The 57,333-nt window shown below is 64.3% G+C and carries 51 protein-coding genes (1 of these 51 only partly in view); 33 read left to right on the top strand and 18 right to left on the bottom strand.

The window, feature by feature from the left end; all coding sequences use genetic code 11:
- The 9 genes from ACKVEX_RS14380 to ACKVEX_RS14340 form a co-directional block, all read left to right on the top strand.
- Positions 1–461, top strand: partial view of a heavy metal translocating P-type ATPase gene (locus tag ACKVEX_RS14380; protein ID WP_473216426.1) — the end only. It extends 2,023 nt beyond the left edge of the window; 461 of the gene's 2,484 nt are visible here — the last part of the coding sequence; its start codon lies off the left edge, out of view; it ends in the stop codon at positions 459–461.
- Positions 458–733 (top strand): cbb3-type cytochrome oxidase assembly protein CcoS, encoded by a 276-nt coding sequence (ccoS, locus tag ACKVEX_RS14375; protein WP_473216425.1) that lies wholly within the window; start codon positions 458–460, stop codon positions 731–733. Before ACKVEX_RS14380 ends, ccoS begins: the two co-directional genes overlap by 4 nt.
- 387 nt (positions 734–1,120) lie before the next feature.
- Positions 1,121–2,554 carry a cytochrome-c oxidase, cbb3-type subunit I gene (gene ccoN, locus ACKVEX_RS14370; RefSeq protein WP_473216424.1) on the top strand — a complete coding sequence of 478 codons (1,434 nt, stop codon included), beginning with the start codon at positions 1,121–1,123 and terminating at the stop codon, positions 2,552–2,554.
- A gap of 14 nt (positions 2,555–2,568) precedes the next feature.
- Positions 2,569–3,210, top strand: coding sequence for a cytochrome-c oxidase, cbb3-type subunit II (gene ccoO, locus ACKVEX_RS14365; RefSeq protein ID WP_473216423.1), 642 nt, complete (start codon positions 2,569–2,571; stop codon positions 3,208–3,210).
- Positions 3,211–3,229: 19 nt separating this feature from the next.
- Positions 3,230–3,409, top strand: coding sequence for a cbb3-type cytochrome oxidase subunit 3 (locus tag ACKVEX_RS14360; protein WP_473216422.1), 180 nt, complete (start codon positions 3,230–3,232; stop codon positions 3,407–3,409).
- 4 nt (positions 3,410–3,413) lie between these two features.
- Positions 3,414–4,316: a cytochrome-c oxidase, cbb3-type subunit III gene (ccoP, locus tag ACKVEX_RS14355; RefSeq protein WP_473216421.1), complete on the top strand. Its 903-nt coding sequence runs from the start codon at positions 3,414–3,416 to the stop codon at positions 4,314–4,316.
- 144 nt (positions 4,317–4,460) lie between these two features.
- Positions 4,461–5,888 carry a cytochrome c oxidase accessory protein CcoG gene (gene ccoG / locus ACKVEX_RS14350; protein ID WP_473216420.1) on the top strand — a complete coding sequence of 476 codons (1,428 nt, stop codon included), beginning with the start codon at positions 4,461–4,463 and terminating at the stop codon, positions 5,886–5,888.
- Positions 5,889–5,920: 32 nt separating this feature from the next.
- Entirely contained in the window at positions 5,921–6,427 is a 507-nt protein-coding gene (locus ACKVEX_RS14345) for a FixH family protein (protein ID WP_473216419.1), read from the top strand.
- Positions 6,428–6,524: 97 nt separating this feature from the next.
- Positions 6,525–6,767, top strand: coding sequence for a hypothetical protein (locus ACKVEX_RS14340; protein WP_473216418.1), 243 nt, complete (start codon positions 6,525–6,527; stop codon positions 6,765–6,767).
- A gap of 149 nt (positions 6,768–6,916) precedes the next feature.
- Here ACKVEX_RS14340 and ACKVEX_RS14335 read toward each other — a convergent pair whose 3' ends face one another.
- A complete protein-coding gene (locus tag ACKVEX_RS14335) occupies positions 6,917–7,360 on the bottom strand; it encodes a universal stress protein (RefSeq protein WP_473216417.1) in 444 nt (147 codons plus the stop codon).
- Positions 7,361–7,505: 145 nt separating this feature from the next.
- Between ACKVEX_RS14335 and ACKVEX_RS14330 the strand changes: the two genes are divergently transcribed.
- Both ACKVEX_RS14330 and ACKVEX_RS14325 read left to right on the top strand, forming a co-directional pair.
- A complete protein-coding gene (locus ACKVEX_RS14330) occupies positions 7,506–8,915 on the top strand; it encodes an MBL fold metallo-hydrolase RNA specificity domain-containing protein (RefSeq protein WP_473216416.1) in 1,410 nt (469 codons plus the stop codon).
- A gap of 151 nt (positions 8,916–9,066) precedes the next feature.
- Positions 9,067–10,752 (top strand): PHA/PHB synthase family protein, encoded by a 1,686-nt coding sequence (locus ACKVEX_RS14325; RefSeq protein ID WP_473216466.1) that lies wholly within the window; start codon positions 9,067–9,069, stop codon positions 10,750–10,752.
- A gap of 119 nt (positions 10,753–10,871) precedes the next feature.
- Here the strand turns inward: ACKVEX_RS14325 and ACKVEX_RS14320 are convergent, their stop codons facing one another.
- Positions 10,872–11,561 (bottom strand): Crp/Fnr family transcriptional regulator, encoded by a 690-nt coding sequence (locus ACKVEX_RS14320; protein WP_473216415.1) that lies wholly within the window; start codon positions 11,559–11,561, stop codon positions 10,872–10,874.
- 200 nt (positions 11,562–11,761) lie between these two features.
- Here ACKVEX_RS14320 and ACKVEX_RS14315 point away from each other — a divergent pair, with 200 nt between their 5' ends.
- Both ACKVEX_RS14315 and ACKVEX_RS14310 read left to right on the top strand, forming a co-directional pair.
- Positions 11,762–12,145, top strand: a complete 384-nt coding sequence (locus ACKVEX_RS14315; protein ID WP_473216465.1) for a SirB2 family protein — start codon at positions 11,762–11,764, stop codon at positions 12,143–12,145.
- Between the two features lie 10 nt (positions 12,146–12,155).
- On the top strand, positions 12,156–12,695 hold the full coding sequence (locus ACKVEX_RS14310; protein WP_473216414.1) for a hemerythrin domain-containing protein: 540 nt from the start codon (positions 12,156–12,158) through the stop codon (positions 12,693–12,695).
- Positions 12,696–12,725: 30 nt separating this feature from the next.
- Here the strand turns inward: ACKVEX_RS14310 and fnr are convergent, their stop codons facing one another.
- The gene (gene fnr, locus ACKVEX_RS14305) at positions 12,726–13,466 is read right to left on the bottom strand and encodes a fumarate/nitrate reduction transcriptional regulator Fnr (RefSeq protein ID WP_473216464.1); all 741 of its coding nucleotides are present in this window, start codon (positions 13,464–13,466) and stop codon (positions 12,726–12,728) included.
- Positions 13,467–13,582: 116 nt separating this feature from the next.
- Between fnr and hemN the strand changes: the two genes are divergently transcribed.
- The 3 genes from hemN (at position 13,583) to ACKVEX_RS14290 (ending at position 16,097) form a co-directional block, all read left to right on the top strand.
- Positions 13,583–14,974 carry an oxygen-independent coproporphyrinogen III oxidase gene (gene hemN, locus ACKVEX_RS14300; protein WP_473216413.1) on the top strand — a complete coding sequence of 464 codons (1,392 nt, stop codon included), beginning with the start codon at positions 13,583–13,585 and terminating at the stop codon, positions 14,972–14,974.
- Positions 14,975–15,118: 144 nt separating this feature from the next.
- On the top strand, positions 15,119–15,838 hold the full coding sequence (locus tag ACKVEX_RS14295; RefSeq protein ID WP_473216412.1) for a sulfite exporter TauE/SafE family protein: 720 nt from the start codon (positions 15,119–15,121) through the stop codon (positions 15,836–15,838).
- A gap of 49 nt (positions 15,839–15,887) precedes the next feature.
- The gene (locus tag ACKVEX_RS14290; RefSeq protein ID WP_473216411.1) at positions 15,888–16,097 is read left to right on the top strand and encodes a heavy-metal-associated domain-containing protein; all 210 of its coding nucleotides are present in this window, start codon (positions 15,888–15,890) and stop codon (positions 16,095–16,097) included.
- Between the two features lie 45 nt (positions 16,098–16,142).
- Here ACKVEX_RS14290 and ACKVEX_RS14285 read toward each other — a convergent pair whose 3' ends face one another.
- Complete coding sequence (locus ACKVEX_RS14285; RefSeq protein ID WP_473216410.1) at positions 16,143–16,943, bottom strand: energy transducer TonB; 801 nt, start codon at positions 16,941–16,943, stop codon at positions 16,143–16,145.
- Positions 16,944–17,145: 202 nt separating this feature from the next.
- On the opposite strand from ACKVEX_RS14285, the gene ppa reads away from it, so the two are divergent.
- Positions 17,146–17,670, top strand: a complete 525-nt coding sequence (ppa, locus tag ACKVEX_RS14280) for an inorganic diphosphatase (protein ID WP_473216409.1) — start codon at positions 17,146–17,148, stop codon at positions 17,668–17,670.
- Between the two features lie 56 nt (positions 17,671–17,726).
- On the opposite strand, the gene ACKVEX_RS14275 is transcribed toward ppa, so the two are convergent.
- Positions 17,727–18,881: a GNAT family N-acetyltransferase gene (locus tag ACKVEX_RS14275; RefSeq protein WP_473216408.1), complete on the bottom strand. Its 1,155-nt coding sequence runs from the start codon at positions 18,879–18,881 to the stop codon at positions 17,727–17,729.
- 228 nt (positions 18,882–19,109) lie between these two features.
- Positions 19,110–19,511: a hypothetical protein gene (locus ACKVEX_RS14270; protein ID WP_473216407.1), complete on the bottom strand. Its 402-nt coding sequence runs from the start codon at positions 19,509–19,511 to the stop codon at positions 19,110–19,112.
- Positions 19,512–19,786: 275 nt separating this feature from the next.
- Between ACKVEX_RS14270 and ACKVEX_RS14265 the strand changes: the two genes are divergently transcribed.
- On the top strand, positions 19,787–21,403 hold the full coding sequence (locus tag ACKVEX_RS14265) for an NAD+ synthase (RefSeq protein ID WP_473216406.1): 1,617 nt from the start codon (positions 19,787–19,789) through the stop codon (positions 21,401–21,403).
- 61 nt (positions 21,404–21,464) lie between these two features.
- Entirely contained in the window at positions 21,465–21,803 is a 339-nt protein-coding gene (locus ACKVEX_RS14260; RefSeq protein ID WP_473216405.1) for a P-II family nitrogen regulator, read from the top strand.
- 96 nt (positions 21,804–21,899) lie between these two features.
- Here ACKVEX_RS14260 and ACKVEX_RS14255 read toward each other — a convergent pair whose 3' ends face one another.
- A complete protein-coding gene (locus ACKVEX_RS14255) occupies positions 21,900–22,937 on the bottom strand; it encodes a Smr/MutS family protein (protein WP_473216404.1) in 1,038 nt (345 codons plus the stop codon).
- Positions 22,934–23,887, bottom strand: a complete 954-nt coding sequence (gene trxB, locus ACKVEX_RS14250; RefSeq protein ID WP_473216403.1) for a thioredoxin-disulfide reductase — start codon at positions 23,885–23,887, stop codon at positions 22,934–22,936. The genes ACKVEX_RS14255 and trxB overlap by 4 nt, the downstream gene beginning before the upstream one ends.
- Positions 23,888–24,130: 243 nt before the next feature.
- On the opposite strand from trxB, the gene ACKVEX_RS14245 reads away from it, so the two are divergent.
- The 4 genes from ACKVEX_RS14245 to ACKVEX_RS14230 all read left to right on the top strand — a co-directional run bounded on the left by ACKVEX_RS14245 (position 24,131) and on the right by ACKVEX_RS14230 (position 29,353).
- Positions 24,131–24,802 (top strand): Crp/Fnr family transcriptional regulator, encoded by a 672-nt coding sequence (locus ACKVEX_RS14245; RefSeq protein WP_473216402.1) that lies wholly within the window; start codon positions 24,131–24,133, stop codon positions 24,800–24,802.
- A 249-nt stretch (positions 24,803–25,051) separates the two neighbouring features.
- Positions 25,052–27,340 carry a DNA translocase FtsK gene (locus ACKVEX_RS14240; RefSeq protein WP_473216401.1) on the top strand — a complete coding sequence of 763 codons (2,289 nt, stop codon included), beginning with the start codon at positions 25,052–25,054 and terminating at the stop codon, positions 27,338–27,340.
- A gap of 5 nt (positions 27,341–27,345) precedes the next feature.
- Positions 27,346–27,984: an outer membrane lipoprotein periplasmic chaperone LolA gene (lolA, locus tag ACKVEX_RS14235; RefSeq protein ID WP_473216463.1), complete on the top strand. Its 639-nt coding sequence runs from the start codon at positions 27,346–27,348 to the stop codon at positions 27,982–27,984.
- A 40-nt stretch (positions 27,985–28,024) separates the two neighbouring features.
- Complete coding sequence (locus ACKVEX_RS14230; protein ID WP_473216400.1) at positions 28,025–29,353, top strand: replication-associated recombination protein A; 1,329 nt, start codon at positions 28,025–28,027, stop codon at positions 29,351–29,353.
- A 130-nt stretch (positions 29,354–29,483) separates the two neighbouring features.
- Here the strand turns inward: ACKVEX_RS14230 and ACKVEX_RS14225 are convergent, their stop codons facing one another.
- Positions 29,484–29,747, bottom strand: a complete 264-nt coding sequence (locus tag ACKVEX_RS14225) for a hypothetical protein (protein WP_473216399.1) — start codon at positions 29,745–29,747, stop codon at positions 29,484–29,486.
- A gap of 262 nt (positions 29,748–30,009) precedes the next feature.
- Here ACKVEX_RS14225 and serS point away from each other — a divergent pair, with 262 nt between their 5' ends.
- Positions 30,010–31,305 carry a serine--tRNA ligase gene (gene serS, locus ACKVEX_RS14220; RefSeq protein ID WP_473216398.1) on the top strand — a complete coding sequence of 432 codons (1,296 nt, stop codon included), beginning with the start codon at positions 30,010–30,012 and terminating at the stop codon, positions 31,303–31,305.
- Positions 31,306–31,384: 79 nt separating this feature from the next.
- Here serS and mltF read toward each other — a convergent pair whose 3' ends face one another.
- A complete protein-coding gene (gene mltF / locus ACKVEX_RS14215) occupies positions 31,385–32,755 on the bottom strand; it encodes a membrane-bound lytic murein transglycosylase MltF (RefSeq protein WP_473216397.1) in 1,371 nt (456 codons plus the stop codon).
- Between the two features lie 391 nt (positions 32,756–33,146).
- Between mltF and ACKVEX_RS14210 the strand changes: the two genes are divergently transcribed.
- The 8 genes from ACKVEX_RS14210 to ACKVEX_RS14175 all read left to right on the top strand — a co-directional run bounded on the left by ACKVEX_RS14210 (position 33,147) and on the right by ACKVEX_RS14175 (position 45,460).
- A complete protein-coding gene (locus ACKVEX_RS14210) occupies positions 33,147–34,145 on the top strand; it encodes an alpha/beta hydrolase (RefSeq protein WP_473216396.1) in 999 nt (332 codons plus the stop codon).
- A gap of 247 nt (positions 34,146–34,392) precedes the next feature.
- Entirely contained in the window at positions 34,393–35,784 is a 1,392-nt protein-coding gene (locus ACKVEX_RS14205) for a TIGR03013 family XrtA/PEP-CTERM system glycosyltransferase (RefSeq protein WP_473216395.1), read from the top strand.
- A gap of 111 nt (positions 35,785–35,895) precedes the next feature.
- A complete protein-coding gene (gene prsK, locus ACKVEX_RS14200; RefSeq protein WP_473216394.1) occupies positions 35,896–37,995 on the top strand; it encodes an XrtA/PEP-CTERM system histidine kinase PrsK in 2,100 nt (699 codons plus the stop codon).
- Positions 37,988–39,346, top strand: a complete 1,359-nt coding sequence (gene prsR, locus ACKVEX_RS14195; protein WP_473216393.1) for a PEP-CTERM-box response regulator transcription factor — start codon at positions 37,988–37,990, stop codon at positions 39,344–39,346. The genes prsK and prsR overlap by 8 nt, the downstream gene beginning before the upstream one ends.
- A 1-nt stretch (position 39,347) precedes the next feature.
- Entirely contained in the window at positions 39,348–42,152 is a 2,805-nt protein-coding gene (gene prsT, locus ACKVEX_RS14190) for an XrtA/PEP-CTERM system TPR-repeat protein PrsT (RefSeq protein WP_473216392.1), read from the top strand.
- Between the two features lie 235 nt (positions 42,153–42,387).
- Positions 42,388–43,668: a nucleotide sugar dehydrogenase gene (locus ACKVEX_RS14185; RefSeq protein WP_473216391.1), complete on the top strand. Its 1,281-nt coding sequence runs from the start codon at positions 42,388–42,390 to the stop codon at positions 43,666–43,668.
- A gap of 71 nt (positions 43,669–43,739) precedes the next feature.
- Entirely contained in the window at positions 43,740–44,660 is a 921-nt protein-coding gene (locus tag ACKVEX_RS14180; RefSeq protein ID WP_473216390.1) for a transglycosylase SLT domain-containing protein, read from the top strand.
- Entirely contained in the window at positions 44,657–45,460 is an 804-nt protein-coding gene (locus ACKVEX_RS14175; protein ID WP_473216389.1) for a S1 family peptidase, read from the top strand. The genes ACKVEX_RS14180 and ACKVEX_RS14175 overlap by 4 nt, the downstream gene beginning before the upstream one ends.
- Positions 45,461–45,668: 208 nt before the next feature.
- Here ACKVEX_RS14175 and ACKVEX_RS14170 read toward each other — a convergent pair whose 3' ends face one another.
- From ACKVEX_RS14170 to ACKVEX_RS14135, 8 genes are all read right to left on the bottom strand, one after another.
- Positions 45,669–45,950, bottom strand: a complete 282-nt coding sequence (locus ACKVEX_RS14170; protein WP_473216388.1) for a hypothetical protein — start codon at positions 45,948–45,950, stop codon at positions 45,669–45,671.
- The gene (locus tag ACKVEX_RS14165; protein WP_473216387.1) at positions 45,947–46,489 is read right to left on the bottom strand and encodes a hypothetical protein; all 543 of its coding nucleotides are present in this window, start codon (positions 46,487–46,489) and stop codon (positions 45,947–45,949) included. The genes ACKVEX_RS14170 and ACKVEX_RS14165 overlap by 4 nt, the downstream gene beginning before the upstream one ends.
- A gap of 3 nt (positions 46,490–46,492) precedes the next feature.
- Entirely contained in the window at positions 46,493–46,867 is a 375-nt protein-coding gene (locus ACKVEX_RS14160; protein ID WP_473216386.1) for a hypothetical protein, read from the bottom strand.
- Entirely contained in the window at positions 46,864–54,318 is a 7,455-nt protein-coding gene (locus tag ACKVEX_RS14155) for an LPD38 domain-containing protein (protein WP_473216385.1), read from the bottom strand. The genes ACKVEX_RS14160 and ACKVEX_RS14155 overlap by 4 nt, the downstream gene beginning before the upstream one ends.
- A gap of 8 nt (positions 54,319–54,326) precedes the next feature.
- Positions 54,327–55,526: a hypothetical protein gene (locus tag ACKVEX_RS14150; RefSeq protein ID WP_473216384.1), complete on the bottom strand. Its 1,200-nt coding sequence runs from the start codon at positions 55,524–55,526 to the stop codon at positions 54,327–54,329.
- 62 nt (positions 55,527–55,588) lie between these two features.
- A complete protein-coding gene (locus ACKVEX_RS14145) occupies positions 55,589–55,972 on the bottom strand; it encodes a hypothetical protein (protein WP_473216383.1) in 384 nt (127 codons plus the stop codon).
- A 368-nt stretch (positions 55,973–56,340) separates the two neighbouring features.
- On the bottom strand, positions 56,341–56,595 hold the full coding sequence (locus ACKVEX_RS14140; protein WP_473216382.1) for a hypothetical protein: 255 nt from the start codon (positions 56,593–56,595) through the stop codon (positions 56,341–56,343).
- Positions 56,596–56,685: 90 nt separating this feature from the next.
- Positions 56,686–56,940: a hypothetical protein gene (locus ACKVEX_RS14135; RefSeq protein ID WP_473216381.1), complete on the bottom strand. Its 255-nt coding sequence runs from the start codon at positions 56,938–56,940 to the stop codon at positions 56,686–56,688.
- An 82-nt stretch (positions 56,941–57,022) separates the two neighbouring features.
- On the opposite strand from ACKVEX_RS14135, the gene ACKVEX_RS14130 reads away from it, so the two are divergent.
- Positions 57,023–57,333 (top strand): hypothetical protein (locus ACKVEX_RS14130; protein ID WP_473216380.1); only part of this gene is annotated, 311 nt, incomplete at its 3' end.

Below are 57,333 nucleotides of genomic sequence, written 5' to 3'. Positions count from 1 at the left end.
CGGCGGTATCCGCGGTCGCTGCACGACTGGGCGTGGACGAAGCGCACGCCGGCATGCTGCCGCAGGACAAGCAGGCCTGGGTCGCCGCGAAGCAGCAGGCGCCCGGCGCGGTGGTCGCGATGGTCGGGGACGGCGTCAATGACGCGCCGGTGCTCGCGCAGGCCCAGGTGTCGGTCGCGATGGGCGGCGGAACCGACCTGGCGCGCAATCAGGCCGACATCGTGCTGCTGTCGGAAAGTCTTGCGGGTCTGTCCCGCGGAATCGGTCTGTGCCGCCGAACACTGGTCATCATTCGCCAGAACCTGTGGTGGTCGTTTGCATACAATTTTACGTCGGTGCCGCTCGCGATGATGGGCCTGATCACGCCGTGGATGGCGGGGGTGGGCATGGCCGGCAGTTCGCTGCTGGTGGTGCTCAATGCGCTGCGTCTGCAGACCAGAACCGGGGGCAACCACCGATGATGGGCCTGTATCTGCTGATTCCGTTGTCCGTCTTGCTGGTGTTCATCATCGGCGTCATCTTCTGGTGGTCGGTCCGGTCCGGTCAGTACGACGACATGGAGGGGCCGGCCTATCGCCTGCTGATGGATGATCGCGACGCGCCGGCGCGCAGTGCCGCCGTGGCGGAGCCTGCGGATGCCGCCGAGTCGTGCGCGAGCGAGGTCGAGGTCGCCAGTGAGGTCGAGGCACAGGATGATCCGCCTCCGGAGCATCACGACGGACTGAAAAAATGAAGCCTGCTCGTTCCCGAATCCGCATCGTTACGGTTTGTTGACCTAGGTCAACACTGGCATGACGGCCGCTCGGCATACTTCGTCCGTCGTTCTGAAAGCTCGCGCGAAACACTTCGCCGCGGCTTCCGGGGCGCGGGATTATTGTCTCTCTGTTGGGGTTGGGGGTGCGTTTTGGACGCACCCTTTTTTTTCGTCCTCGAGCGGATCGATTTTTGTCCGAAATCCGCATCAGTCCTTGGGCTTCGCCCCCTGCTGCAATACAATATTGACCTACGTCAAATTGGGTATTCCTGTAAGGCGTATTCTTCAGGCCGGCGGTCCGTGTCGTGCAGCGGGGACCTTTGAAATTCGGCAAGAAAAAGACTTTCAATCGAAGAGGTGACTCACATGCAATCGCAAGCGACTTACAACTACAAAGTCGTTCGCCAGTTCGCCATCATGACGGTGGTGTGGGGAATCGTGGGCATGCTGGTCGGCGTGATCATCGCCGCTCAACTTGTCTGGCCCGCACTCAATCTGAGCGACATCGGCGAATGGTTCCATTTCGGGAGGTTGCGCCCGCTGCATACCAACGCGGTGATCTTCGCGTTTGGCGGTTGTGCGTTGTTTGCGACATCGTATTTCGTGGTGCAGCGAACCTGTCACACCACGCTGTTCGCGCCGAAACTGGCGGCCTTCACCTTCTGGGGCTGGCAGCTCATCATCGTGCTGGCGGCGATCACGCTGCCGCTCGGCTTCACGTCCGGCAAGGAATATGCCGAACTCGAGTGGCCGATCGACATCCTGATCGCGGTGGTGTGGGTTTCCTATGCGATCGTGTTCTTTGGCACGATCGCCAAGCGCAAGGTCTCGCACATCTATGTCGCGAACTGGTTCTTCGGTGCCTTCATACTGACCGTCGCGCTGCTGCACATCGTCAATAGCGCCGCCGTCCCGGTTTCCGGCTGGAAGGCCTACTCGGCCTATGCCGGCACGCAGGACGCGATGATCCAGTGGTGGTATGGTCACAACGCGGTGGGCTTCTTCCTGACCGCAGGCTTCCTCGGCATCATGTACTACTTCGTGCCGAAGCAGGCCGAGCGTCCGGTGTATTCCTACCGGCTGTCAGTGGTGCACTTCTGGGCGCTGATCTTCACCTACATGTGGGCGGGTCCGCACCACTTGCACTACACCGCGTTGCCGGACTGGACCCAGTCCGTCGGCATGATCTTCTCGCTGATCCTGCTCGCGCCGTCCTGGGGCGGAATGATCAACGGCATCATGACGCTGTCGGGTGCGTGGCACAAACTGCGCACCGACCCGATCCTGAAGTTCCTGATCGTGTCGCTGTCCTTCTACGGCATGTCGACCTTCGAGGGCCCGATGATGTCGATCAAGACGGTCAATGCGCTGTCGCACTACACCGACTGGACCGTGGGTCATGTCCACTCCGGTGCGCTGGGCTGGGTCGCGATGATTTCGATCGGTGCCGTGTATTACCTGCTGCCGCGCATGTACGGCAAGACCGAGATGTACTCGGTGAAGCTGATCACGACCCATTTCTGGATCGCGACCATCGGCATCGTGCTCTACATCGCGTCGATGTGGATCGCGGGGGTCATGCAGGGCCTGATGTGGCGTGCGACCAACCCGGACGGCACGCTGACCTATGCGTTCATCGAGAGCGTCAAGGCGAGCTATCCGTTCTGGACCATCCGACTGGTCGGCGGCATCCTGTTCCTGAGTGGCATGCTCATCATGTTCTACAACATGGTGAAGACGATTGCCGGTGAGAAGGCGTACGAAGCGCCTGTGCTTGCGCCCCAACCCGCGCACGCTTAAGCGGAGAAGATGACATGGCAAAATTGAAACATGACATGATCGAGAAGAGCGTCGGCCTGATGATCGTGCTGACGCTCCTGACGGTGAGTGTCGGGGGTCTGGTCGAGATCGTGCCGCTGTTCTTCCAGAAGTCGACGACGCAGGCGATCGACCGCCAGGGCAATCCGCTGGACATCAAGCCGTACCCGGCGCTGCAACTCACCGGACGCGACATCTATGTGCGCGAAGGCTGCTACAACTGCCATTCGCAGATGATTCGTCCGTTCCGGGCCGAGACCGAACGTTACGGTCATTATTCGGTTGCGGGAGAGTTCATCTACGATCGACCGTTCCAGTGGGGCTCCAAGCGCACCGGTCCGGACCTGCATCGGGTGGGTGGTCGTTACTCGGACGAATGGCATCGGGTGCACCTGATCAATCCGCGTGACCTGGTGCCCGAGTCCAACATGCCTGCCTTCCCGTGGTTGCAGCGTCCGATCCGTTCGATCGACATGGATACGATCGAGACCAAGATGACGCGCCTGCGCATGCTCGGCCACCCGTACAGCGACGAGGAGATCGCCGGAGCACGGGCTGCGCTGGAAGGCAAGACCGAGATCGAGGCGCTGATCGCGTATCTGCAGGGACTCGGCACCGCCCTGTCTAATTTCAAGTAACGCAAAACGGAGTAGCGTCGTGGATGTGAACGACTTCAGGGTATTGACGACGGTTCTGGGGTTCCTGTGCTTCGTGGGGATCTGCATCTGGGCCTACAGCAAACACGCGAAGTCGGGGTTCGACGAGGCGGCGCAACTCCCCTTTACCGACGATGATCTGCCGCCCCGTGGTTCGGGACGGCAATCCAAGGAAGGATAAGAAAATGGCTGACTTCGTTAGCGGCTTCTGGAACGTCTACGTGATGGGCCTGGTGGCCTTGAGCCTGTTGTTCTGTCTGTTCGTGCTGATGTCGAACAACAAGCGGGAGAGCGGGCCGGTCGAACTGCATGGTCACGTGTGGGACGAGAACCTGGCCGAGTACAACAATCCGCTTCCGCGGTGGTGGTTGTACCTGTTCTGGATTACGTTGATTTTCGGTGTGATCTATCTCGCGTTGTATCCCGGGTTCGGTAATATGAAAGGCGTGCTGGGCTGGTCCTCGGTCGGGCAGTACGAAGCCGAGCAGAACGCCGCCAACGAGCGCTATGGTCCGATCTTCGCCAAGTACAGCCAAATGGACGTGCCTGCCGTTGCGGCCGATCCGGAGGCTCGGGACATGGGGCAGCGCCTGTTTCTGACCTACTGCGCCCAGTGCCATGGTTCGGATGCGCGCGGTGCGCGCGGTTTCCCGAATCTGGCCGATCATTCGTGGCAGTGGGGGGGCGAACCGGATGCGATCAAGGCGACCATCACCAACGGCCGCTACGGCGTGATGACGCCATTCGGTTCGGTGCTGGGTCCCGACGGCGTGCGTGACGTCGCGAACTATGTGCGCTCGCTCAATGGTCTCGCCCACGACTCGCTGCGCGCACAACGTGGCGCCGAGGCCTTTGCGACCAATTGCGTCGCGTGCCATGGTGCCGATGCACAGGGCATGACCGCGCTGGGCGCCCCGAACCTGACCGACAACGCCTGGCTGTGGGGCTCCTCCGAGGCTGCGATCATCGAAACGGTCACGCATGGCCGGATGAACCGCATGCCCGGTTTCGGTGAATTTCTGGGCGAAGACAAGGTCCACCTCCTTTCGGCATATGTTTGGGGCCTGACGAATCAGCCCGGGCGCTGAACGGGCAGATCTACAACTTGATACTCAGGTAGCACGCCTGTCCGGCTCGATCCGGACAGGCGCACAATAACAGCTTGCACGGATGCCCCGGGCCGGGCGCCCGGGGTGTTTTTACCCCGAATCTCTTTTGCGGACATCGCCGTCATGGCCGACCCGGCAGCATCGAAAGCCAGCACAGGAAACGACCAACCCTCCGATCAAGGACTCTACGCGGCGCGCAAGAAACTGCATGTGCGCTCGACCAGCGGCTACTTCGCGAACTGGCGCTGGATCATGGTCTGGGTCACCCAACTCATATACTACGGTCTGCCCTGGCTCACCTGGAACGACCGGCAGGCCGTGCTGTTTCACCTGACCGAACGCAAGTTCTATATTTTCGGTTGGGTCTTCTGGCCCCAGGATGTGTTCTATCTCGCCATCCTGCTCATCATCTCCGCCTATGCGCTGTTCTTCTTCACCGCGATCGCAGGTCGCCTGTGGTGTGGCTACGCATGTCCTCAGACGGTCTACACCGAGATCTTCATGTGGATCGAGGAGAAGATCGAGGGTGATCACAACAAGCGTCGGAAACTGAACGACGCGCCGATGGATGCGCGCAAGTTCCGGTTGCGTGCGACCAAGTTCGCAGTCTGGGGTCTGGTCGCGCTATGGACCGGCTTTACCTTCGTCGCCTATTTTTCGCCGCTGGACGAGTTGCTGCAGTCGGCGCGTACGTTGAGTTTCGGTCCCTGGGAAACCTTCTGGATCCTGTTCTACGGGGCCTTCACTTATATGTTCGCGGGCGTCATGCGCGAGCAGGTGTGCCTGTACATGTGTCCTTACGCCCGTTTCCAGGGGGTCATGTTCGATCCCGATACGCTGGTTATCACCTACGACGAGGAGCGGGGTGAGCCGCGCGGCACACGCCGCAAGGGTGTGGACCCCAAGACCGTCGGCAAGGGTGATTGCATCGACTGCGGTATCTGCGTGCAGGTCTGTCCGACCGGAATCGACATCCGCAAGGGGCTTCAGTATGAATGCATCGGCTGCGCGGCATGCATCGATGCCTGTGATCAGGTCATGGACAAGATGGACTATCCGCGCGGACTGATTCGCTATTCGACCGAGAATGCACTGAAGCAGCACTGGAGCAAGCGGGACATCCTGACCCATATCGCGCGCCCGAGGACCTTGGTCTACGGGGGACTGCTCGCGCTGATCTGTCTCGCGACCGTGTTCGGCCTGGCGACGCGCTCCGACCTGCGGGTGGACATCATCCGCGACCGGGCCACGCTGGCGCGCGAGGTCGAGAATGGGCTGATCGAGAACGTCTATCGTCTGCACGTGATCAACATGGTCGAACGAGAGCGGACGGTGCGGATTTCGGTCAGCGGTATGGACGGTGTTCGAATCGACGGTGAAGACACGGTCCGCCTGCCGGCCGCGAACACCGAGTCGGTGACGGTTCAGGTTCGCGTTCCGCCGGAGGCGGGCGTGCCCGGCTCGCACGACATCTTCTTCGAGGTCGAAGTCACCGATGGCGGGGACGCGACTTCGGTGCGCGAACAAACGACATTCATCCTGCCGCGATGACGGCAGATGCAAGAGGCGAGGCAAGCAGGCATATGCGCGACCTTCAAGGCAAACCGCCCCCCTGGTACAAGCAGCGGTGGCCGTGGATCCTGATCTCACTGCCCGCGACCTCGGTGGTGGTCGGAATGGTGTTTCTGTATCTTGCGATCACGACCTGGGATGGACTGGTGGTCGATGACTACTACCGGCAGGGCCGTGCGATAGACCGTACCCTCGCGCGCTCGGTGCATGCTGCCGAGCTCGGTCTGGTCGCCGACCTGAGCATCCGCTCCGAAAACGTGACGGTACGCCTGTCGGCCGAAGATGCGGCGTCCCTGCCCAAGGCGCTGATCGTCACGATCGCGCATCCTACCCGTGGCGGTCAGGATCAGATCCTGCGACTCGACGCGAGTGGCGGTGTTTTCTCGGGGCCGGTCGCTCCGCTGACGACCGGTCGCTGGATCATTCAGCTCGAGGACGAATCGCGCACCTGGCGCTTGAACGGAGCGGTCTACATCCCGACAGAGACCGAAAAGCGCATTCTTCCTTACGAGTCCTGACAGTGCAGGGCCCGCAAAAAACAGTTCGACCCTACCGGCAATGAACGCGGACGGTGGGCGAAGTCGCGATCGGGTTCATGGTTTAGGAGTGCAGGGAATGATGAAATGGATTCAGGTGCTGTGGCCGTCGTTTCTGGTCGCAGGCATTGCGGAGATGCTGTTCTTCACCATCATCAATCCGCGGGAACTCTACCTGTTCGGTGATCCGGTCGAATACTCGCAGATCGCGACCTATTCGATCGGCTTCTTCGGTTTCTGGCTGGTTTGCGCGGCGTCGAGCCTGATGACGATCTGGCTGCAGCGCCAGCCTGACGAAATCAATCGCGAAACGCCGAACTGAAGCCGGCTGCCGATCCAATGCGCAGGCTGCGCGAGGCTCGAAGCCAAGCGCAAGTGCCTCGGTCGCGTGCGGCTGATCGGACAGAGGCGGATGGACGGATCGGTGCAGCCAGACGGACGTCGTAACCCCTTAAGAACGTCTTGTCCGGGTCAACGATAGATCAGCACCGGAATCTTCGAATGGGTCAGCACCTTCTGAGTTTCGCTGCCGAGCAGCAGTCCGGCGATGCCGCGACGACCGTGTGAGGCCATGAAGATCAGGTCGCAACCATGCCGGTCGGCAGCGTCGATGATCGCTTCATAGGGCACCTCATTGACCGCGGTGTCGATGTCGGCGACGACGCCGACATCGTCGGCAGCGGCCTTGGCCTTGTCCAGGATCTTCTTTGCTTCCCGTTCGGCCGATTTAGCGAACTGTTCCGGCGTGGTCGGGTCGATCAGCGCGCCCTCGCCGTAGATCGGCATCGGAAAATCGGGCTGCGCATAAAAGAAGGTCACGCGCGCGCCGGTCTCTTTGGCGAATGTCACCGCGCGACCTACGGCCGCATCCGACAACTGGGATCCATCGGTCGGAACAAGCAGATGTTTGAACATGATGCGTCTCCTTGCACTTTGTCTGACAGGAAGGGGGTGTCGACGTCATGATGCCAGAGTTTGCGCACTGGATGGGTAGGCCCGAGCGGGGTATGCTGGAACGGAGGCGGTCCAGAGCGCGCCTCATTCGACAGGGAGGGCGACGATGCAGATCACGTTTCATGGCGCGGCCGGAGAGGTCACCGGTTCATGCGCAAGGGTGGAGCATGGCGGTCTTGCCTTTCTCGTCGACTGCGGCATGTTCCAGGGTGGCCGCAACGCCGCATTCAAGAACTTCCGGGCGTTCGATTTCGATCTGCGCGCGATCGACTTCGTGTTGCTCACCCATGCGCACCTCGATCATTCCGGCCTGGTTCCGCGGCTGGTTTCACTCGGGTACAAGGGGTCGATTGTTGCGACCAAGGCGACTGTGGATCTGCTTCATGTGATGTTGCTCGATTCGGCCTACATCCAGGAGAAGGAGGCCGAATGGGCCAATCGGCACAGACGGTCGCGCAATACGAGGAGTCTGTCCAACGCCGCACCGCTGTACACGGTGGAGCAGGCGCGCGAAAGCCTGGCGCGTCTTCGCCGGGTGAGTTACGACGAGGACGTCGAAGTGTATTCCGGGGTTCATTGTCGGTTCCGTGACGCTGGGCACATTCTCGGATCCGCCATCATCGAAGTGGACGTGGCCACCGGAGGGCACTCCAGGCGCTTCGTGTTCTCGGGCGACATCGGCCAGAAAATGCGTCCCGTGGTACGTGACCCTGCGCCCATACGTCGTGCGGACTATCTGATCGTCGAGTCCACCTACGGCAATCGCGCGCACCGGCCGATGGCGCAGACCGAGGACGAACTGGTCACCGTGCTGCATGACACGCTGGAACGGCGCCGTGGCAATGTCGTGATACCGGCATTCGCGGTTGGCCGGACCCAGGAGGTCATCTTCGTGCTGGCCAGTCTGGTCCGACAGGGCAGGGTGAAGGGTCTCGAGATCGTCGTCGACTCGCCAATGGCATCGGCCGTGACCGAACTCACGTTGCAGCATGACGACCTGTGGGATGAGGAAACCCGTGAACTGCGTGACTGGGTTCTCGCGCATCCGGAGCAGGTCAAGCTGCGCTTCGTCCAGGACGTGGAGGAGTCGATCGCACTGAACACGCGGCGGTCGGGCCTGGTGATCATTTCGGCCAGCGGCATGTGCGACGCGGGGCGAATCAAGCATCACCTGCTCCACAACCTCGGACGCCCGGAGTGCAGCATCGTCATATGCGGTTTTCAGGCCGGCGGTACGCTCGGCAGGCGTCTGGTCGATGGCGCGCGTACGGTCACGCTGTTCGGTGATCGCGTGCCGGTCAGGGCGGCGATCCATACGATAGGGGGGCTCTCGGCGCATGCGGATCAGCGGGCCTTGCTCGAGTGGCTGGCCCATTTCGAGAAACCGCCTGAACGCACCTTCGTCGTGCATGGCGAACACGAGGCGTCGAGGGTCTTTGCCGAAGCGATCGAGTCCGAGCGGGGTTGGAACGGCGTCGAGCTCGCTGCGCCGGAGCGACTCTACCCGCTGGCGTGAAGGCAGCAGCAGGTGCGGCGGGAGGGCGTCATGAGGCGTTCACGACACCGTGATGGACTTGATTGTGGCACGACAAGGCCTGAACGGCACTCAAGGAAAGGTAATGCAAAACAGAAATTCTCGAAGTCCGCTCGACACGGTCAGTCGTGCGATGCGGCAGATGCATGATTCGGTCGAAGGAACGGTCGATCCGCTCGGCATGACTGCGCCCATCGTTCATGCGCAGCTGGCCTGGATGACCCATCCGCAGGAACTGGGGGAGCGGCTACTGGCGCTTTCGAATGATCTGTGGCGCCTGCAGAGCCATTCGATGTGGCGGATGCTCGGAAAATCGCATCCAGATCCGGTCAGGCCCAATCCGGACGACGTCCGTTTCGCGGATCCGGTGTGGACCGATCTGCCGACCTGGGATCTCGCGAAGGAGTGGTATCTCGCGATCACGCACAATGTGCAGGACATGCTGTACGACACGCCGGGGCTGTCAAGCAAGGAGCGTCGCCGGGCGGCGTTCTGGTGGCGAAAGTGGCTGAACGCGGTGTCTCCGACCAATTTTTTCTGGACCAACCCGATCGCGATCCGCAAGGCGATGGAATCCAACGGCGAATCGGTGCGCCAGGGTTTCAGGAACATGCTCGACGACATGCGCGCGGGTGACGTGCGGATGACCGATCCGGAGGATTTCAAGGTCGGCGAGAACCTGGCGACCACACCTGGTGCGGTGGTGTTTCGCAATGACCTGCTCGAGGTCATCCACTATGCGCCGACCCTACCCAAGGTGCATGCGGAACCTGTGGTGATCGTCACGCCCTGGATCAACAAGTTCTACATCCTGGACCTGACCCCGAAGAAGAGCATGATTCGCTATCTGCTCGACCAGGGGCTGGATGTGTTCATCACCAGTTGGAAGAATCCGGACGAATCCCTGCGCGACGTCGGTTTCGACGATTATCTGATGCGCGGCGTGCACGCGACCGTGGATGTTGCGCGCAATTTCACCGGGGCGGCGCGGGTGCATGCGGTCGGCTACTGCATCGGCGGCACCGCACTGGCCATGTACATGGCCTGGGCCAATCGCGAATTCGACGAGGAACACGTTCCGGTGGCCGACCTCACGCTGCTGACGACGCTGGTCGATTTCCACAAACCGGGGGATATCGAAGTGTTCGTCGATGATGCGAGCATCCGCTTCATCATCGGCAACATGGCGCGCAAGGGTTGCCTCGATGGCAGGGAGATGGCGTGGTCGTTCCGCCTGTTGCGCTCGAACACTCTGATCTGGCACTACGTCGTGCATGGTTGGCTGTATGGAGAATCGCCGCCGCCGTTCGACGTCCTGTTCTGGAACATGGACACCACGCGCATGCCCTACGCGATGCATGCGTGGTATCTGCGCGCACTCTATCTGGAGAACCGACTCATCGAAAAGGATGGGCTGCGCCTGGCCGGACAGCCCCTGGATCTGTCGCGCATCACGCAGCCCGTCTATGCGGTTGCGGCTGAGGACGATCACATCGCGCCGTGGAAGCAGGCCTATCGCATCAATAATCACGCCACCGGACCCAAGCGCTTCGTGCTGTCGAGTTCGGGGCATATCTTCGGCATCGTGAATCCACCGGTCGATCCACCGAAGCGCAAATACTGGGTGGCCGACGCGCACCGCTCCGACCCGGCCGACAGCTGGCGCAGTCAGGCTACGGAGCATGACGGATCATGGTGGGAAGACTGGATGCAATGGCTCAAGCCGCGCTGCGGTGAGTGGGTGGATGCGCGTCCGGTCAGCCGTCGCGGGTTTCCCCGGCTGGCCGATGCGCCGGGGGCTTACGTGCTCGAACGGTGACCCGTTGCGCCCGCACCGAATGCTGCGGATCCCGGCGCCGTGCGCTTGACTGGCGTCAATGACCCGTTCTGGTCGGTTGCGCACAATCGGCTCGGCAAGGAAGGCCGGCGGCCCGGTGGTCAGCCCTGATGTCGAGCGAGTCGATCGGGCGCAAGCAAGGTGATGTCCTTGCCCTGTACCCTGATCAGGCCGGCGTCGGACAGGTCGTGAAAGATCCGGGACAAGGTTTCTGGCGTGAGGTTGAGGCGGGACGCCAGGACCTGCTTGCTGGTGGGCAACTGGATGCGTGGAGTGGCGCTGTGGTCGTTGTCGTCATGTTGTTGCAGCAGGTAACCGATCACTCGCTGGGTGCTCGAGCGCAGCGAGTAGGCTTCGACGTCCTTGACCATGCCGTGCAGACGGACCGCCATGCCGGCCAGCAGCCTGCGGGCGAAGTCGGGGTCCTGATCGATCAGTTCGGACACGACGTTCTGACCGATGTGCAACAGATTGGACGCGACCAGCGCCTCGGCGAACACCGGGTAGGGGCGATTCATCAGCATCACGGCCTCACCGAAAGTCTGCATCGGACCGACGACCTCGACGACCTTCTCGTTGCCCTGGGCGGACGAGACGCCGAGCTTGATCTGGCCGGTCACGACCAGATAGAAGCCGTGGGCCGGGTCGCCGCGTTGGAAAAGGAGTTCACCCTTGTCGAGCTTGCGCTCGCGGGTGAAACGGGCGACGTTGCCGACATCCGCTTCGCTCAGGCCACTGAACAGCGGCACCTGCATTAACAGCGCGGACAGATCCTGGTTTGGACTGGACATTGAGAACCCCCTGCATAGGCCGAGCATTCTAACGCCACTGATCCCGGTCCTGCATGCGGCGGGTGCAACAGACGGAACGCAGGGATGTTTGATAACACGGCCTGAACGATGGAGAATCGCGATCCTGACCGACGGCCGGCGCGTCTCGTATTCGCCGCCCTGGTTTTTTCACGACAGCGACAGCGGATTCGCCGAAGATGATTTACTACACGATCAAGAATCTGCATGTCACTATGGTGGTGCTCAGCGCGATGGGGTTCGCGTTACGCGGCTGGTGGATGTTTTCCGGGTCTCCACTGTTACGTCACCGTGCGACCCGGCTCCTGCCGCATGTCGTCGACAGCATGCTGCTCGGAAGTGCGATCGTGCTGGCCATGATGATTTCGCAGTATCCTTTCGCTGCCAACTGGGTGACGGCCAAGGTGGGGGGGCTGATCGCTTACATCCTGTTGGGAACGATCGCGCTGAAGCGGGGCCGCACGCGTCGGCAGCGTATGCTTGCCTGGTGCGCCGCTGCGTCGGTCTATGCCTGGATCGTGTCGGTCGCGCTGTCCAAGAACGCGACCGGGTTTTTTGCTTTGTGAGGAATGTTTCATGACTGAATCGCTCGTTCCGGTGTCCCCCGGATTCGAGGCGCCGCTCGAGATGCTGGAGACCTGCCATGAGCGTCTGCATGCGCAACTCGGCACGCTGGACCGGCTGGCCAGATGGTTGCCCGAGCATGGTGCCGACCAGCTGGCGCGCAGGGCGGCGGCGGCCATCATCCGCTATTTCGATGTTGCCGCGGTCAACCATCACATGGATGAGGAGCTGGATCTGATTCCTTTGCTGCGACAGCGGGTGGATACCGACAGGCGCTTTCCGCTGGAGTCGCTGATCGAATGGATACTCGAGGATCATCAGCGCATGTTCGCCGCGTGGGATGTGATGCGCGCCAAGCTCGAGCGGGTGTCGAAAGGCGAGGTCGTCGATCTGACGCTCGACGAAGTGCATGCCTTCACCGAACGCTATGCGCTGCACACCGAACGGGAAGAGGGCGAACTGTTTCCCTATGCGCGGGCGCTGCTGACCGCGGAGGATCTTGCGCGTATTGGCCAGTCGATGACCAACCGACGTCGTCAGCCATCTTGCTGACAGCTCGCGGCCCGGGGTGTGGCACGCGCGTCAGCGACCGCCGACCGGGTGCTGGATGAGTTTTCTGAGTTTGTCCTGTGCGACGATGCGGATATGCTTCTGCTGTACCGCAATGATGCCCTCGTCCTGGAAGCGGGAGAAGGCGCGAGACACGGTTTCGAGCTTCAGGCCGAGGTAGGAGCCGATCTCGTCCCGGGTCATGCGCAGATGAAACTCGGCGGCGGAAAAACCGCGTGCGGTGAAGCGCTGTGACAGATTCAGCAGGAAGGCCGCCAGTCGCTCCTCGGCGCGCATCGAACCGAGCAGCATCATCACGCCGTGGTCACGCACGATTTCGCGGCTCATGACCCTGTGGAACTGGTGTTGCAGCCCCTCGATCTCGCGCGACAGTGCCTCGAGCTTGTCGTACGCGATGACACACACTTCACTGTCTTCGAGCGCGACCGCGTTGCACGAGTGTGCCTCGGTGCTGATTCCGTCCAGCCCGAGCATCTCGCCGGTCATCTGGAAGCCGGTGACCTGCTCGCGACCGTCCTCGAGCACTACGTCGGTCTTGAACCAGCCGATACGGATCGCGTAGATTGCCTCGAACGGGTCGCCTGCACGGTACAGGTGTTGCTGGCGCTTGACCTTGCGGCGCGTTCCGACCAGTTCATCCAGCCGGTGGATCTCGTGCTCGGTCATGCCGAAGGGCAGGCACAGTTCGAGCAGGTTGCATTGCGAGCAGGCTGACTTGATGTCGGCGGCTGTAATCGGCACGGTCGCCTTCATTTGCACGATCTGAACACTCCGTTCGTGGACGGGCGATAATGGGGTCCATTGATCCAGGTCAAACCCCTGCCTCCCGATTTTTGCGATCGTTAGCCATTCCTATAAAGGTCAAGTACATGAACACTCAACCCGATCTGGTCTTCGATCAGCAACTCATCCGCCGATTCGACGTCAATGGCCCACGCTACACGTCCTATCCCACAGCGGACCGCTTCGTCGAGGCGTTCGATGCGCGCGCGTTGCAGGACTGGCTGGCCAAAAGAGCGATCGGCGGTACCAGCCGGCCGTTGTCATTATACTTCCACATCCCCTTCTGTAACACGATCTGCTATTACTGCGCCTGCAACAAGATCATCACCAAGGATCATGGCCGTTCGGCGAAGTACCTGAAGTACCTGGACCAGGAGATCGGCATGCAGGCGGAGCACCTCGGCGGAAGCCGGCAGGTGACTCAGCTCCATCTGGGCGGAGGCACGCCCACCTTCCTGTCCCATGACGAAATGCGTCAGTTGATGGATTCGGTCCGGTCACGTTTCCATCTCGTGCCGAACGGGGAGTATTCGATCGAGGTCGATCCGCGCAAGGTCGATTTCGACACGGTCAAGCTGCTCGCCGATCTGGGTTTCAACCGCATGAGTGTCGGCGTACAGGACTTCAATCACGACGTGCAGGTCGCGGTCAATCGCGTGCAGAGCATCGACGAGACGCGTCTGGTGATGGAGTCGGCGCGTGCCACCGGCTTCAAGTCGATCAGCATGGATCTCATCTACGGGCTGCCGAAGCAGAACGTGATCAGCTTCAATCGAACGCTCGAAAGCGTGCTCGAACTGTCGCCCGACCGGATCTCGCTCTACAGCTACGCGCATCTGCCGGGTCTGTTCAAGCCGCAGCGGCGGATCAGCTCGATCGAGTTGCCCACCGGGGACACCAAGCTCCAGATCCTGCAGCTTGCGATTCGCCGTCTGACCGAGGCGGGCTATGTGTATATCGGCATGGATCACTTCGCCAGGCCGGACGACGAACTGACGGTCGCGCAGCGTCAGGGGCGTCTGCATCGCAATTTCCAGGGTTATTCCACGCAGGCCGAATGCGACCTGCTCGCGTTCGGCGTGTCCGCGATCGGCAAGATCGGCCCGGTCTATGCGCAGAACGTTAAGACGTTGGACGAGTACTACGACGCGCTCGATCGCAACGAACTCCCGGTCTTGCGCGGCGTAGAGCTGACCGCCGACGATCTGTTGCGGCGCTCGATCATCCAGGCGCTGATGTGTCAGTTCGAGCTTTCGATCGAATCGATCGAGATCGCCCATCTGATCAAGTTCGACGAGTATTTTGCCGAGGAACTGGGCGATCTGCGGGAAATGCAGAAGGCCGGCCTGGTCGAGGTCGACGATGAATGCATCACGGTGCTGCCGGCCGGACGCCTGCTGGTCCGCGGGATCGCGATGGTGTTCGATCGTTATCTGCGCGTGGATCGGGAGCGTGCGCGCTATTCCAAGGTCATCTGATCGGACGGTGCCGATCGACGCCGTGAATCGATCCGCAAGACCGGCCCATGCTCTGGCTGGCGCGGCGGTGTAAGATCTCGGGTCCGGGACGGTTTCTACGTCCGGCATCGATCAACTCAACACGGCCTGCGCCACCCCGCCCGAATGCCTGAAACCGGCTACATCGCTTTCTTCCTCATCGGACTGCTCGGCGGGACGCACTGTGTCAGCATGTGCGGCGGCATCGTGGGCGCGCTGTCGGTACAGGCACCGGTGCGCATGCCCGGTCAGTCCGCGCCGCAGTGGCCGATCCACCTCGCGTACAACATTGGACGGATCACGACCTACGTGATGATGGGCGCGGTAATGGGCGCGATCGGGACCGCCGGCCTGCTGTTCAACGACGTGCTGCCGGTGCAGATGACGCTCTACGTGCTCGCCAATCTGATGTTGATCGCGCTCGGACTCTACCTCACCGGATTCACGCAGCTTCTGGCGCCGGTCGAACGCGCCGGCCACAATGTATGGCGGCGCATCCAGCCGCTGACCCGCCGTTTCCTGCCGGCACGCCATGTCGGCCAGGCCTTGCCGCTCGGACTGCTGTGGGGGTTTCTGCCCTGCGGGCTGGTCTACAGTGTGCTGACGACCGCATTGCTGACCGGTTCGGCAACACGTGGTGCCGGCATGATGCTCGCCTTCGGGCTCGGCACGCTGCCCAACCTTATGCTGGCAGGACTGCTTTTCAAGCGGTTCAGAGACATCACGCGCAACACGCGGGTGCGTTTCGCTGCAGGGATGCTGGTACTCGGCTTCGGTCTGTTCGGGCTCTATCATGCCCCTACGCTGGGCGGGCTTCTTTGGAGTGGTGTGGTGTGTGAGGTATGATCCCCGCCACGGGGCAATGACCGGTTTCATTCGATTGGAGTGTGCTTCCATGACAGAAGTGACGATCAAGGTTTCGGGCGTGAGCTGTGGTGGCTGTGTCCGCAATGTGACCGGTGTGCTCAAGGCCCTTCCAGGAGTGACCGATGCCGAGGTTTCGCTGGATGACGGCGTGGCGAAGGTTTCCTACGATCCGGGCAGTGTCACCGTGGACGATCTGCGCCAGGCCGTGACCGACGCCGGGTTCGACTCGCAGGAGTGACAGGAGACCCGATCTCGCTCCGCATTGCCCACAGGAGCGAGCCATTCAGCGTTCCAGACGGAACATGATCGGCACCTGCACCCAGCTGTCTGCCGCCTTGCCGCCCTCCCGGGCGGGTTCGAACCGCCATTTTTGAACCGTCTCCCGCGCCGCTCGGTCAAGCCGTTGATGTCCGCTGCTGCGTGCGATCTCGATCGTGGTCGGACGCCCGTCCGACATGACCCGAACGCGCAGCACCACCGTGCCTTCCTCACCCCGCCTGCGTGACACGCCCGGATAGGCGGGTGCCGGGTTGCGCAGATAGGCGGCGTCGAACCGTGCAGACCGTTGATCGACACGTTCCGCATCCGGCAACGCGTTCGGGGACACCATGGCGGGCTGCAGCGCCTCGACAGGCCCGGTCGATTCCGCAAGCCGTTCCTGCGACCTGGCGGCTGGCGGCGTTTCGGCCGGCGAATCGGGCTGCCGAACCGCCGCGGCAGGCGGTGTCGGTGCAGGGCGTTGCGGAGGTTGTGGTAGCGCCTGCGGCTCGGGTTGTGGCTCGGGTTGTGGCTCGGGTTGTGGCTCGGGTTGTGGCTCGGGTTGTGGCTCGGGTTGTGGCTCGGGTTGTGGCGTCATATCCACATCATTGGTATCGGATGGGGTCGCGCCGTCGGGTTCGGTGTGTTCCGTCGGGGCAGGCGCCGGCGCCTGCCTGTCCAGCAGGCTCACCGTGATCGCACCCCCGCCGCCGCGGTCCGACAGGTCCGACAGTCGGTCCAGCCGTGACAGCGCGACCAGGCCAGCCGCATGCGCAGCGATCACGAGCAGCAGCCAGCCCCATTTGACCCGGGCTCGTCCGCGCATGGCCTGGATTTCGGTCTCGGGAGTCGGCGAGGGATGGCTGGCGCGCTGGTCCATGGCCTGGAAGTTTACCCTGTCGTCGGCATCCCGAACCGATGCGTGGGGGCAGGCCGAGCCCGATTCCGAATGAGCGTGCGGCGACAACGCAGCCTGAAGCCCGGGTTTGCCCTTATAATTCGCACCACATTTTGCATGGGAGGGGTGTATGAGTTTCGATCTGGTCAAGGCAGGCAAGGACGTACCGAACGATATCAACGTCATCATCGAGATCCCGGCTCAGGCCGATCCGATCAAGTTCGAGGTCGAGAAGGAAAGCGGCGCCGTGTATGTGGACCGCTTCATGGGCACCTCGATGCGTTATCCGATCAATTACGGCTATGTGCCGCACACGATCGCCGGCGATGGCGACCCGGTCGATGTGCTGGTCGTCACGCCATTTCCGCTGTTGCCGGGCGTGGTGATTCGATGCCGCCCGGTTGGTGTGCTGAAGATGGAGGACGAGTCCGGCATGGACGCCAAGGTCGTCGCAGTGCCGGTGTCCAAGCTCACGCCCTTGTACGACAAGGTTCAGACCATAGACGATCTGCCGGAACTGCTTATGAAGCAGACCGTGCATTTCTTCGAGCACTACAAGGATCTGGAGCCGGGCAAATGGGTCAAGGTCGTTGGCTGGGGGACGGTCGAAGACGCCAAGCAGGAAATCCTGGACGGCATCAAGAACGCCGGCTGAGGGCGGTCGATCCGACCCTGACGAGGTGACCGGGGCCCGCCGCAAGCGGGCCCCATTCATTTCGCTGAGTCGTCTTCCGGCTGCGTCCGACGAAAGGGAGTCCGCTCGGACAGTTCGTCGAGGTAGAAGGCTATCCCTTCGGTTTCCCGCGCCAGAAAGCGATCGACCGCGTCCCGGAAGCGCGGATCGCGAATCCAGTGAGCCGATCGTGTCACGACCGGCTCGAGCCCCCTGGACAGTTTGTGTTCCCCCTGCGCGCCGCCTTCGAAGCGCGACAAGCCCTTAGCGATGCAGTATTCGATGGCCTGGTAATAGCACAGTTCGAAGTGCAGAAAGGGCAGATGTTCGGTCGACCCCCAGTAGCGGCCGTACAGCGTGTTCGCGTCACACAGGTAGAAGGCGGCGGCGATCGGTTGATCACCCCTGCGCGCGATCAGAAGCCGCACCGTCGCGGGCGCCCGGGCAGCGAGCATGCGGAAGAAGTCCGGTGTGAGGTAGGGCGTCGAACGGTGCAGCGCATAGGTGCCCGCGTAGCAGCGATAGAAGAACGCCCAGTCGGACGCACTCGCGCGATGACCCTCCAGCCATTCGCAGCGCAGGCCGTGCGACTGAGCGCGTCTGCGCTCCTGGCGGATTTTCTTGCGCTTGTCGTGATTGAGGCGGCTCAGGAAATCGTCGAAACCGGCGTAGCCGGAGTTGAACCAGTGGAACTGGACCCCGCGGCGGATCGACAGGCCGGCCGTCTCCAGCCAGGCCCGTTCGCCATCTGTCGGAAACAGAAAATGAATCGAGGACACGTCGCTGGCTTCGGTCACGGCCAGCGCGGCCTCCAGCAATGCCCGACGGGACGCGTCGTCACGGCCGATCAGGCGCGCGCCAGGAACCGGCGTGAAAGGAATGGCGCACAGCAGCTTTGGATAATAGGCCAGACCATGACGGGCGTAGGCGTCGGCCCAGGCCCAATCGAACACGTATTCGCCGTAGGAATGGCGTTTCTCGTATAGCGGCATCGCGGCGACCAGCTCATCGCCCAGCCACAGCGTCAGATGATGCGGGATCCAGCCAGTGTCGCCACCGACGCAGCCGGTGTCCTCGAGGGTTGCCAGAAATGCGTGAGAAAGGCAGGCCTGTTCGCCTGCAAGCGCGTTCCAGCTAGCCGCATCGATGTCGGACAGTCGTTCGACGATGCGCAGGCGGTAGGGGGATACCACGTTATGCCGGGCCTCATGATCGGGGTCTCGGCATTGACAGCCGCGTCGGACAATGGTTTTTCGTCTGCCCTAATTCCGGGCGGTGGCAAAAAGGCCTTGCAGATGAAGGCGCTCGATCGGTTTTCAGGCACTTATCCACAAGGTTTTCCGAGTCGCCTGTGAATAACCCTCTCTCGCTGTACCTTGGCAATCGAGTGCGCCTGGATGCGCGCACAGCGGTTCGACCCTTCAGGCAGTCTTGCAGTCGTTCGCGAGGGGCTTGTAGGTCTTGCCGTCGAGCAGCACGCCCTTCCACGGCAGGTCGATCCAGACCAGTCCGTTGGCCCTGTCCTCGAAGCGCGGCAGGCCCGAGAACGATGGGTCGCGCTCGAGCTGATATCGACCGCCGTTCCAGCCGATCTGGATCTGTTTGCCAGCAGTCAGCTCCCGTTCGACCCTCACGCGCAGACCCCATTCGCACACGTAGTCGCCGCTGGTCAGGTCGAAATCGAGCTGACCGTCTGACGACACTCTGATCGACTTTTCGCCATCGGCTTTGACCGAAACGGCATTCGTTCCGGTGGACTGGGCGGTCCCTGCAGTGAGAAGCGCAAGAGCGGCCAGCGTCGCAAGCATTGAAGAGTGTTTCATGGGGGGGACTCCATTGGCGAAGTGCTGCCTGATTTTATGCCTTTTTTGCTTGAAAAAGTAGAGGATTTGCCGTCCGGCGTGTCGCGGTCGCGACTCGCGCAGGTGATTGGTGCCCAAATCTTGAGCAGGCATGTGTCAGGCAGGCCGCGCATGCGATGCAATGCGCTTTCCGGTCCTTATCCACAGGCTTGTCCACCGAGACTGTGCAATGATTGCATCCGAGCGATAGCCCCGACTTCACGCGGGCCGCGTCCCTAACCGGTATAGTTGCGTCCATGAACAGAACGCTTTCCATCGCTGTCGCTCAGCTCAATTTCACGGTGGGGGATCTCGCCGCCAACGCCGACCGTATCATCCGGGCCGTCGTGCAGGCGCGCGAGGCCGGTGCGGACCTGCTGCTCACGCCGGAACTGGCGCTGTCCGGCTACCCGCCCGAGGATCTGCTGCTGCGCCCGGATTTCTATCGGGCCTGCCGACGTGAACTCGATCGCATCGCGTCCGAGGTGCGCGGGGTCGCGCTGGTGATCGGTTACCCGGAGGCGGGCGAGGGCGGCTATTTCAACGCCGCTTCGGTCGTCATCGACGGCGCGGTGGTGGCGACCTATCGGAAACAGCTGTTGCCCAATTACCAGGTCTTCGACGAAGAACGCTATTTCTCGGCGGGGCGCGATGCCTGCGTGTTCGAACTCGGCGGCCTGCGGATCGGATTGGGCATCTGTGAGGACTTGTGGGCGCCAGCGCCGGTCCGGCAAGCACGGGAGGCCGGTGCCGAGTTGCTGCTGGGCCTGAATGCGTCCCCCTTCGACACCGAGAAGCCGCGTCGCAGGCTCGCGGTCGTGCGCGGCCGCGTGGAGGAGAACCGGCTGCCGATCCTTTACTGCAACATGATCGGTGGGCAGGACGAACTGGTGTTCGACGGCGGCTCGTTCGCACTGGACGCCGACGGGAGACTGGCCTACCGGGCGCCGTCCTTCGAGGAGCGACTGGATCTGGTCCGATACCAGGATGGGCGGTGGCGCGACACCGAGGTCGCGCCGGAGCGAAGCGTCGAGGAGGAGGTCTATCTGGCGCTGCAGGCGGGCGTGCGCGATTACCTCGGAAAGAACGGGTTCCCGGGCGCGATCATTGGCTTGTCGGGCGGGATCGACTCGGCGCTGACACTGAGCATCGCGGTGGACGCGCTGGGCGCGGAACGGGTCCGGGCGGTGATGATGCCTTCGCCCTACACAGCGCAGATGAGTCTGGACGATTCGCGGGACATGGTCGCGCGCCTGGGTGTGCGCTACGACGAGATCGCGATCGAGCCGGCCATGCGGACCTTCGCCAGTCTGCTCGAATCGGAGTTCGCGGGATTGCCGCCGGATGCGACCGAGGAGAACCTGCAGAGCCGCATCCGCGGCATGATCCTGATGGCGCTGTCCAACAAGACCGGCGCTATCGTGCTGACCACCGGCAACAAGAGCGAGATGGCCACCGGCTATGCGACGCTCTATGGCGACATGGCCGGCGGGTTCGCGGTGCTCAAGGACCTGTACAAGACCTTCGTGTATCGCCTGTCGGTGTGGCGCAACACCGTAAGCCCGGTCATCCCCGAGAACATCATCACGCGTGCGCCGTCGGCAGAGCTGAAACCGGACCAGACCGATCAGGACTCCCTGCCGCCCTATGATGTGCTGGATGCGATCATCGAGGCCTACATGGAACGGGACGAGTCTCCGCGCGAGATCGTCGCGCGCGGTTATCCGGAAGCCGACGTGAAGCGGACGGTCGGCATGCTCAAGCGCAACGAATACAAGCGGCGCCAGGCGCCGGTCGGCATTCGCGTGACCCGGCGCGGATTCGGCAGGGACTGGCGTTATCCGATAACATCGCGGTATCAGGACGAGTATTGAACCCCCGGAAATACCCGGGGCGTTTCCAGTTCAGCGGTGGTCTTGTATCCAGGAGAAGCGAATGAAGAAGATCGAAGCCGTCATCAAGCCGTTCAAGCTCGACGAGGTACGCGAGGTCCTGTCCGAAGTCGGCATCAACGGGCTGACGGTCACCGAGGTCAAGGGGTTCGGGCGCCAGAAGGGGCATACCGAACTCTATCGGGGGGCGGAGTACGTCGTCGATTTTCTACCCAAGGTCAAGGTCGAGATCGTGCTCGGTGACGACCTGGTGGACCAGGCGGTCGAGGCGATCGTCAAGGCGGCCCGCACCGGCAAGATCGGCGACGGCAAGATCTTCGTGATGCCGGTTGAGCAGGTGGTGCGCATCCGTACCGGTGAGATCAACGAAGACGCGATCTGAGCGCAGGCCGGCTCTTCGCTAGCGCGTGACGCAGCCCATCGCGCCGGCCTGAGATTCGCGCCCGGCGCGCACGATGGGCGGCACTCGGCCGGTTCGTCAGTGGCGGTCGGCGCTTCGTCCGCGCAGCAACACCATCAATGCGCCTGCACCCCCCTGGTTCGGACTGGCCTGGCAGAACGCGAGGATTTCGTCGCGTTGCGCGAGCCAGCCGCGTGCGAGACGCTTCAGGATCGACTCCTTTCCGGGCGAGCCCAGCCCCTTGCCGTGGATGATCCTCACGCACCGGTGTCCGCGCAGCAGGCAGGCTGCCAGAAACTCGGCCAGCGTTTTGCGCGCCTGTTCGCGATTGAGTCCATGCAGATCGAGCTCGGCCTGCCGAACCCAGCGGCCGCGGCGAAGATCGGTCAGAACCCGTCTCGGCAGCCCGGGACGCAGAAAGGCCGCCTCGTCCCCCATCTCGAGTCTGTCCTCCAGACTCAACGGAGCTTGCATCGTTTCACGCAGTGCCGCCTGCTCGTCCTCGTCGCGCTTCAGCGGCACCGGCGCGGGCCCCGGCCGGCTAACTTCCGCACGGTTGCGTATATCGATCGGCTGCGCGCCGCGGATGGCCCACTGAAACAATTCTTCGGCGCTGAGGCTTTCGGACGGCGCCGGCAGCAAGGCGGCGAGGTCGATGTCGGGACGGTCCGGCGCGCCCGGGCGCCGGCGCCCCCGCCCGGCTGCACCATTGCCGGTTTCGGCACGGTCGTCGTGCTTGAGCGGCAACACATCCTGCATGCTGGCCAGAAAGAGCGCCAGTTCGTCTTCGACCGGATCGGCGCGTCCTGGCGCATCAACCCTGGCGTCGACCTCGACAGGCGCGGTCGGGCTGCGCGGCACCGGTGCGGGTCTGGGACGGTCGATCTCGGCACGGGGTTCGCGCCTGAGCGGCTCGACATCGCCGACCGCGGCATGAAACAGCGTGAGTCCGTCGTCCGCGGCCTCTGCCGGGGAGGCGACTGGCCGATCCGGTCCGGCCTTGCGCGGGGTGGATTCCGCGCGGGCCTCGAGCCTGCCGCGCAGTTTGGCGAGTCCGTCCAGTCCGGTCCCGTTTCGACCGGTCCTCGCCGCGGAGCGGACCGGTCGGCGGGTCACGGCTGCAGGGCGTCCAGGTAACGCTCGGCATCGAGCGCCGCCATGCAGCCTGTCCCGGCCGACGTCACCGCCTGGCGGTAGATGTGGTCCTGCACGTCACCGGCGGCGAACACGCCGGGAATGCTGGTCGCCGTCGCATTGCCCTCCCGGCCAGCCTGGGTGACGATGTAGCCGCCTTCCATGTCGAGCTGTCCTTCGAAGATGTCGGTATTGGGCTTGTGGCCGATCGCGATGAAGACGCCCTGCAGCGCGACGTCGCGCGTCGAATCATCCAGCGTGCTGCGAATGCGCATGCCGGTCACGCCGCTGGCGTCCCCCAGGATCTCGTCCAGCGTCGCGTCGAGGGCGAGTTCGATCTTTCCTGCGGCGACCTTCTCCATCATCTTGTCGATCAGTATCTTCTCGGCGCGGAAGGTCTGGCGGCGATGCACGACGGTGACCTTGCGCGCGATGTTGGCAAGATAGAGCGCCTCCTCGACCGCCGTGTTGCCGCCGCCGATGACCGCCACGTCCTGATTCTTGTAAAAGAAGCCGTCGCAGGTGGCGCATGCCGACACGCCGCGACCGGCGAACTTTTCCTCGGAAGGAATGCCCAGATATTTCGCAGTCGCGCCGGTCGCGATGATCAGTGCGTCGCAGGTGTATTCGCCCGCGTCTCCGACCAGCTTGAAGGGTCGTTCAACGAGCTTCACGGTATGGATGTGATCGAAGATCATCTCGGTGTCGAAGCGCTCGGCATGACGCTGGAAGCGCGCCATCAGGTCGGGGCCAAGTACGCCGTCGGCGTCGGCCGGCCAGTTGTCCACGTCGGTGGTGGTCATCAGTTGTCCGCCCTGTGCGAGGCCGGTGATCAGCACCGGATTCAGGTTGGCACGCGCGGCATAGACGGCGGCCGTATACCCGGCCGGACCGGAACCGAGAATGATCAGACGGGCATGTTTGACGCTCATGGTCGATAGTTTCCTGTGTGCGAAGCGATGAGCCGATTATAGCGGAGGGGGTCGGCTTCCCTACCAATGCTCTCCATTGGGGGCCGCAATCGGGCGCCGTCCGTCGGCCCGTTCGTACGCCCGGTCCCGCGCCGCTTCCGGACTGTGCCAGTTGCGCCCGGCCTTGGTCTATACTTTGTGACGTTTTGCATGGACACCGTCCCCTCATTCTGATCCGCCGATCACGCGATCTCTGGAGCCGCCATGACCCAATCTTCAGCCGTTTCGACGACCGCACTGAAAACCTTCGCGCTCTTCCATGGCTTGCCGGAAGCGACGCTCGACGCCATCGCCCGGACGGCGACCATGCGGCGGTTCCCACGCGGCCAGGCGGTCGTGCTGGCTGGCGACCACACGGATTTCGTGTATTTCGTGCTGACCGGCAGTCTGAAGGTCATCGTCAGCGACGAGGACGGACGCGAGGTCATTCTCAGCATCCTGGGCCAGGGGGAACTGTTCGGCGAGATGGGCATGTTCGGTGAGCAGCCGCGCTCGGCTTCGGTCGTGTCGGTGGTGCCGTCGGACCTGATCATGGTCTCCAAGAGCGACTTCCGCCACCTGATGCACGACAACTTCGAAGTGGCCTGGCGCATGATGTGCAATCTCGCCGATCGCCTGCGCAATGCCGATCGCAAGATCGAGAGCCTTGCGCTGATGGATGTCTACGGTCGCGTGGCGCGCCTGCTGATCGAGATGTCGGAAGAGGTCGACGGTCAGACGCTGGTGTTGAGCAAGATCACCAAGCAGGACATCGCGAAGATGATCGGTGCGTCGCGCGAGATGGTCAGCCGCGTGATGAAGGACCTGAGCGTGCAGGGCCTGATCGAGGAGACCGCTCACGGCATCGTGCTGCGCGAGCGGCTGCAGGACGTCTAGAACCCGCTCTCATTCGCGCTGGCCCACTCACAGGGCCCGGGTCAAATGGCCCGCGTCTCGGCGTTACGGCGCCTTGAAGGACGTCCAGTCTTGCTGCGTCGCCGCGCCTTGATCTGCGAGCCATTTGACCCGGGCGCGACCGCCGGCGCGAATGAGAACAGGCCCTAACAGTCTGTTGCAACCCCCGGTCCGGCGTATCGAATATAATCTGGCGCCGACGTTTCCCAGGGTCCGGACCCATTGCCGACTTTGTCTCGTACCAGTTCCCGTTCCCAACCGCTGCCCGAAAAGATCTCGCTGCTGCTGCAGGAGGCGCGCTGGCTGATCCTGGGCGTGATGTCCCTCTACGTGGGGTTGATCCTGCTCGGATACAGCCAGGCAGATCCGGGCTGGTCTCATGCGGCGGAAGTCTCCCGCGTGGCCAATCCGGGCGGGCGCTTCGGCGCCTGGCTCGCCGATCTGTTGTACTACCTGTTCGGCGTGTCGGCATGGTGGTGGGTGGTCTTCCTCGGATACGGCCTGGTATGGGGGGTTCGCCGCCTGCGCCATGAGCTGCAGGCCGACCGGCGATCCTTCTTCATCATCATGGCCGGCTTCCTGGTGGTGCTGCTCGCGAGCAGCGCGATCGAGGCGCTGCGCTTTCATACCCATGGCGCGAATGTGCCGCTGGCACCCGGCGGTCTGGTCGGGGTCGAACTCGGCAAACTCGTGCAGCGCTACTTCGGTTTCACCGGCGGGACGCTGTTGCTGCTCGCGCTGCTGGCGTCCGGTCTGAGCCTGTTCTCGGGCGTTTCGTGGCTGTCGGTGATCGAACGCTTCGGCGCCTGGCTCGAAAGGCTGTGGCTGGGCGCGGTGGCGACCTGGTACAAGTGGCAGGATCGCCGCGCAGGCCGTCAGGTCGCGCAGAAACGTGAGGCCGTGGTGGAGACCAAACGGCGCAAGACCGAGACCGCGCCGGCCAAGCCCCTTCGCATCGAGCCTGCGGTGGCCACCGTGCCCAAATCGGAGCGCATCGACAAGGAGCGCCAGCAGACCTTGTTCGCCGACATGGGCGACGGGATGCTCCCGCCGCTCGCCCTGCTCGACCAGCCCTCGGGCGAGGTCGAGCCGCCGTCGGCCGAATCCATGGAATTCACGTCCCGGCTGATCGAGACCAAGCTGGCCGACTTCGGTGTCGAGGTCAAGGTGGTCGCCGCTTACCCGGGCCCGGTGGTCACGCGCTACGAGATCGAACCGGCGACCGGGGTCAAGGGCAGCCAGGTGGTCAACCTCAGCAAGGATCTGGCGCGGGCCTTGTCGCTGGTGTCGATCCGGGTCGTGGAGACCGTGCCGGGCAAGTCCTGCATGGCCTTCGAGCTCCCGAATCCCAAGCGCCAGGTCGTGCGCCTGTCCGAAATACTCGGCTCCAAGGCCTACCACAACATGCATTCGGCACTGACCGTCGCGCTCGGCAAGGATATCGGCGGTCAGCCGGTGGTCGCCGACCTGGCCAAGATGCCTCACCTGCTGGTGGCCGGCACCACCGGTTCGGGCAAGTCGGTCGGCATCAACGCGATGATCCTGTCCCTGCTGTACAAGAGCGAGCCGGAGAAGGTCCGCCTGATCATGGTCGACCCCAAGATGCTGGAGCTGTCGATCTACGAGGGGATTCCGCATCTGCTCGCGCCGGTCGTCACCGACATGAAGCATGCGGCCAATGCGCTGAACTGGTGTGTGACCGAGATGGACAAGCGCTACAAGCTGATGGCGGCGGTCGGGGTGCGCAACCTGGCCGGTTTCAACAAGGCGGTCACCGATGCCGCCAAGGCCGAGAAGCCGCTGACCAATCCATTCACGATCACGCCGGACAATCCCGAGCCGCTCGAGACCCTGCCGCACATCGTCGTCGTCGTGGACGAACTGGCCGACATGATGATGGTGGTCGGCAAGAAGGTTGAGGAACTGATCGCGCGTCTCGCGCAGAAGGCCCGCGCCGCCGGCATTCACCTGATCCTGGCCACACAGCGTCCGTCCGTGGACGTGATCACGGGTCTGATCAAGGCCAACGTGCCCACACGGATCGCGTTCCAGGTCTCGTCCAAGATCGATTCACGCACCATCCTCGACCAGATGGGGGCCGAAACCCTGCTCGGCATGGGCGACATGCTCTATCTCGCACCGGGGACCGGGCTGCCGGTTCGGGTGCACGGCGCCTTCGTGGCCGACGAGGAGGTGCACAAGGTGGTCGACCACCTGAAGCGGCTCGGTCCGCCGGACTATGTCGAAGGCATCCTGTCGGCCGCCGAGGAGGAGGCCGAGGCGGGCGTGACCGGCGGCGTCGATGGCGGCGATGCGGAGGCCGACCCGATGTACGATCAGGCGGTCGAGGTCGTGCTGAAGACGCGCAGGCCGTCGATCTCGCTGGTCCAGCGTCATCTTCGCATCGGGTACAACCGGGCGGCACGCCTGATCGAGCAGATGGAACGGGCCGGTCTGGTCTCGGCGATGGGCACCAACGGCAACCGTGAAGTCATCGCCCCGGCGAGGGACGGCGAGTGAATCCGATGCGTCCGGTCGGCCGGATCGTCTTCGGCCTGGCCTGCGGTTTGCTGGTGATCTTTGCAGTCGCGACGGTCGAGGCCGCCGAAACCGGCATCGCGCAACTGCGCCACTTTATGGCCAATGCCGCCAGCGCGAGCGGCGCGTTCCAGCAGGTCGTCACCGCCAGCTCGGGGCGCCGCCCGCAGATCGCCAGCGGACGTTTCGCGTTCGAACGTCCCGGGCGTTTCCGCTGGACCTACGATTCGCCCTACCCACAGCTGCTGGTCAGCGATGGTGAGCGGCTGTGGATATGGGATCAGGATCTGAATCAGGTCACCGTCAGAACGCTGGGCGATGCGCTGGGCAGTACGCCCGCGGCGATACTCGCCGGTGACGGGGCCTTGGAGCGGGACTTCGAGTTGTCCGAGGCCGGACGGTCCGACGCGCTCGACTGGGTGCTCGCAATGCCGCGTCAGGCCGACAGCGGCTTCGAGAGCATGCGCATCGGTCTGGTCGATGGGCTGCTCAGGCGCATGGAGCTGCGCGACCACTTCGGCCAGACGACGGTCATCGATTTCGTCGAGCTGAATACCGGCGTGCCGCAGCCGGCCTCGATGTTCCGCTTCGAGCCGCCGCCGGGCGCCGACGTGATCGGCGACTGAGCGGCGTCGCCCCGACCATCACACCTTCACCGAGCTGGCCATGACGGATCTCTTCGAGCCGGAGCAACCGGCGGACGCGCCCCTCGCCGAGCGCTTGCGTCCGACCCGCCTCGACGAAGTCGTCGGCCAGCATCATCTGCTCGGCCCCGGAAAGCCGTTGAGGCTGGCCTTCGAGTCCGGCAAGCTGCACTCGATGATTCTGTGGGGACCGCCGGGGGTCGGCAAGACCACGCTCGCACGGCTCACCGCACGGGCCTTCGACGCCGATTTCATCTCGCTGTCGGCGGTCTTTTCGGGCGTCAAGGACATCCGCGACGCGGTGGCACAGGCGCAGGCGGCACGCGTGCGCGGGCGCCACACCATTCTGTTCGTCGACGAGGTCCATCGTTTCAACAAGGCCCAGCAGGACGCGTTCCTGCCGTATGTGGAGCAGGGCGTGGTCACGCTGATCGGTGCGACCACCGAGAATCCGTCTTTCGAGGTCAATTCCGCGCTGCTGTCGCGTGCCGCCGTGTATGTGCTCGAACCGCTGGACGACCAGGCGCTGGCCGACCTGTTCCTGCGTGCCTGTGCGCTGGCCTGTCCCGATCTGCGTTTCGACGAGGCGGCCCGGGAACGCCTGATCGGCTTCGCGGACGGCGATGCGCGGCGACTGATGAATCTGGTCGAACAGGTGCAGATCGCCGCCAGTACCGCGGGGGTCAACCCGGTCACGCCGGCGTTTCTGGACGAGACGCTGGCCAGCAAGCTGCGACGCTTCGACAAGGGTGGAGAAGCCTTCTACGACCAGATCTCGGCCCTGCACAAGTCGGTACGCGGTTCCCATCCGGATGCGGCGCTGTACTGGCTCTGCCGCATGCTCGACGGCGGGATGGATCCGCACTATCTGGGGCGGCGGCTGGTCCGCATGGCGAGCGAGGACATCGGGCTGGCCGATCCGCGCGCGCTCGAGATCACGCTGAACGCGTGCAAGGCATACGAGCGGCTGGGTTCGCCCGAGGGTGAGCTGGCCCTGGCGCAGGCGACGGTCTTTCTCGCGTGCGCGGCCAAGTCGAATGCGGTGTACAAGGCCTACAGTGCGGCGCGCAAGTTCGTGGCCGCGGACGCGTCGCGCCCGGTTCCGCTGCATCTGCGCAATGCGCCCTCCCGATTGATGAAGAACCTGGGTTACGGACACGACTATCGTTATGCACACGACGAGCCGGATGCCTACGCGGCGGGCGAAACCTATCTCCCCGACGGCATGACCGAACCGGGCTGGTATCGGCCGGCCGATCGCGGCCTGGAGAGCCAGATCGGCGCTAAACTGGAAAGACTTCGAGAGCGGGATCGAAGTAGCGGATCCCGGGGGGAGGACGATGGCAGTTGAAACGGCACTGCGTCAGGCGGATTCAGCGCTTGTAGAGCCGTTCGGCGCGTGACGTCGCCCGATTCGCGGCTTGCGCCGCTCCTGGACGCTACGGGAGGGAGCGCCGCAAGCCGCGAATACGGCTTCGAAATCAATGACGAATCGGGTGATCCGCCACGAAGCGCGCGCAGACTGCTCGTGCGCGCTCTGCCTTGTCGCGGTCGCCGCGCCGGTTGGCGCGCTCGATGAGTTCGTACATGTAGCGCGTCAATACGACAACCCCTTCCGGCGTCTGCACCAAACCGCAGACCAGCTGCGCGGCGGCGACATCCGGGATGTCTTCGTGCTCTGCAATCAGCTCGATTTCGTCTTCGGTCAAATCACAATAATCAAGGCAATCTCTCATGGACAGCATGCGGCTCTCCTCCAGTGTCTTTTTGCGGTCTTGCGCCGCTGATCCCTGTGTAAAAGTCTATGCTAACAGCAGGGGATTACAAGTGATATCTAGGTATCGGGACACGTTAAGCAATTGATATAAATAATGTAAGGCGGCACCGAAGCAAATACCACGCCGAAGCGGTAAACTACGTGCAATGAATGGGATAGCGGCGTTTTTCAACCCGCGCTGACATCAATTTCCGTCGTCCTCCGACCACAAACCCTCATCGGAGTTTCACATGCTAGATATCCAGTTGCTTCGCTCGAACATCCAATCCGTCGTCGCTGCGCTACAGCGCCGAGGGGTGGTTTTCGACGCGGCCGATTTTCAGGCGCTCGAGGCCGAGCGCAAGGATCTGCAGAGCCGTACCCAGGACCTGCAGGCGCGGCGCAATGCCCTGTCCAAGCAGATCGGGATGCTCAAAGGCAAGGGGGAGGACGCCTCCGCGGCGATGGCCGAGGTCGGTGGCCTGGGCGAGGAACTCAAGGCGAACGAGGTCGCACTGGCGAAGCTGCTGGAGCGGGTGAACGCGGTCTTGACGGGTTTGCCCAACCTGCCCCATGACAGCGTGCCGAGCGGGGCCGACGAGTCTGCGAACGTCGAGGTCCTGCGTTGGGGGACGCCACGGGTGTTCGACTTCCAGCCCCGTGATCATGTGGATGTCGGCGCGGGTCTGGGCGGACTGGACTTCGAGACCGCGGTCAAACTGTCCGGCGCCCGGTTCGCGCTGATGCGTGGTCCGGTCGCGCGACTGCATCGGGCGTTGGCGCAGTTCATGCTCGACGTTCATACCCGGGAGCATGGCTACACCGAGGTCTATGTACCCTATCTGGTCAACGAGGCGTCGATGTTCGGCACCGGCCAGCTGCCCAAGTTCGAGGAGGATCTGTTCTCGGTGCCGCGCGGGGAGGATGGGCGCTTATTCCTGATTCCGACCTCCGAGGTGCCGGTGACCAATATCGTGCGCGGCGAATTGCTGGATGCAGACGCCCTGCCGCTGAAGTTCGTCGGTCACACGCCCTGTTTTCGCTCCGAGGCCGGCAGTTACGGACGCGATACGCGTGGCATGATCCGCCAGCACCAGTTCGACAAGGTGGAACTGGTCCGCATCGAGCATCCCGATCACTCCTGGGCGGCGCTCGAGGAACTGACCGGACATGCAGAGAGCATTCTTCGGCGGCTGGCGCTACCCTACCGCAAGATCGTGCTGTGCACCGGCGACATGGGTTTCTCTGCGGCCAAGACCTACGATCTGGAGGTCTGGCTTCCGGCGCAGAACACCTATCGAGAGATCTCGAGCTGCTCGAACTGCACCGATTTTCAGGCCAGGCGCATGCAGGCGCGGGTGCGTAACAGCCAGGGCAAGAACGAGTTGCTGCACACGCTCAACGGGTCCGGACTCGCGGTCGGCCGCACGCTGGTTGCGGTGCTTGAAAACTATCAGCAGGCCGATGGTTCGGTCGTCGTGCCCGAGGCGCTGATTCCGTGGATGGGCGGCGTGGATCGGATCGAGCCGGTCACGCGACGGGCCTGAGCGGCAGCTTGTACGGCCAGAATCTTAAAGGCAGTGGGCCGGCTCGGAGCGGATCGGCGCATGGTTCGCTTCCGGCTCGTCAGGGTCGCAGCCCGACCGCGGACCGATCGGGCTCGCCGTCGAGGGCGGGGGCCAGGCGCACCAGCTTGCCGTAGTAGTTGCGCACGTTCTCGGTCATCACCACCGCCTCGCCGCCGCGGGCGGGACCGGACTTCAGCCGTGCGGCATAGTCCGGCCGCGACATCAGCGGCAGCACCGACTTGAGGTCCCACCAGGACGTGTCGTCCTTGCCCAGCCCGCGGGCGATCGCGCGGGCGCCGTTCATGTGACCCATGCCGAGATTGTAGGCCGCGGTCGCGATCCAGGTACGGTCGGGTTCGTCGATCTCCTCGGGCAGCGCGTCGCGCAGCTTCGCCAGATAGCGCGCACCCCCCAGAATGCTCTCGCGCGCATTCAGCCTGTCCGACACGCCCAGGCTGTCGGCCGTTTCCGACGTCAGCATCATCATGCCGCGCACCCCGGTTCGCGAGCGCGCAAGCGGATCCCAGTGCGACTCCTGATAGGCGATCGCCGCAAGATAGCGCCAGTCGATGTCGGTCTCGGTCTGCGCCTCCAGAAAATGGGCGTGGTAACGCGGCAGCCGCTCGTCCATGCGTTCGAGGAACATCGCGACATCCGCCTCGTCGATGCGTCGCACATGGGCGAAGTAGCGGTCGGCCATGCGCGCGATCAGTCCGTTCGACGCAGCCTCGTCCAGGAATGCCGCCAACTGTTCGCCCAGTCCCGCATCGCCGTTCATGGGCAGCGCCCACGCGATCGCGGATTTGAACTGCAACGCATGCTTGATCTCCAGTGTCGGATGGATCTGGGCCGCCAGCGCGTAGTGCGCGCGGTCGGTCGCCACCAGATCGAGATCCCCGGCGGCGAGCCGATCGAGCAGAGACTGGTCGCGTTCGCGATGTGACAGGTCCAGTTCGACCGCGGGGCGGCGCCGGCGCAGGTCTGACAGCGCCTGCGTCTGCAGCGCGCCGAGGCGGGCGCTGACGCGGCGACCGTCCAGGTCGGCTTCGTCCTCCACGTCGGCGCTGTCGCTGCGAGCGACGAGCACGTAGTCGAGCGCACGCAGCGGCGCGGACCAGCTCAACGGCAGGCGCGGATTGAGCGCCAGCCCGGCCGCCGCGAGGTGCACCTCGCCGTCGCGCACGGCTTCCATTGCGTGCGTGCTGTCCGGATACACGACGAATCTCGCACGCAGGTCCAATGTGCGTGCGAACTCGACGACGAGGTCGTGCTCGAAACCGCCCGGCTCCGAACCCTCGGCCACGACATACGCGATCGCGTCCTCGCGGGTCGCGACGACCAGCTCTCCGGATTTCCACGGGTCGGCGATCGGCGCGGCCTCGCCCGGCGCAACACTGGCGAGCCAGCCGACCACCAAGAGAATGTTCACGATCCGCCGCATTTCGCAAGTCTAACGTCTGGCGAGGCGCAGGCGTTGGCTGGGCAGGTCGCATCGACAACGTGCCACGCAGCGGGCCGGGGAGAAGGGCTAGCCTCGCGGCGACTCGGCCCGAGCGCATGCCGCTGTTGGCGAACGTAGCGCCCGCGGGCCTCGCCGTCTGAGCCCGAAGGGCGAGTTCGAGGCCCGCAGCGAAGAGCGCCTTACAGCGGCAGCACGAGTGGCCGAGTCGCCGCGAGGCTAGCCCTTCTCCCCGGCCCGCCTTGTCGTGCTGCATGCGATTGCGTTGCGAATCCTGTTGCGTCGCAACATCCGTGGTGGTTATCGGGTAACATTGCACTTTCTGAATCGTCGATGTCCTCGGCAGCGAGGTTCTGAATTCATGCCGCTGACAAAGCAAGCCCAATCCCTGCTGGACATGGCCTACCGGATAGGCGCACCGCGTTTTCACGAACTGTCGGTCGCGCAGGCGCGCCATTCCTTCCAGAAGCTCCAGTTCGCGTTTCGTCCCGAAGTGCCGGCAGTCGCATCGGTCACCGAGGTGCCGATCGGCCGGCGCGACGGCAGCGTGCTGCTGTCGCGCTTCTATCGCCCGATCCGCAGCAGGCCGGACGACCGGCTGGCGATCCTGCTGTACCTGCACGGCGGAGGGTGGTGCGTCGGCGACGTCGAGAGCTACGACGTGCTGTGCCGCGAGATCGCGAACCAGTCCGGTTGTGCGGTGCTGTCGGTGGATTACCGCCTCGCGCCCGAGCATCCGTTTCCGGCGGCAATCCATGACGCGCTGCTGGCTTTCGAATGGGTCGGTGACAATGCTGATCTGTTGAACGTCGATCCGGACCGGATCGCGTTTGGCGGCGACAGCGCCGGCGGAAACCTGTCCCTGGTCGCGGCCATCGCGTTGCGGGACGAGGGCGCAACCGGCCCTGCATTTCTGGCGCTAGTGTATCCCTGCACCGAGATCCACAGCGACCGCCCGTCGCGCATCGCATACAACGACGGCTTTTTTCTCGACCAGGACACGCTCGAGTGGTTCTTCAGCCGCTACCTGCCGGACGGCGGCGCCGACGACTGGCGAGCCTCGCCGATGCGGGCCGGCTCGCTGGCCGGTCTACCGCCGATGCTGCTGATCACGGCCGAGTACGATCCGCTCACCGATGACTGCGACGCGTTCGTCGAGCGCACGCGGGCCGAGGGTGGACGGGTGGAGGCGTACCGCGTGCCCGGCATGGTGCATGGCTTTCTGACGCTCGGAAAGCTTCTGCCCGAGGCCAGGGAAACGGTCACGCGGCTTTCGGAAGCGCTTGCCCGGGGGCTTGGCGTCTCCCCGGAACGGGCTATGCCGGATGGGTTGGACGGGGTGCGGCGCGTGAGCCGGTAGTATCATTGAAACGGGCCTCAGGCATGCTCGGCGACTGCTCGAGCGCATTTGAAACAGGTGCATGCCGTTATGATGCCGATCCGATGCCGCCGTGATTTTGTTCATGGCAATCGATCGCGGGAGCGGTTACCGTTGGACACCTGAAAAAGAAGCAACAAGATGGAAGTTCCGGGCCGTCGCGTACCAGGGCGGCAGGCGAAGGCCCGGAATGCGTTCCATTCATACAGAGCATTTAAAGGCGGGCCCGATGTCGAAAGTGTTCAGTCATTATTTCCCATCGCACATCCTGCAACAGGCGGCATTCGATGCGACGCTGCTGTTCGTGGCGGTACTGCTCGCGATGGCGTTCCAGATGCAGGGAACCGAACTCGACTGGCGGATCATTGCGCCGTCCGCGCTGTTTTTTGCGGTCGTCATGATCCTGCTCAACAGTGTAATGGGTCTGTATCGCAGTCCGGGTCGCGGGCTGTCCGGACGGGATGCGGCGATGCGTACCGTCGTGTCGGTCGTCGTCAGCGTGCCGATCGCCTATGGCGCTTTCCAGGTGCTGCCCTGGTCGTCGGTCGCCTCGGATGCGGCGGTCGAACTGTCGGTGCTGCTGCTTCTCGGACTGATTCTGGTCATGCGGGGCGTCGTGAACCGGCGCGCGGCTTCGTCGATGTTCATGCCGCGCGTGCTCATCATCGGTACCGGAACGGATGCGGCTGCGGTCGCGCATTCGCTGACGCACCCGGTCAGACGGGGTGTGGAGGTGGTCGGCTTCTACGGTGGCAACGGTGACGATCCGGTGGCGGTGAACCGCGATCGGGTTCTCCACACCAACCGCAGCCTGATCGACACCGTGCGCGATCTGCGCGTCAGTGAAGTCATCGTCGCCTTGCGCGAGCGCCGGGGCGGGGTGCTGCCCATTCGCGAGCTGCTCGACTGCAAGATGACCGGTGTCAGAGTGCTGGACCTGTCCTCGTTCTTCGAACGTACGCAGGGCCAGATCCGCATCGACTCGCTGCGCGCGAGCTGGCTGATCTATGGCGACGGCTTCCGTCAGGGCTGGGGCAGGACGCTCGTCAAGCGCTGCTTCGACCTGGTCGCATCGGTCGCACTGCTGGTGCTGGCCTTGCCGGTCATGCTGGTCACCGCGCTGCTCATCATGCTCGAGGATCGGGGCCCGGTGTTCTACCGGCAGGAGCGCGTCGGCCTCAATGGCCGGGTGTTTCGCGTGATCAAGTTCCGCAGCATGGGCCAGGACGCGGAAAAGGACGGCCGCCCGCGCTGGGCCGTGGTGAACGACGACCGCACGACGCGTGTCGGTCGCGTGATCCGGAAGCTTCGTATCGACGAACTGCCGCAGCTGTTCAACGTGATCGCCGGGGACATGAGCCTCGTCGGTCCGCGACCGGAGCGTCCGTATTTCGTGGATCAGCTCAGCCAGGAGATCCCGTTCTATTCGTGCCGGCACTGTGTGAAGCCCGGCGTGACCGGCTGGGCGCAGGTGCGCTATCAGTACGGATCGTCGGTGGATGATGCCGTGCAGAAGTTGCAGTACGATCTGTACTACGTGAAGAACCACACGCTGATTCTCGATACGCTGGTGTTGTTCGAGACCGTCCGGGTCGTGCTGACCGGCGAAGGCGCAAACTGATCCGTCGCGCCTGACGCAGCTCGAGCGGGCCTCGCCGCCCGGTTGCGGAGCGGCCCATCACCGTCAATACCGGTCCCGATCCGCATTCGCCCTCGCCTGATGGGAGTCGAGTTGTACGAAGTCGCCGTATGGGGCAGCGGGCTCGCCGCTGCCGCCTACCTGATCTTTCTGCTGTATCTGTTTCTTGCCTGGCGTGGCGGACTGGCAGGCGGCGTGCTGTTGGCCGCCGTCTCGTCCAGTGCGCTGTGGGGTGGGGTCGGGCTTGTGCCCGCGTTCTTTCCGGATGCGGAGCCGCTTGCGCTGCTGGCCATGCTCGGTGCAAGCGAGGTGCTGCGCGGTGCGGCTTGGTATGCGTTCCTGCTGGTGCTGCTGCGCCCGCTGATCGGCACCGGCAAGCGCTGGCCCTCGCTTATCGCGGGTCTGATCGTCGCCGTGCAGGCGCTGCTGCTGACGACGGCAGGCATGCTGCCCGACTACGGTCTGGACCCGGTACGCCTGGTGCTCGGGTCCTTTCTGGCCGGGACCGTGTTCGGTCTGGTACTGGTCGAACAACTGTATCGCGGACTGCCGGTGGAGTCGCGCTGGGGCTTGAAGCCTCTGTGCCTCGCGCTGGCGGCCGGTTATATCTTCGACCTCTATCTGATGGCCGACGCCTTTCTGTTCGGGCGCATCGATCCGGACATCTGGGCGGTGCGCGGCTTCGTGCTGACCCTGCTGATTCCGCTGATCGCGCTGTCCGCAGCGCGCAGTCCGTCCTGGACGGTGCGGATCTCGGTGTCGCGCGAGATGGCTTTCCACTCGACCGCGCTCGCGCTGTCAGGCCTGTATCTGCTGGTCATCGCCGCTGCAGGCTACTACGTGCGCTTCGTCGGCGGCGAATGGGGCCGGGTGCTGCAGCTGGCGCTGCTGTTCGCCGGCCTGCTGCTGCTGGTCGTGTTCCTGTTCTCGGGCACGCAGCGCGCCCGCCTGCGCGTGCTGATCAACAAGCACCTTTTTCCGTACCGCTACGACTATCGCACCGAATGGCTGCGTTTCACGCAGGCCCTGTCGTCGGCGGGCGACGCCATGGATCTCGGGCAGTCGGTGATCAAGGCGTTGTCGGATCTGGTCGAGAGTTCCGGCGGCGCGCTGTGGCTGAAGGAACCGGGCGGGCGCTTCGTCATGCATGCGCGGCTCAACCATCCCCCGTCGGATGCAGTGGAGGACGACGACGGCGCGTTCTGTCGTTTCCTCGACGAGCGCGAGTGGATCGTCAATCTGGAGGAGATGCGCGCGAGGCGCGCGAATGTCCCGGATCTTAAGATTCCGCGCTGGCTGTCCGAGATGCCCGATGCGTGGCTGGTGGTCCCGCTCAGATCCGGCGGTGTGCTGGTCGGTTTCGTCGTGCTCAATTCGGCCCGCACCCGCTTCGACATCAACTGGGAGGTGCTCGACCTGCTGAAGACCGCCCAGCGCCAGGCGGCCAGCTATCTGGCGCGCATGCAGGCGGCCGAAGCCCTGCTCGAGTCGCGCAAGTTCGACTCCTTCAACCGCATGTCGGCCTTCGTCGTGCATGACCTGAAGAATCTGGTCGCGCAGCTGTCCTTGATGCTCCGGAATGCGGAGCGTCACAAGGACAACCCGGAGTTCCAGCAGGACATGCTCGAGACGGTGACCCATGTCGAAGCGAAGATGCGCGCATTGATGCAGCAGCTGCAGGAGAAACGGTCCATCGAACCGACCCGCCGGATCGAGCTCGCCGGCCTGCTCGAACGCATCCGGGCATCCAGACGGCATCAGCTGCCGGCCGTCGAGGTGGCCTTCGATGGCGGCCCGTCCTTCCCGGTCTATGCCCATCCGGAACGCCTCGAACGCGTTGTCGGTCACCTTGTGCAAAATGCCCTGGACGCCACTCCGGAGGATGGTAAGGTATCAGTACGCGTGGATATTCCCGAATCGGGGCGCTTGCGGATCCGGGTCGAGGACACCGGTTGCGGAATGAGTCCGGAATTCATTCGAGAGCGGCTGTTCAAACCCTTTCAGAGCAGCAAGCGCAGCGGCATGGGCATCGGCGCGTACGAGACACAGCAATACATTCAGGAACTCGGTGGCAGCATGCAGGTGGAAAGCGAAGAAGGGCGGGGCACGCGCGTCATCATTCTGCTTCCGATGGCGGAACGCCTGAACGAAGCCGATGGCCCGGCGCCGGTCCAAGCAGGCAATCATGACTGACAAGCAACGAACGCTTCTCATCGTCGAGGACGATCCCACGCTGCAGAAGCAGATGCGGTGGGCGTTCGACGGATTCGAAACCATCGTGGCCGAGGACCGGGAGAGCGCGATCACGCAATTGCGCCGTCACGAGCCGGCCGTGGTCACGATGGACCTGGGCCTGCCGCCGGCACCGGACGACGTGACCGAGGGCTTCAGGCTGTTGACCGAGATGCTGGCGCTCGCGCCGGGCACCAAGGTCATCGTGCTGACCGGCCAGCACGATCGCGACAACGCGGTCAGGGCGGTCGCGATGGGCGCCTACGATTTCTTCGGCAAGCCCTTCGAGCCGGATCTGCTGAACCTGACCATCGATCGCGCCTTCCGCCTGCACGACCTGCAGATGGAGAACCAGCGCCTGCGCGAGCGCCAGGACAGTGCGCTGTCCGGCGTGATCACGCGCGATCCGGCCATGCTGAAGCTGTGTCGCACCGTGGAGCGGGTCGCATCCGCGAACGCGACCATCGCGCTACTCGGCGAGAGCGGCACCGGCAAGGAGGTCTTCGCGCGCGCATTGCATTCGCTGTCGCCGCGCGCCAAACAGCGCTTCGTCGCGGTCAATTGCGCCGCCATTCCGGAGAACCTGCTCGAAAGCGAGCTCTTCGGTTACGAGAAGGGCGCCTTCACCGGCGCGGCGAAGCAGACGCCGGGAAAGATAGAGAGCGCGAACAAGGGCACCTTCTTCCTGGACGAGATCGGCGACCTGCCGATGGCGCTGCAGGCCAAGCTGCTGCGTTTTCTGCAGGAGCGGGTCATCGAGCGCATCGGCGGACGGGAGGAGATCCCGATCGATGTGCGGATCGTATGCGCGACCCATCGCGACCTGAAGGAACTGATCCGGGTCGGGCAGTTCCGCGAGGATCTCTATTACCGGCTGGCCGAGATCGTCATCGAGATCCCGCCGCTGCGCGACCGCGACGGCGACGCCGCACTGCTCGCGCATGCCTTCGTGCAGCGCTTCTGCCGCGAGAACGGACGCCCGACGCTGTCGCTGTCGGACGACGCGCTGTCCGCGATCGAGGCGCACGACTGGCCGGGCAACATCCGCGAACTCGAGAACTGCCTGAAGCGCGCGGTGATCATGGCCGATGGTACCCAGATCACGGCGGACGACCTCGGCCTGGAGGCGGCCGAGGCCGATCTTTCGAAGCTGAATCTGCGCCAGGTGCGCGAGGCGGCCGAACGCCAGGCGGTGATCCGCGTGATCGCACGCACCAACAACAACATCGCCCGGGCCGCCGAGATCCTCGGCGTCAGCCGGCCATCGCTTTATGACATGATGAACCGTTTCGGTTTGAAGAGGGAGGGCTGAGATGCCTGAGAATAAAATGCTTTCCTCGCGCGCGCAGCGCAGGCCTGGCGTGAGCCGGCTGTTTGCGCTGTTGTTTTCCGCGGTCGTGCTCACCGCGTGTGCCGACTCGCCCGAGGACATGCTCGGTTCGGCCAAGGACTTCCTCGCGAGGAACGACATCAACGCCGCCAGCATTCAGCTGAAGAACGCGATCCAGAAGGACGGTAGCCTGGTCGAGGCGCGCTTCCTGCTCGGCAAGGTCTATCTGGAGCAGGGCAACATCCCGGGCGCGCTCCGGGAACTGCGCCGGGCGTCCGACGCGGGCTATCCGGAGGTCGAGGTCGTGCCGCTGCTGTCGCGCGCGATGGTGCTGTCGGGTGATTTCGACGGCGTGATCGCAGCCTTCTCCGAACGGGAACTCGGTGATGCGGCCGCGCAGGCGCGGCTGCTCGCGAACGTCGGCGACGCCCATCTGGCCAAGGCCAACGTCGAGGAGGCGCGCACATTCTACGAAGCCGCGCATCAGCAGAATCCGCAGGACGTGATGGCGCTGGTCGGGCTGGCGCGCGCGAAGCTTTTCGGTGGCGACCTCGACGGCGCGCTGGCCGATGCCGATACCGCGTTGGCGCTGAAGCCGGATACGCATGAGGCGCATGCGTTGAAGGCGGATGTATATGCTGCGCAGAACCAACCCGACGAAGCGGTCGCGGCCCTCGAGGCCGCGATCAAGGCCGAGCCGCGCGCACCCGCGTACCATCTTGCACTGATCTCCTACTTGCTGCAGCTCGAGCGCATCGATGACGCCGAGCGACGGTTGGCCGACATGATCGAGGTTGCGCCGCGCGATCCGTCGACGCTCTATCTGAGGGCCTTCGTGGACTTGCGCCGCGATCGGGTCATTGAGGCGCGGGATGGTATCGAGGAGGTTCTTCGTCTGCTTCCCGGGCATCTTCCGGCTGAACTGCTGGCCGGCAGCATCTACCTGCGGCTGAACGATCATGTCCGCGCGCAGGCGCATCTGGAGCGTGTGCTCGCCCGTGCGCCCGGCCAACCGCTGGCTCGCCGGCTGATGGCGGCTTCGCTGCTCGCTCGCGGCGAAACCGTCCGCGCACGCGAGCTCGTCGAACCGTTACTCGGACCGGGTACCGACGACCCGGTGACGATGACACTGGCCGGGCAGATCTTCCTGGCGACCGGGGATTTCGAGCAGGCGTCCGATTATTTTGCTCGCGTGTCCACCGCCAATCCCGAGGATGTGCAGGCTCTGACCCGACTTGGAGTGGCGAGATATGCAGCGGGTGATGTCGAGCAGGCGTTGGCTGATCTGGAAAACGCCTCGGGTCTCGACGCGAGGCTAGCGCAACCCGACGTCGCTCTGATCCTCGTTTACCTTCGGAATCGTGAGTTCGACAAGGCTGCTGAGGCTCTTGAGGAACTCGAACGTAAGGAACCGGACAACCCGCAGACCCACAATCTCAAGGGCGGGCTCATGATCGCGAGACAGGAGATCGACGGTGCTCGGCTTGCTTTCGAACGCGCACTGGAACTTGACCCTGGATTCGTCACGGCGTTGATCAATCTGGCCCGGCTTGATCTCGCACAGGGCCGTTCCGATGATGCGAAGCAGAGGTTCGAAGGAATGATCGCTCGAGATCCGTCCAATCCGAATCCTTATTTGTTATTGGCCCAAGTGCAGGCTCAGACCGGATCGCCGCCCGCCGACGTGCGTGCGACGCTCGAACGTGCAGTAGCAGCGAACCCGACGGCTCGTGCGCCAAAGGTCGCAATGGCCAGGCACTTGCTCGAGAACAATGAAGCCACCCGCGCCCGCACGCTTGCTCAGGAACTCGTTGCCGCGCAACCGGATGAACCGAATGGCCTGACCGTTCTTGCGCAGGCGCAGATGTCGACGGGGGAGCGTCAGCAGGCGGTGTCGACGCTGAATCGCCTCGTCCGAGTGCAAACGCAGGCTCCGGGGCCACTGGTGGCACTGGCTGATGCCCAACGCGCAACCGGGGACATTGTTGGAACAGAGCAGTCGCTGCGCCGTGCCTTGGCGCTGCGTCCCGACCTGGTCGCCGCTCACCAGCGCTTGATTGCTGTGCTGTTAGAAACCCAACGCCCTGCGGACGCCTTGACCGTAGCGCGCCAAGTCCAAAGCCTCCTCCCGAATTCAGCGCTTGGCTACATGCTCGAGGGCGATGTTCAAGCCACTGCCGGCAATTGGGCCCAAGCCATCTCGCCCTTTGAGAGGGCGCTGGAACGATCGCCCAATGCTGGCGTGGCAGTCAAGCTGCATCGTGCCCAGCTGCGTGCGGACAAACTCGATGATGCGGCAAAGACGGCTCAGACTCTGCTCGAGCGACAGCCGCAGGATGTGGTCATGCGAACCTACCTCGCGGAGTATGCCCTTGCACAGGGGCGTCTTGAGGAGGCCGAGGGCCTGTATCGGCGCATCATCGAGATTCAGCCGAACAACGCACTGGCGTTTAACAACCTCGCCTGGGTCGCGGGGCGCTTGAAACAGCCGGATGCGATCCCGCTGGCACAACGCGCGCTTGCTCTGGCGCCGGAAAACCCGGCGATCCTCGACACGCTGGGCATGCTGCAGATGGAGCAGGGTGACCACGAGCACGGTCTCGCGAATCTGCGCAAGGCGGTCGACACGGCGCCGAATCAGCCGGCGCTCAGACTCAACCTCGCCCGCTCCTACATCGAGGTCGACCGCAAGGCCGATGCCGGGCGCGAACTCGACGAGGTGATCCGGCTGGCCCCGGAGGGCACTGCAATGCACTCGGAGGCGACCCGGTTGAAGGGCACGCTGTGAATCGGATCGAACTGACTGAACGGATTCACTGATCAAGGCGGCAATCAATTGGCGATGTCGATAGGATAAGCGCGCCGTTGCTCCCTCCCCTTCAAGGGGAGGGTTGGGGTGGGGATGGGTTGCACAACCGCTGCCGTAACCCATCCCCCTCCTGACCTCCCCCTTGAAGGGGGAGGGACGGGTGCTTGAACCTCGCTCACGCTTTTGTTCGAAGCTACAACAGGGAAAACATTCGATGACCACCATTGCCGTAATCGGACTGGGATACGTGGGCCTGCCGCTCGCGGTCGAGTTCGGCAAGAAGTACACGACGCTGGGTTTCGACCTGTCGGCCGACAAGGTCGCGGCCTATCGCGACTGCATCGACCCGACCGGCGAAGTGTCCAGCGAGGATCTGCGCGCCGCGACCGGCCTGCAGTGCCACACCGACCCGGCGGTGATCGCCGAGGCGGATTTCATCGTCGTCGCGGTGCCGACGCCGGTCGACGAAGCGCATCAGCCCGACCTGACACCGCTGGTGAAGGCGTCCGAGACGGTGGGTCGCAACCTCAAGCCCGGCGCGATCGTCGTGTTCGAATCCACCGTGTATCCGGGCGCGACCGAGGACGTCTGCATCCCGATCATCGAGCGCGAGTCGGGCCTGAAGTGGAAGGACGGTTTCTTCGCCGGCTATTCGCCCGAGCGGATCAACCCGGGCGACAAGGAGCGCACCGTCACCAAGATCGTGAAGGTGGTGTCCGGTGACACCCCGGCCACGCTGGACAAGGTGGCCGAGATCTACGGTTCGGTGATCACCGCCGGCGTCTATCCGGCCAGCTCGATCAAGGTCGCCGAGGCCGCCAAGGTCATCGAGAACACGCAGCGCGACCTGAACATCGCGCTGATGAACGAACTGTCGCTGATCTTCCACCGCATCGGCATCGACACGCTGGAAGTGCTGAAGGCGGCCGGCACCAAGTGGAACTTCCTGCCCTTCCGCCCAGGTCTGGTCGGCGGGCATTGCATCGGTGTCGATCCGTATTACCTGACCCACAAGGCCGAGATGCTCGGCTATCACTCCGACGTGATCCTGGCCGGGCGTCGCATCAACGACGGCATGGGCAAGTATGTGGCCGAGCAGACCGTCAAGGAGATGATCCGGTCCGGCCATTCGATCAAGGGCTGCGACGTGATCGTGCTCGGGCTGACCTTCAAGGAGGACTGCCCGGACCTGCGCAACAGCAAGGTCATCGACGTGATCCGCGAACTCGAGAGCTTCGGCTGCCGCGTGCATGTGCATGACGCGGTGGCGGCACCGGCCGAGGCCGAGCACGAATACGGCGTGAAGCTGCTCGACTGGGAGGCCCTGCCGAAGGCCTCCGCGATCGTGGCGGCGGTGTCGCACAAGAGCTATGTGGGCATGCCGCTGGAGCGCATGCTCGACCGGCTGTTGCCTTCGGGCGTGTTCGTAGACGTCAAGTCGAGCTACGACCCGGCGGCGCTGTCGGCCGCGGGTGTGCGCGTCTGGCGTCTGTGACCCAGCTCTGCTACAAATCATTCATGGACCGCGTACAGCGCACCGTCGCCGCAACCGTCGCATTACGCAGCATGAGGTCTGCGTTGCGACTGTTCGCGAGCGGCCTGTGTGCCGGGTTCTGTGTGCTTGCGTCGGCGAGCGACGGCGGCATCCGGCTCGCCGCGACGGCGCCGGTCGACAAAGCCTTTTCGAAGCAGGCCGGCGAACTGATCCGTCAGGCGCTGGCGCACGAACACGGCGAGGGGGTGCCCCGGGATCCCGAGCAGGCCGCCAGGCTGTATTGCGAAGCAGCCCGGCTCGGGCACCCGGAAGCGATGTTCTCGCTGGGCTGGATGTATACCAACGGTCGCGGGGTCGAGCGCGACGACGCGGTGGCGGGCGGGCTGTTCGGACTGGCCGCGAAGCGGGGGCATGAACACGCTCAGCGGATGCTGCGCTTCACCGGCGAGACGCAGGCGTCGCTGCCTGCGTGCCTCGCGGACAGCACATGGAATCTCGACGAACGGATTCGTCGCATGCCGCCGGAACGGCAGCGGATCGCGCGCATGGTCGTCGAACTCGCCCCCGAATACCGGATCAGTCCCAGCTTCGCGCTGGCCATCGCGATCACCGAGTCGGCGCTGAATCCGCAAGCGGTGTCGCCCAAGAACGCGATGGGGGTCATGCAGTTGATCCCGGACACCGCGGCGCGTTTCCGCGTGTCCGACATCTTCGACCCCGAGCAGAACATCCGCGGGGGGCTTTCCTATCTGCGCTGGCTGTTGGCGTATTTCGAAGGCGACATCGCGCTCGCCGCGGCCGCCTACAACGCCGGCGAGGGGGCGGTCGAGCGCTACCGTGGCGTGCCGCCGTTCGCCGAGACGCGGGCCTACGTCGATCGCATCATGCGCATCGTGCAGCGTGCCGACCATCCGTATGACCACGACGTGGTGCAGCCGAGCACGATGCTGGCCGCATTGCGCGCGACGCGCGTCGCGGAGGCCGGCTCTTGAGGCTGCTCCTGGATGCGCCCGGGCCCGAGTCGTCACGCAGACGCTTCCTCGTCGGTGCGGCCGGGCTGCTCGCGGCGGGTATCCTGCCGCGTCAGGCCGGCGCGGCGCTGGTCGATACGATTCCCAGGGTCAAACCGTCCATCGTCGCGGTCGGCACCTTCCAGCGTACCCGCAACCCGTCCTTCAAGTTTTTGGGCACCGGCTTCGTCGTCGGCAACGGTCGTCTGATCGCGACCAACGCGCACGTGCTGCCCAAGGCCCTCGCGTCGGATCAGCTCGAGACCATCGCGATCGCGGTGCCGGGCGACAACCCCGGTGCTGTGGCGGTGCGGCCGGCGACCGTGGCCGCGCGCGAGGACGGGCGCGATCTGGCGGTGCTGCGTATCGAAGGTGCCTCATTGCCGGCACTGGCCCTGTCGGACGCGACCGTGCGCGAAGGCCAGGACATTGCCTTCACCGGTTTTCCGATCGGCAATGCGCTCGGATTCACACCGGTCACGCATCGCGGCATCATCGCCGCGATCACGCCGATCGGCATCCCGCAGGCACGCGCACGCGAACTCGACCCCGCGCTGATCCGCCGCCTCGGCACCGACCCGTTCCAGATCTTCCAGCTCGACGCGACCGCCTACCCGGGCAACAGCGGCTCCCCGGTGTTCGAGCCGGGCAGCGGCCGTGTGATCGGCGTCATCAACATGGTCTTCATCAAGTCGACCAAGGAAAACGTGCTCAGCGATCCGTCCGGGATCAGCTATGCGATCCCGATCCAGTACCTGCGGGCGATGCTGGGTCGCTTGTAGATCGGCGTTGGCGTCCGGATCCGATTGTTTTGGTCCCCCGGCAGGAATGGGAGAACCGTCTTTCAGGCACGAAAAATAAAGGGGTGAGTGTCTCTTTATTTCAACATGCCCCCAGAGTTGTCCCCACGCTCCCTAGGTCACTCACTTTCCGGGTGTCTGTAGCAGTATCCGTGTAGCACGACACCCGCCGTGCTACACGGACCATCGTTCACACACCGGCGATCGCTGCCTGCAACTTCCGCCCGGCCTCCTTCGCGCTGGTCGATGTTCCAGCGAGCCCGACCTCGGACTCGGACACATCGACCTCACCCTTGGCCAGCTGCGCGCGGATCTCTTCGCGCAGGACATCGACCACCTCAGGCAAAGCCAACAGCTTCGCCGAGAACGGATCCGCCTTGGTCGTGCGCCGCAGCTCAGCCAGGCGCTGCTGCAAGTGCCGCTCGATGATGGCCGGATCGGTGACCGGCGTGCCAGTCTTCAGCGTCTTCATGCTGCCGCCTCCGCCTTGCGGGCCAGACGAGCCGTCCGCTCAGCATCAGCCTTGCGGGCAGCCTCATCGCGCACGACGTCGAGCTTCGCGGCGAAGGTGGCCACAGTCAGTGCCTCGCGAGCCGCACGCAAGCCTGCGCCAGCCTGTGCAGCGGACATGTTGCGGGTGCCCTCGCGGCGATACCAGAGGTTGCGGGCAGCGTCCAGATCGGTGGCCAGCAGCTCGAGCCGGGTGATCTCCGCACGGGCTGCGGTGGCGCTGGTCATGTCCAGATCGCCGGCGAGCAGATCGCTGTAGGCCAGCTCCGGCAGGTTCTTGGTCAGGTCCGCTGCGCGGGCGCGTGCCGACGAGATCCGCTCGTCGAGGTCGCCGGTATCCACCTGCGGGACCGTCGCTTGCGCCGCGTCGTAGGACGCCTGTGCGCGGGCGAGCTTCTCGCGGGCTGCGACGACCGCAGGCAAATCGCCGACAGCCGCGTCGGACAGGGCGCGCGCTGCCTGTCGATGTTGGCGCTCGAGATCTTCTTTCAACCAGTACATGACTTACTCCTTGCTGGGTGTTGAACGGGGCACGGCACTCGCGCGCCCGAAAACCCGGCGGGCAGCACCGGGCGGGATTGGATAAATCGTTGGATACAGCGGATGGTTCGGCAGATCGATCTGCTCGACGGTCCTCAACTTGTAGAGCCTGCGCTCCTCGGTCAATCTGCCCTTGCCGGGTACCGTGATGATCGACTCATCGACCAGACCGCGGCACGCCAGCCGGCGCAGCGCGAAGCCGAACGGTCGCCACTCGGTCTGCAGCTGCTGGGCGATGTCCAAGGTCGCCAGCCACTCGTCCGGATCACGACGCAGGACCGCGAGGGTGGCGGCCTCGACGATCTGACCGCGGGCCTGGAGGAGATCTGCCTGACTCATTGTGTTTTCCTCTTGAAAATTTCGACATAGGCGTCGTAGATCTTTGCTTCTTCACGCTCGAGCACGCGCACCGCAGCCCGCCGGTGTGCGAGCGTCTTGCTCTGGTCGGCCATGACGGCCTGAATCCGGTCGCGTTTCGCTGCGACCAGCTTGATGTAGCGGTCCGTCACCTTCGACAGGGCCAGCCGCTCGCGCTGCTCCTCGCGCACGCGGATCATCTCGGTCCGGCGGACATCGGCATCAACCAGATTCTTCGCCCGGCGGAATGACTCGATGGCCTCCCGGACCTCGGTCGCATGCTCCCAGAACCGGGAGCGGGCGCCGCGGATGTCGTTCTCGTCCTGCACGAACTTGCGGACCAGCGGCACCTCGCGCGTCTCGATGTCCGACACGGGCAGACCTTCGACGGTCAGGTTCCAGGCGAGCTGGGCGCTGTCTGTGAAGAATCGACCCGCACCGCCGGTCGCCGTGCGCCACAAGTACTTGAGTGTTTCCGGGCTGACATCGAGCCAACCCTTCTCGACCACGTTGCCACCGGTGATCGCGTTCAGCTCACGAGCTGTCGTGGCCCATGCGGTCCCTTGGGTCGCCCGCCACATCTTCTGGTTGTCCGGCTTGCTCTCGTCGAACTTGCTTTCGGGATAGATCGGCGAGCCCAGCCCGGTGCGGTTGATGAGGACCGCGCCCGGGATCTGCACGAGGGTCGGTGCCAGGAACAGGATGTTGCGCTCATCTCCATCGGGATCCGCTGCACCGCCCCAGATCGTGAATTCGCCGACCAGAGACTCGGCGATCCGTAGCGATGCGGCCGTCGGATCCCCGCCCGCTTCGATGGCCTGCAGCTGCCGGCCGAGCGTGACGAAGAAGCCATAGCCGTACGGGATCGGGATCCGGGCCCAGCCGTCGCCCTTCCATATATGCAGGAACCGCTCGTGTGCGAATGGCCCGACCTTCTCCCACTCGTCCTCGGGACCGCCACCCATCGAGGCCGCGATCCAGTATCCGAGCCCGATCATGCCGCCGACCAGTGCCTGCGCCTGGTGGCGGTGCTTGGCCTGGAAGAGCGCGTGTGCGATGGATGCGGTGCCCTGCACGGCCGGGTTGAAGAACAGATAGAGGGCACTGGCGATCTGGCCGACCTCGCCTTTGCGGTTGAAATTGACCGTCGAGTTCTTGGCCAGCGCCGCTGCTTGCGCGCGAGTCTTGCCACCCTCGACCGCAGCCCGATAGACCGCCAGTCGCATGGCGTTCTCGCCCGCCTGGTTGAGCTTCTCGATCCAGCCGACCGCGGCATCGAGCGCGATCTGTCCGGCCACCCGCGCGGCCTTGGTCGGCCCGCCGGAGCGATAGCCTTCGAGCACGCCGGCGTACTTGCCGAACGCGACATCGATGTCCTTGCCGATGCGCTCCAGATCCGACAGGTAGGCTGCACCGGTCGTCCCGCCGTCCGCCCGATAGGCTGCGATCGAGTTCGATGCGTTGCCGGTCCAGGCATACCGGAGCAGCTCGGCGAATGACTTCGGATACCGGGCGAGCGCGCGCGCGGCGAACGCTGCGCCTTCCTCTCCGGTGATGTTCGCGAGGCCGGTCGAGAGATCCCGCACGACGTTCACGCCCAGGAACTCGGGGTTGTAGCCGGTATAGGCCTTGCTCAACCAGGTGTTGATCCCGCGCGCGATCCGGAACACGACGTTCATGTGCTCGGCGCCCATGTTGTTCCAGGCCCGGGCCAGCAGCTCATCCTTGAACTGAACGCGGATCGCGTGGCCATTCACATAGACCTGTGTTTCCGACGGATCCAGCACCGGTGTGGGCATCAGCACGACGTCCAGGTCGTGGCTCGTGCGGATCTTGAAGTCCCCCGGCGCGCGGTTCTGCTGACCGACCCACCGCTGTGCATCGGCCAGGTTGCGGAACGTCTCGACCGTGGATCCGCGGTACTCGACCACGTAGCTTTTCTGATCGCGCAGCACCTGACGCCTGACCGGCTGTCCGATGGTGATCAGGTCCGGATCCCCGGCTTCGATCGCCAGCTTGAGCAGATGCTGCCCGACCCGGTTCTTTTCGGACTGCAGGATCGCGCGCTCATGCGACTGCAGGATGTTCTCGATGATCCACTCGCCCTCGGTGCGGGTGCCGTGGCCCAGCGCACGTTTCTGCTTTTCCTTGACCGTCAGGCCTTTGCCTGTGCCCTGCACCGATGCGTCGGTGTCCGGTCCGCCTCTGAGCGGGACGTAGTGCTGGTACGCACCGGTCCAGGCATCACTCATCTCCTGAGTGATCAGCCCGGCACGCAGCAGGATCGCGCGGGTGTCATCGGTGATCGCGCGCAGCTCATTGGCCAGCTGGGCGAGCTCCGGCTTCTTGCGGTACTCGAGGAGCTTGGCGGCGGCCTCGGCATCGGTCATCCCGGATCCGCCGTCAGGCATGTCCGAGTTGATCTTCGCGATCTGGCGGTTCCTCTCGATGGCATGCTGTGCGTGCAGGAAGTCGGCCACCTCGGCCAGGTTCAACCCGGCGTCGCGGATCTTCTGCACGATCGGCCTCACCCGCTTCTCGCGGAAATCCTCCATGCGGGTCGCGGTCCGGCCATGCATGCGTTCCTCGGCCCGATAGACATTCGCGCCTTCGGTGAGCTTCACGCCCTGCGACTTGAGCCAGTCCTGGATCACGGTGAATCGGTTGAACTTGTCTTGCCACACTCGCTGGAACGCCCGGGCCTTTGTCTCGGCTGGGGGTGGCTGCTTGTAGGGGCTGGCCTGCTCGCGGACCTGAGCCGCGCGACGGGTTGCCCGGTCCAGAAAATCGCCGGGCCAGCGGGCGCCGATACGCTCGTGCAGCGAGCTCCCATCGGGCGACACGACATCGATCACGATGCCGGCGGTCAGCATATGGGTGAGCGACTCGAGCGGCACACCGTCGGGCAGCACGACGAACCGATGGCCGCCTGCACCTGTCGCGCGGGCTGCGCGGCGCATCAAGGCCTTCGCCCGGACGACACCGGCGCGGCTTGCGTCCTGGAGCAGGGCCATCGGTGCATCCATGATCAGATGAACCTTGCCATCCCGCCGGGTCAGGATCAGCGTGGCGTGCCCGTCAGGTGTCTGCAGCGCCTTGGCCATCATGGTCACATCGACCGGGCGGGCGATCTTCAGGCCGAGCAGGCGGTGCGGGGTGGTCGGCTTGCTGTTGAAATCGATGCTGTCGAGTTCGGGCGCCTGGATCACGTCGAAGCTGCCGTCCTTGGCAATGACCGCGTATTCGTTGCGGTCGATCACGACGTGGCCCGCGAATCCATGTGCGTTGTCCGCGATGGCGCGGGTCAGGTTGAGGTCTGAATCGCTGGGCTTCGCGGTGCCGGACGGGTGGTTGTGCAACACGTAGTACTTGCTCGCGCCGAACTTGGTGCGGTCGCGGTCGATCCAGGCCTCGATGTCGTTCGGTAGATGGACCGCAGCCGGGAGGCGTGAGCTGTAGCCCGCCTCACCGACGACCCGGTTGTCTGCGTCCAGGTAGATCGCGCGGAACGTTTCGAAGCGCGGATCCCGGAACACCTGCGCCAGGGTCGCCAGATCGGCCGGACTCTCGATCACCTGGCCGACGAGGGTGGTGCCTCCGCGCTCGGTGAAGTCGGCGTAGAGCGCGTTACCCAGTACGGAGACGGATCCTCCGCCAGACCGGCGGTTGATCGAATCCACAAGTGCGTCCAGAGCGCGACGTCCAGTTGTGCGCTGTGCCTCGGTGGTGCCCGGTCGGGTTTCGATGCTGTCATAGACTGTCTCCACTTTGGGCAGCTGCTTGAACGCGGCTGTCTTGCTCACCCGCTTGGCGAACTCGGTCAAGTTGTCCGGCGTGTTCAGGATCCGGTAGTTGCCGGTCGCCGATTTGAAATTCACGTAGCCGATCCGCTCGCGCAGCTCCGGCAGGATCGTGTCCTCGAGCACGTCGGCGCGGGCGGTGAGCTGCTTGGCCTCGGCCTGCTTGGTCTTCTTCAACCCAGCGCGGCGCCGAGCGTCTTGTGCCTCGGCCAGCAGTGCGCTGTATTCAGCCACCAGCTCGGCCGGTGCGGTGCGCGTGCGGGCCTGCTCGATCTCGGCCAGCAGTGCGGTCCGGCCATCGCTGCGGGTGCGTGCGGGTCGGGCTGCGGGTGCCGGCGCCTGGCGATCGAAGCGGGGGGCGGGTGCAGCCTCGTTGGTCGGCTCCACAAGCCCGATCGCGGAGAGATCCAGCACGAACACCTCGCCGGATTCGCCGACCTCCGACATATCGATGGCCCGGATGTCGTTGTCGCGCGCGAACTGGACGACCTGCGCCTCGGTCAGGTTGCTGTAGTCGGTGTCGTAGTGCAGAGCCGCGCGAGCCTGGAACTCACGCAACGTGTAGAGCACCGGCGCCTGTACGAAGGCCTCGATGATGTGCGGCTGTTGTCCGGATGGCGGCCGTTCGGTGTTGTTCGCGTGACGGGCGGCCACCTCGCGGTCGGGCGTGAAGGCGATGCCACGCAACCCGCCGGTTTCGTCGTGGTAGGTCGGGACCAGTGCGGCAGTGGATCCGAACCGGGTGCCGTGATACAGGCGCATCGGGTTACCGTCGTCATCGACGGCCTGCGATCCCTCGAACCACTTGGCGAAGGCCTCCGGATCGGCCGGTGCGCGGGTCGGCGCCCGCTCACGTCGCGCGTCGATCTTCGCCTGCAGCCGAGTCTGTGCGGCTGCGACCTCTTCGCCGGGGCTGGGCAGACCGACAGCATCGCCTGACTCGCGGCGTGCGGCAGCGATGGCCTCGATCTGGTCCATCCGGGCGACGACCTGGTCGCGACGGGTGTCGATCTCGACCGGGTTGATCTGCGCCGTGGGTGCGATGCCCAGCTGCTCGATCGCGGCGAGCACGTTCCGCGGCGCCAGGAACCCGTGCAGCCGATCGCCGAACTCGCGCGCCCGGATCGTCGTCGCCTCATCGATGATCAGCTTCGCGGCGCTCGGTGCGATGCCGCTGTTGATCAGTGCGCTCCGGAGCTCGTTGCGTTGCCTGCGGACCGTGTGGGCGTCGGTCGGCCGGTCGGCGAACGCATCGGCGACGTTGGCCATCGCGGCCTGTGCCTGCTCGAACTGGGCTGGGGTCAGCGTTGCGGGTGGCGGGGGCGGTGTGACCGGCTCGGCCTCGATGCCGGCCGGTGTTGCGGTGCTCGGGATCAAGCCCCAGCCGCCTTCGACCTCGACCGGGATCATGTCCAGGCCGCGCTGCTTCGCACTGATCGCTGCCGCGCGTTCAGTGCGGAACGGTCCGCGTGCGCCGAGCAGCGGTTCGGCCCATTGCTCGGTTTCGAACATCGCGATCGGGTCGGGCTGCGTTTGTTGGGTCGGCTCGATGTCCGCCTGTACTTGTTCGATGTTCGCCTGCACCTGCTGGACCGGCACCAGCCCCCAACCGTTTTCGACCGGGATCGGGACCGCATCAAGCCCGCGCTGCTTCGCGCTGATCGCAGCCAGGCGCTCGGATCTGAACGGCTGACCGGTGGCCGAAACGATCGGGCGGGTTGCTGCGAAGGCCTGGTCGAGCAGCTGCGCGGTGTCCAGTGCGCCGGCTTCGGCTTCAGCCTGCTGACCTTCGGGGCTGCGGAGCCACGTCTCGACCATCGCGCGGTTCTCGAGATCGACGACGACGGCTTCGATCGGATCGCCAGTCGCGGCTGCTGCGGCGTCACGTTCGCGGCGGATCTGGTCCAGCTCGGGCGGGATGGCTGGTGCAGCGGGGCGGGGCAGGGTAGCCGGTTGGCCTTGTTCGGGTGAGAGTGCGGCGCGCGCGGCCTGGTCGATGTCGCGTGGATCCCAGCGGGTGGCGTCGATCTGATCGGCCAGCGTCGGCTCCGGGCGCTCGTCTGCAGTGCGGGCGGACATTGCGCCGACCGCTGCACCGATCGGTCCGGCGGCTGCGGCCTCGAGCGTTGCCTGGTTCGCGAGCTGGCGCCAGTCGTAGCTGTCGCGCCCGCCTTCGATGATCTCGCCTGTCTGGGTGCCCAGCGCCTCGGATCCGCCTTCACCGAACTCCTGCGCGATCTCCCGGCCTGCGACACCGCCGATCGTGCGCAACGGGTTGCGCGCTGCCGCCTCGCCGCCGCGCGCGATGGTGCCCTCTGCACCGCCCTTGGTGATGCCGCCCACTGCCCGGGTGCCAGCGCCTGCAATCAGCGCGGCGGTGTATTTGGCGAGCTGCCCGCCTTCGGTTTCGTCGTACGCCGCGCCTGCATTGACCGCGGCGTTGGTCCAGATCGCACCCTCAGTGGCCGCGCGCTGCTGGATACGCGCCAGTGCCCGGGGTGAGAGGCGATCGGCGTAGCGGGCCGCCTGTGCCTTGCCGATGGCTGAGCCTGCGCCACCGATCAGGAACACGGAACCCGCGGACGGGATCGCCACATCCGCCAGGAGCTGGGGGTTCTGGACAAGCAGCTGCACGATCTGGTCGGGTGTTCCGGTCCGGACCACCTCGGCCAGGCGTGCAGCCTGACCCTGCATCTCGCCAGACTGCATGCTGCCGATGTCGTCGATCACTTCAGCCAGTGCATCGGATCCGATCTCCGCGGCGCGACCGATCAACGGGATCAGCTGCGCGGTGTCGAGTGCCATCTTGCCGGTGGTCGGTGCAACCTTCGCAATGCTGCCGGCCAGATCGACGGCACCACGGACAATGGTCCTGGCCTGTTCTTCGCCGGTCTGCTCTGCGGCCATGCGGGCCAGCCGATCGGCCAGCGGCTCAGGGCGCTCATCGATTGTTGCTGGTAGGCGGACATCGCCGCCGGTGGCCATCGACTCAGCGGTGTCTGGTGTGGCACCCGCTGCTCGCGCGCGGTCGACAAGCGCCTCGCGCCGGGTATCGAGGGGTGTGCTGTGTGCTGCCTGGTCCAGCTTCTGATAACCGCCGTCGATCTCGCGGGCCACCTGACCCGCCCAGTCCTGGCGCGCGAGGAGTTCAGCGCGGCGCTCGGGTTGGCGATCGTAGAGCTGCTGGATCAGGTTGCGCGCGGCCGGCGTGACCGGGGGTCCAGAGCGCGGCTGCTCAGGCAGATCAGCCATGACGCTGTCCGGCTTCTTGTCGAAGCGCGGGATCAGCTGGATGGGCTTGTCGGCGAGCGGCTGGGGGGCGAGGGTGCTGTCGTCGCGATTGGTCTGGTCCTGCAGCGCCTGGCGCGCCTCACCGACCGCGTTGATCGTTCGGCGCACGAACCCGGGCTTGTCTTCCGCCGGTGCCGGCTCCGGCTGCCAGTTCGAGAACTGGTCCCAGGCTGCGCGACGACGGCCGACCTCCGGGATCCGCGGCGCGACCACCTGATCGAAGTACTGGCGGCGGGCTGCGGTCTGCTGCTCGGGTGCCAGCTGTTGGAAGCCCGGGTCGGCCTGGACCTCGACCCAGGGGCGCGGCTGGCGGGGCTTCGGCTGTTCGGTGGTCGGTGTCATGTCGGTCCTTACTGCCAGAAACTCGAGTAGTCTTCGCCTGCTCCGGAGAACAGCTCGTCCATCGCCTCAGCCGGGCTCTTCCCAGCCTGGCGCAGCTGGTTGTAATCCCTGAGCAGCTCGCGATGCCGGACCGGGTCGTCTTCCTGCGTGTCCGGATCCTGCGCCACGGCCTTGATCTGGGCCTTCACGTCGGCATCGGTGATCGCGTTGGTGCTCTCCGGGTTCCGTCGTGCCTCGGCAGACGCCCGGCTGGACTCCGCGCTGGCATACCTCTGGGCGATCAGGGCGTTGCTCTCGCGGCCTTTGCGCTGGGCGTCTGCCTGTGCTGCAGCGCGCTCCTCTTTGCGCTGCATGTAGGTGAGCGCATCCGCCGGATTGGCGTAGGCTGCGGCCAGCTCGACGGCCTGCAGCGGACTGGTGATCGTCTCGCGGCCGATCTCTCGACCGTCGGGTCCGATGGCTGCGAAGGTCACTCCATCGCGGCCCTGCGATACGACCTCGTAGCGGTTCGCATCGCCGTAGCCGGTCGAGAGCGTCTCGGCGAGGCCTGTCCAGTTGCCCTGCATCGCGAGGCGGCCCACGTCGTGGAGGAGCACATCGCGCGCTTTGGCCATCGCCGCTTGTTGGGCTGCTTGGCCTCGTGCTGGATCCAGCGACATCAGACCGGCGGATGCCTGTCTGCCGACGTTGGCCGGCGCATAGGCCTGCTGATAGGCGGCGACGGCCCGCTGCGTCTCTTCGGGGCTTGCGTTGTTGCGGGCCAGCTCCTGGCGCACTGCAGGCAGACCGCCGGCAGCCTCGTACTGGCTGACTGAGCCGATGGCGTTCGCGAACTGCTGGTTGCCTGCTCGCATGGCCACGCGATCGGCTCGGTCCTCTTCCGCGTTGGCGAGCTGCATGTCGGTCAGCCGATCGCGGCGCGCGGATTGGCGCATGGCCAGGCCGCCTTCGACGTCACCGTGCTTCATGCGGATGTCGGTCAGCGCGTTCATGCGGGCGCGGTCCAGATCCTCGGCGGACAGCTTGCCGTCGTACGACTGACCGAGGAAGCGGGTCTGGACCTGCTCGGGCTTGGCCTGCTGCACGTCCCTGCGCGGACCGCCGGGTGCGGACAGGTCATAGCCTTCGACCTTGGCGGCTTCGATCTCTTCGGGCTTTTCCTTCATGACCCGGGCGGACTTCACGTCACGCACGATCTGGCCGGTCACGTCGTACCCTGCTCGGAATCCATGGAGCATTTCGAGTGCTCCGCCTCGGTTGCGTCTGGACATCAGATTGCTCCGTGAATTTGTTGGTGGTTGGTTGTGCGTGCAGCCTCGCGGCGCTGCTGGGTCTTGCGCACATGCCCGATGTCGTCCGCTGCTCGTGTTGCGTCGGCGGCTGCGACCAATGCGGCACTCTCGTCAGAATCGAGGAGGCGCGGGGAGTTGTCCGGCAGCCACTCGCTCCACGAGTCGCACCAGGCGATATAGATGCGGAACCGGTCGGTCGGCTTGAACTCGGTTGGGTTCCAGGTTCCTTGCGGACGGCCGGTACGCGGATGGCTGTAGAAAACCGTGCGCTGCCGGCTTGAATACCGGTGTTCGATGCGGCCGGTTCGGGTGTCCTCGACGATGCAGCGCATGCCGGCGTATTGGATTGATTTGGATTTCATGATTGAGTCCTTTTGAGCGTTTGTGCCTCCGTAGGCAACCCGACAATGCCAAATTTTTTCGATAGGGGTATCCTTTTCACTCGTCTGGCATAAATTATTTGCACGGAGACGACACCCACCTTTTTGCCTGTCGGGTAAGCTGGACGTCGGGCGTCTTTCCGCAGGAAAGGTTCTAGCGCCCCAGAAGCCCTCTCGGTCGTCGCGCCCTGAGGGCTTCGCCGTTTACGGCCGCTATTGATGGGCGTTTGTGTGGGTAGCGCAGCCGGGCGATCACGATGGCCAGCGCTCGTGTGCTGGTTCGGCGGATCACGACTCCGCCAGACAAGAAAAAACCCGGCTCGCTGGCCGGGTGTGTGGGGTGCGGTCTGTCAGCCTCTCAGGCGGCGCCGGATGTCGTCGGCTGCCCGATGTATTGCCTTGATCTGATCGGCCGGCAGCGGCTGATCTGGCCGGTTCTGCGCGGCTCGTAGCGCAGCCTGCGCGCGACCGGTTCGGATGATGTCCGCGGGCAGATGATCGGTGTCGTCGGCGAGCGCCTCGAGCATGCGGTCACCTCGGAGGATCGATCCGTTGTGGCTGATGGCCTGGCTGATCAGGTGGTCGAGATCAGTGGTCGCGTTCATGTGTCTGCTCCTGTCGATGGGTGGAGCAGACAGCTTGCCAGCCGGATCGCCTGTTCGTAAGTGCGCGAAACTCGCGTTCGGCGGGAAGGGTTAGCCGGCCTCGCCTTTCGGCAAAACTTTGATCACGGTCGGCGGGGTCGGCCTGGCCAGCGCCTCGTCCTCGCGCAACGCTCCGACGCGCCGGGCGATCTCTTCCAGCGTGCCCCAGGCCTGGACCCAGTCCCCGACCAAAACGCCGTACTCGGGCTTGCGGCCGGACCGACGGGTTACGACCAGCGTCTGGCCAGCCCGCTGGAGACGGAATCCGACACGGGATTCGAGGGTCGCGCGCTTGACGAATCGCATGATTGAGCTCCGGTGTTGGCGATGGCGGAAGGGTAGCGCAGGCGGCGCCTCGGGGGCATCCTTGATCGCGGCGCGTTGATTGGTGGAAATCCAACAATCGAGGCCTGAACTTATGCGCGCGTGCGTAATGGTGCTGTTCGGACTATCTGGCGATGGTCTGGGTCGGTTGGTGCGCCCGGTTGTTGTTCCCGATGGTCTGTTTGTCTTTTTTGGCGGCTCTGTGGAGTTCCGCAAAAACTCCACAGCGGTGTGGAGTTTTGCGGAACACGAAGACGGCCCTGAAACCTGCGCCGTTACTGGCTTTCTTTCTTTTTCTGTGGAGTTTGTGGAGTTTGTGGAGCAAAAAATAGAAAAAAAAGACCCCCCCCTCTTGTTGTCCAGTGCTACACCGGG

The sequence above is a fragment of the Denitraticella aggregata genome, assembly GCF_048158365.1.
In the GTDB taxonomy this organism is placed as follows: Bacteria; Pseudomonadota; Gammaproteobacteria; order Burkholderiales; family Rhodocyclaceae; genus Azoarcus_F.
Note: the sequence above shows the minus strand (reverse complement) of the source record. Positions and strands in the feature narration are given on the sequence as shown.

Bases quoted from the DNA above. Each gene is read 5' to 3' on its own strand.
- ccoO (WP_473216423.1), top strand. From the start codon at position 2,569: ATGGCAAAATTGAAACATGACATGATCGAGAAGAGCGTCGGCCTGATG.
- ACKVEX_RS14180 (WP_473216390.1), top strand. From the start codon at position 43,740: ATGAGGTCTGCGTTGCGACTGTTCGCGAGCGGCCTGTGTGCCGGGTTC.
- ccoN (WP_473216424.1), top strand. From the start codon at position 1,121: ATGCAATCGCAAGCGACTTACAACTACAAAGTCGTTCGCCAGTTCGCC.
- prsR (WP_473216393.1), top strand. From the start codon at position 37,988: ATGACTGACAAGCAACGAACGCTTCTCATCGTCGAGGACGATCCCACG.
- hemN (WP_473216413.1), top strand. From the start codon at position 13,583: ATGAACACTCAACCCGATCTGGTCTTCGATCAGCAACTCATCCGCCGA.
- ACKVEX_RS14270 (WP_473216407.1), bottom strand. From the start codon at position 19,511: ATGAAACACTCTTCAATGCTTGCGACGCTGGCCGCTCTTGCGCTTCTC.
- ccoG (WP_473216420.1), top strand. From the start codon at position 4,461: ATGGCCGACCCGGCAGCATCGAAAGCCAGCACAGGAAACGACCAACCC.
- ACKVEX_RS14210 (WP_473216396.1), top strand. From the start codon at position 33,147: ATGCCGCTGACAAAGCAAGCCCAATCCCTGCTGGACATGGCCTACCGG.
- ACKVEX_RS14155 (WP_473216385.1), bottom strand. From the start codon at position 54,318: ATGACACCGACCACCGAACAGCCGAAGCCCCGCCAGCCGCGCCCCTGG.
- ACKVEX_RS14165 (WP_473216387.1), bottom strand. From the start codon at position 46,489: ATGTACTGGTTGAAAGAAGATCTCGAGCGCCAACATCGACAGGCAGCG.
- ACKVEX_RS14285 (WP_473216410.1), bottom strand. From the start codon at position 16,943: ATGCGCGGACGAGCCCGGGTCAAATGGGGCTGGCTGCTGCTCGTGATC.
- ACKVEX_RS14170 (WP_473216388.1), bottom strand. From the start codon at position 45,950: ATGAAGACGCTGAAGACTGGCACGCCGGTCACCGATCCGGCCATCATC.
- prsT (WP_473216392.1), top strand. From the start codon at position 39,348: ATGCCTGAGAATAAAATGCTTTCCTCGCGCGCGCAGCGCAGGCCTGGC.
- ACKVEX_RS14335 (WP_473216417.1), bottom strand. From the start codon at position 7,360: ATGTTCAAACATCTGCTTGTTCCGACCGATGGATCCCAGTTGTCGGAT.
- ACKVEX_RS14245 (WP_473216402.1), top strand. From the start codon at position 24,131: ATGACCCAATCTTCAGCCGTTTCGACGACCGCACTGAAAACCTTCGCG.
- ACKVEX_RS14140 (WP_473216382.1), bottom strand. From the start codon at position 56,595: ATGAACGCGACCACTGATCTCGACCACCTGATCAGCCAGGCCATCAGC.
- ACKVEX_RS14260 (WP_473216405.1), top strand. From the start codon at position 21,465: ATGAAGAAGATCGAAGCCGTCATCAAGCCGTTCAAGCTCGACGAGGTA.
- lolA (WP_473216463.1), top strand. From the start codon at position 27,346: ATGCGTCCGGTCGGCCGGATCGTCTTCGGCCTGGCCTGCGGTTTGCTG.
- ACKVEX_RS14185 (WP_473216391.1), top strand. From the start codon at position 42,388: ATGACCACCATTGCCGTAATCGGACTGGGATACGTGGGCCTGCCGCTC.
- ACKVEX_RS14265 (WP_473216406.1), top strand. From the start codon at position 19,787: ATGAACAGAACGCTTTCCATCGCTGTCGCTCAGCTCAATTTCACGGTG.
- fnr (WP_473216464.1), bottom strand. From the start codon at position 13,466: ATGAAGGCGACCGTGCCGATTACAGCCGCCGACATCAAGTCAGCCTGC.
- ACKVEX_RS14290 (WP_473216411.1), top strand. From the start codon at position 15,888: ATGACAGAAGTGACGATCAAGGTTTCGGGCGTGAGCTGTGGTGGCTGT.
- ppa (WP_473216409.1), top strand. From the start codon at position 17,146: ATGAGTTTCGATCTGGTCAAGGCAGGCAAGGACGTACCGAACGATATC.
- ACKVEX_RS14225 (WP_473216399.1), bottom strand. From the start codon at position 29,747: ATGCTGTCCATGAGAGATTGCCTTGATTATTGTGATTTGACCGAAGAC.
- ccoP (WP_473216421.1), top strand. From the start codon at position 3,414: ATGGCTGACTTCGTTAGCGGCTTCTGGAACGTCTACGTGATGGGCCTG.
- ACKVEX_RS14160 (WP_473216386.1), bottom strand. From the start codon at position 46,867: ATGAGTCAGGCAGATCTCCTCCAGGCCCGCGGTCAGATCGTCGAGGCC.
- trxB (WP_473216403.1), bottom strand. From the start codon at position 23,887: ATGAGCGTCAAACATGCCCGTCTGATCATTCTCGGTTCCGGTCCGGCC.
- ACKVEX_RS14340 (WP_473216418.1), top strand. From the start codon at position 6,525: ATGATGAAATGGATTCAGGTGCTGTGGCCGTCGTTTCTGGTCGCAGGC.
- ACKVEX_RS14135 (WP_473216381.1), bottom strand. From the start codon at position 56,940: ATGCGATTCGTCAAGCGCGCGACCCTCGAATCCCGTGTCGGATTCCGT.
- ACKVEX_RS14230 (WP_473216400.1), top strand. From the start codon at position 28,025: ATGACGGATCTCTTCGAGCCGGAGCAACCGGCGGACGCGCCCCTCGCC.
- ACKVEX_RS14310 (WP_473216414.1), top strand. From the start codon at position 12,156: ATGACTGAATCGCTCGTTCCGGTGTCCCCCGGATTCGAGGCGCCGCTC.
- serS (WP_473216398.1), top strand. From the start codon at position 30,010: ATGCTAGATATCCAGTTGCTTCGCTCGAACATCCAATCCGTCGTCGCT.
- ACKVEX_RS14330 (WP_473216416.1), top strand. From the start codon at position 7,506: ATGCAGATCACGTTTCATGGCGCGGCCGGAGAGGTCACCGGTTCATGC.
- ACKVEX_RS14145 (WP_473216383.1), bottom strand. From the start codon at position 55,972: ATGAAATCCAAATCAATCCAATACGCCGGCATGCGCTGCATCGTCGAG.
- ACKVEX_RS14325 (WP_473216466.1), top strand. From the start codon at position 9,067: ATGCGGCAGATGCATGATTCGGTCGAAGGAACGGTCGATCCGCTCGGC.
- ACKVEX_RS14205 (WP_473216395.1), top strand. From the start codon at position 34,393: ATGTCGAAAGTGTTCAGTCATTATTTCCCATCGCACATCCTGCAACAG.
- ACKVEX_RS14320 (WP_473216415.1), bottom strand. From the start codon at position 11,561: ATGTCCAGTCCAAACCAGGATCTGTCCGCGCTGTTAATGCAGGTGCCG.
- ACKVEX_RS14295 (WP_473216412.1), top strand. From the start codon at position 15,119: ATGCCTGAAACCGGCTACATCGCTTTCTTCCTCATCGGACTGCTCGGC.
- ACKVEX_RS14345 (WP_473216419.1), top strand. From the start codon at position 5,921: ATGCGCGACCTTCAAGGCAAACCGCCCCCCTGGTACAAGCAGCGGTGG.
- ccoS (WP_473216425.1), top strand. From the start codon at position 458: ATGATGGGCCTGTATCTGCTGATTCCGTTGTCCGTCTTGCTGGTGTTC.